This is a genomic window from Sphingobium scionense (assembly GCF_014197035.1).
Lineage (GTDB): Bacteria > Pseudomonadota > Alphaproteobacteria > Sphingomonadales > Sphingomonadaceae > Sphingobium > Sphingobium scionense.
In genome coordinates this window covers 1-57671 of record NZ_JACIEU010000017.1, presented here as the reverse complement: position 1 = coordinate 57671, position 57671 = coordinate 1, and the positions used below count along the sequence as shown (strand labels likewise).

Sequence of the window (57671 nt, the reverse complement as noted above, 5' to 3'; positions counted from 1 at the left end):
TTCAGGAGCAGCTGGTTCGGCTCGGGCGGCGATAACAACGCCAATGGCGGGTTCGGCGGCGTCGTGCTCAAGGACTGGGCGGAACGGGACCGTTCGGCCGACGACATTCAGGCGGAGCTGACCGCGCGCACGGCGGCGGTGACCGGCGTCTATGCGACCGCCTTTCAGGACAGTCCCTTGCCTGCGGGCAGCGGCGGCCTGCCGGTGCAGATGGTGATCCGCTCGGCGGACGATTTTCCGCAAATCTACCAGACGCTCGAAACCATCAAGGGCGCCGCCTGGGGCAGCGGACTGTTCGCCTTCGTGGACAGCGACCTCGCCTTCGACAGCCCCGAAGCGCACATCATCATCGACCGCGCGAAAGCGGGCGAAATGGGCGTCAGCATGTCCGAAGTCGCCGACACGCTGGCGATCCTCGTCGGCGAGAATTATGTGAACCGGTTCAACTGGCACGACCGCTCGTATGACGTGATCGCGCAGGTTCCGCAGAGCCACCGGCTCGCGCCCGACGATCTCGGCCGGTTCCAGGTGAGAACGGCGTCGGGCAGCCTCGTTCCGCTCGCCACCATCGCCAGCGTCGAAATACGCCCACAGCCTAACCGGCTGCCGCAGTTCAACCAGATGAACAGCGCCACGCTGTCGGCCGTGCTGCTGCCGGGCGTGACCATGGGACAGGCGGTGGACTTCCTGCAAAGCCAGACGCTGCCCGAGGGCACGAGCGTCGACTGGCTGTCGAACAGCCGGCAATATGTGCAGGAAGGCAACCGGCTGACCGTCTCCTTCGGCTTCGCGCTGGTGGTAATCTTCCTCGTGCTGGCGGCGCAGTTCGAGAGCTTCCGCGATCCGCTGGTGATCCTCGTCACTGTGCCGCTGGCGATATGCGGGGCGCTGGCGCCGCTCTATCTCGGCTATGCCACGCTCAACATCTACACCCAGATTGGGCTCGTCACGCTGATCGGGCTGATTTCCAAGCACGGCATCCTGATGGTGTCCTTCGCCAACGAGATGCAGCGGCATGAAGGCTGGAGCCGGGTCGAGGCGATCCGCCATGCCGCAGCGGTGCGGATGCGGCCGATCCTGATGACCACCGCGGCGATGGCCGCCGGCCTCGTGCCGCTGCTGTTCGCCGGGGGCGCCGGGGCGAACAGCCGCTTTGCCATCGGCATCGTCGTCGTCATGGGCCTGCTGGTGGGAACGCTGTTCACGCTGTTCGTGCTGCCCACAGTCTATTCCCTGCTGGCGGGCGATCACCGCCCGAAGGAGCCGACCGAAACCGGCGAATACCCGGCTGAAGGGGGTCTGGCCCATGCGTAAGTCCCGGCTCTCTCTTATCCTCTTGCCGCTGCTCGCTTCGGCTTGCGCGGCCGGCCCTGCCTATGCCCCCCCGCAGACCCCCGCTGCGTCGGCAGGGCCGTTCATCACGACGGCCGACGGCATCGATCGGGCTGGCGACCTGCCCGACGATTGGTGGCGGCTCTACCGCGATCCGGCGCTCGACAGCCTGATCGAGCAGGCCCTCGCGGCCAACACGGACCTGCGCGTCGCATCGGCCAATCTCGCCCGAGCGCGCGCGATCCTGCAGGAGGCACGCGCCGGACGGCTGCCATCCACCGAGGTATCGGGCGGCGTCAGCTATGGCGATTCCACGCAGGTCGGCGCGCCGGTCGGCAACGACGCGCAATGGTCGCAGAACGCCGGAGTCGCGCTGGCGTGGGAAGCCGATCTGTTCGGCCGGATCGGGCGCGCCATCGAGGCGGCCCGCGCCGATGCCGAAGCGGTCCAAGCCGCCCGCGATGCCGTGCGCGTGGCCGTCGCTGCGGAAACGACCCGCGCCTATCTGGATGCCTGCGCGGCGGCTTATGCCCTGTCCGTGGCGCAACAATCCTTGCAGACCAGCACCGACAGCCTGCGCCTCGTGACGGCGCAGGAGCACGCCGGATCAGCCAGCCGGCTCGACGTGGAACGGGCTACGGCGGCCGAGGCGACCGCCAAGGCAGCGCTTCCGGCGTTCGAAGGACAGCGGCAGGTCGCCTTGTTCGAACTGGCGGCCTTGCTCGGCACCACTCCGGACGATGTGCCGGAAACGGCGCGGCTCTGCGCGGTGCCGCCTGAACCCGCTGCCGCCGTTCCCATCGGAGACGGCGCGGCATTGCTGCGGCGAAGGCCCGATCTCAGGCAGGCCGAGCGCCAGCTTGCGGCCGATACGGCGAGGATCGGCGTGGCGACCGCCGACCTCTATCCCGTCATCAGCCTTGGCGGTTCCGGCACCTTCTTCCGCAACGACGTGGTGCGGGGAAGCGATTCCTTCAGCTTCTCGCTCGGCCCGCTGCTGTCGTGGCGGTTCCCCAACATGTCGGTCGCCCGCGCGCGGCTGCTTCAGGCGGAGGCGCGGGGCGCGGCATCGCTGGCCGCGTTCGACGGGAAGGTCATCACGGCGCTCAAGGAGGTCGAACAGGCCCTCGCCATCGTCGCGACCGAACAGCGTCGGCTGGCCGCGCTGCGCGAGGCGCAGGACCGATCGGCGCGGGCTTACGAGCTTGCCGACAGGCGCTATCGCGCCGGTTCGATCGGCTGGCTGGACGTGCTGGTTGCCCAGTCCGACCTGCTGGCCGCGCGAGCCTCCCACGCAGCGTCCCTGCGGCAATTGTCCCTGGCGCGGGTCGATTTGTTCAAGGCGCTCGGCGGCGGCTGGTCAATCGACGGCGCACATCTTTCCGAAAGGTCGGCAAAGTGAACAAGGCTCTTCCCCTGTTATCGACGATATTGGCGTGGCCGCTGGCGGCGTTTTTCCTGTTCGGGGCCTATGGCAACGCCTTCATCTCCGAAGAATATGCCGCCGCCTATGCGGCCTGGGGCTATCCGGACTGGTTCCATTACGTCACGGCCGCGCTGGAACTGACCGCCGGCATATTGCTGATACGGTCCGCCACCCGCGCGTTCGGCGCCGCGCTCGGAGCCGTGGTCATGGCGGCCGCGACGCTCACGACCTTGGTGAATGCGGATTACGGCCATGCTGTCGCGCCTGCCGTGGTGTTCGCAGTGTCGCTCGCCGTTCTCGGCCTTTCCCTCGCTTTGAGGCGGAATAGAAGCAGATGAGCGGCGAGGCTGCGGTCATCACACTGCCGTCGTCAATCCGGGTTAAGCCGGGGTGACCACTCTTCCCCATCTGATGCTTCATCGGCAAGCTGCCGAAGCGCGTCGTTACGCCTGAAGGACAATATAACGAAAACGGCGGCGATCGCGGCGACAATGCTGAAAGCAAACCCGCTGGAATATCCCGCCACCCCGGCAATGGCGGTGACAGTGGCGGAGGTTCCGATCTCACCCAGATCGCGGCTGCTTTGTACGACTGTCATGTCGGTCCCGGCTTGCCTTGCCCTTGCGGCGAAGCGCATTGCGAGGGTCATTGCGGCGACCGATGCGCCCCCGCTGCCAGCCGAACCCAGCAGGATGGCGACAAGAGCGATATGCCTTTCGACCGGCAGAATGGCTGATGCCTGCATGATCCAGAGGCATGCGCCTGCGCAGGACAGCCCAAGACTGAGCAGCAGGACGCGCGCGATGCCCATCCGGCGCACGAGCCACGCCCCTCCGCCGCATCCAACGACCACTGTCACGACCCCGCCGATCATGCCGATTTGGCCGATGGCTTCCAGCGCCCAGCCTCTATCGATCAGGAAGAGCTTGGACAAACCAAAGACGGAGCTCGCTGTTACGGCCGTCAGCAAGGCAATAGCCAGCACGGAAACTGCTCCCGGCCGCCGGACGAAGCGTGACAGACTGGCGTGTTCCGGCCTGGTGGTTGATTGCGCCGCTGGTGCCGGCTCCCGCCACAGGAGTATCAGCACAAGGCCCGAAAGGACGATCAGTGCCATGGCCGCCAATGCCGCTTGCCTGCCCAGCATTCCGGCGAGGATCAGGCACCCGGCGCCGCCGATGAAGAACCCGATCATGGTGCCGCCGACCTGCACCGCATTGGCGCGAACCAACATCGCGCCCTCGAAATTCTCGGCGCCAAGACCGTCGGTTGCCGTGTCCTGCGTCGCCGACGCCAGCGAGGCCAGCGCGAACAGTGCGATCGCAATGGGCGTGGTCGCTTCGCCGATACCCAGTATCGCCACCGCCGCGAGGCAGAGGAACACGGTCGCCTGCATCGGAATGATCCAGCTGCGCCGCTTGCCGATCCGTCTGGACCAGTGATTGTCGACGAAGGGCGCCCACAGGAATTTCACGATCCAGGGCAGGCCGACCAACGGCAGGAAGGCTATCCCTGTCAACGACACGCCATCCCGCCGCAGCAGCGTCGGCAACGTTTCCATGGCAAGTCCCAGCGGGATGCCCTGCGCGACATAGAGCGCGCCGACCGTCGCGAGAAGCCGATAATTGTGGAAATAGGAGGCGGCGTTCATCGAGCATGCCTTTTCGTTGGGCCTCGCTGCCACCAGAGCCATGGACCGGTTACGAGAAGGATCACGCACAGCGTGGCGGCGAGCAGATAGAGGCCAAGCATCACGGACCTGTCCCACAGGCCGGTGTGCAGGGATTTTGCAGCGATCATCAGCTTCATGAAGGCCGGAACAGGCCGTGCTGGAGCCATCACGCCGGACTGGCCGTCGAAACGCACGGTCACCGACTTGCCCCAGGGAGCGGCGTCGCGAACGAGGAGCATCACTGCCACCGGCTCGGCGCCGTGTCCGGGCATGATGCCCAGAAGCTCGGCACCCGGATGTGCGTTCAGCGCGGATTCCAGCATAGGCCGTAGCGGCGCCCGGGGGACGTCGGATATCGGTCGCGCCATTGCCGTGTTTGGTCGACCGGGCCGGCTGAATTCGCCGAGTGTCTTGAACCCGAGCAACAGGAAGCCGCTGCTCGCGGAGAGAAACAGAAAGATCATCACGACCAGCCCCGTCCATTTGTGCAGTCCGGCCAGGGGCGAGGGGCTATGCCAGGGCGCGCTCGTCAACGTCCGCAAACGTCGACGCATGATCGCAAACCCGCTGATCGCAAGCATGATGAGTGCGATGGCCGTCAGAAGCGCGATGGCCTTCCCGCCCAATCCGAGCAACAGGCTGTTATGAACGGCGAGCAGGATGTCCCGCGCCGCCGATCCGGCAGGCACCGGCGGAAATATCTGTCCCGATTGCGGATCGAGGGCGACGGTGAGGGGCTCGCCATCCGCCGCATGCACCGATGCCTGCCATGCATGACGGGGATCGGGTGCGGGGAGGATCAGGCCCAGTGAGGTATCGCCGTAGCGCGCCCGAAGCGCTGAAATCGCCACATCGACTCCGGCCAGAGTGGTAACGGGACGATCAAGCCGTGGTCCCGCGGCCGTTTCGGTCGCATGACAGATGAGCAGGCCAAGTCCCGTGACGGCCAGGAGCGCAAACGGCATGGCGCAGGCGAGCCCGATCCATCGGTGCAGCTTCCAGAGCAGGATGCGCGTTTTCATACTTCATGCGGACGCATGCGCGTGCCGCCGGCCGGGGTCAGGAACATCAGCCGTGAGGGCGCGCGCAGCAGGAGGCGGTGCCAGGTCCCACGCTCGACCACGCAGCTCTGTCCGCGCGCGAGCGGCAGCAGGATTTCGCCGCTTTCATCCTCGACGACGAGATCGATATCGCCTTCGACGAGATGCAGGATCTCGTCGCCGTCGGGATGCATTTCCCAGTTGTCCGGATGCAGGTCCTCGGGCCGTTTCGGTTCGCTCATGCCCAGAACGCGCGAGGCTTTCGCCCGATTGACCTGCCGCCAGGCGTCCGGCGAGCGCGGCAAGGCATCGGCACGGCCGTCGACATCGAGCCGGACGAGCGTGCCCAGCGGATCGAACAGGGTGACGCCCATGTCAGTAGCGCGCGCGGAGCGTGGCCATGACGCTGCGCGGCTCACCATACCAGTTGTTCCAGCTGGTGCCGCCGATCGACGCGAAATAGCGCTTGTCGAACAGGTTGTTGGCGTTGAGCCCGACGTCGATCCGTGGCGTGATGGCATAATCGGCGCGCAAATTGACCACGGCATAGCTGCCCTGCGTCATGCGAACGGCGCCCTGCTGGCTGTAGAAGCTGCTCTGCCAGTTGACCCCAGCGCCGAGTCCGAGCTTTCCGTCGAGCACGGGCGGTCGATAATGGGTCCACAGCTTCACCATATGTTTTGGCGTGAAGCTGGAGAACGGCTGGCCCTCGTTACCGCTGGGCACGCCGGTGGCGGTGCGGTCCCGCAGATTTTCGGTGTCGACATAAGTATAGCCGGCCTGGATGGACCAGCCCTCTGTCAGGTCGCCCTGGACCTCGGCATCGAAGCCTTTGCTCTCCACCTTGCCGTCGGCGATATAGGCGCATACCGATCCGGGCATGCAGGGATGATCGGGGTCGAGCTGTGCCCGGTTGTTCTGCCGGATACGGAAGGCGGCGAGCGATGCGTTGAGTTTTCCGCCGAACCATTCACCCTTGATGCCGGCCTCGATATTGCTGCCGGTCATCGGATCGAGCACCTCGCCGTCGTAAGTCAGGTTGTTCTGCGGTGTGAAGATCGAGGCATAGCTCGCATAAAGCGAGAAAGGGCCGCCCACCTTCCAGACGAGACCGCCATAAGGTGTGAACTCGCGGTTGATCCGGTATTTGCCGGTGGGCGTCTGCGGCCCGCCGATCGTGGCGCGGCGAACCGTCTCCGTACGCCACCAGCTGAGCCGCCCGCCCGCGATCAGCGTCAGGGGCTCGGCGAGACTCAGGCGAAGCACCGCATAGCCGCCATATTGGGTGGTATCCGTCGTCTGCTCGCCGCCCCAGCTTTGCGTCGTCGGCTCCGGCGTGGTGACGGGCGTGTCGGAGAAAAGGTCGACGGGCTGCATCAGCCCCGGCAGGTTGTAGGAAATCTGCCTGGTGTGGCCGTCCCAGTAATTGGCCCCGGCCAAAATCTGGTGTCGACGGCCGAGCAGGTCGAAGCCGCCCGAGACATAGCCGTCGAGATCGGTCTCGCGATTCCTGAAATCATAGGCCCCGCCATAAAGGATCGGTCCCATGCCGGTCGCACGATCCACCGCGCCCATCGCGCTGGCATAGGTCATGTCGCTGTCGCCGGAGATGCGGCTCACGGCGACCTTGGCTTCCCAGTCGCCGCCGAACTCATGGCGTAGCTCCGCGAACATCTGCACATTGTTCCAGTTGCGGCTCGACCAGGGCGCGCCGGGATAGCGCGAGCGCGGGATCGGAAGTTCGCCGCCATCCGTATAGCGCGGCACACCCATCAGCGTGCCGTCATCGGCGACGTCCTGCCATTTGATCGTGGCGGCCACCACCGTGCGCGGCGCGAGATTCCATTCGATTGTGCCATAGGCGAGATATTTGCGCCGATGGCCTTCATCGTAGAAATAGTCCCGATCCTCGAAGATGCCGACAAGGCGAGCGCGCAGATCGCCGGATGCGACCAGCGGAACGCTGATGTCGCCCTCCGCCCGATAATTGTTCCAGCTTCCGGCGCTCAGCGTCGCTTCCGCCGCGAAATCGCTGCCCGGGCGCTTGCGGACGAGATTGATCGTGCCCGAAGGGTTGCCGGTCCCCTGAAGAAGGCCGCTCGCGCCGCGCAGAAGCTCCACGCGATCATAGATCGCCATGTCCTCGGTGTTGACCGCCTCGTTCCAGCCCGAGGTCGGAATGCCGTCGAAGTTCAACGTATCGATGACGAAGCCGCGCGAATAATATGCCGTCCGCAACCGCGTGCCCGGCTGAACGGTAACGCCGGGCGCATTGGTCATCACGTCGTCGAGCGTGATAAGCCGCTGTTCGTCGAGCCGGTCGCGATCAATGATGCTAATCGTCTGCGGGGTCTCGGAAAGTGTCAAAGGCAGCTTGGTGCCCACGCCCACACCTTCGGCGAACGCGGCCGTGACGATGATCTCGTCGGTTTTCGAGTCTGTCTCTTCCGCCCGCGCGGTTCCGGCGGTGGCCCAGCCAATGGCGAGGCAAGCCACGCCCGCGGTCAATCGCACGATAATCTTCCGATCCACTCTTTGCCCGATCTTCGCTAATTACTCGCAATAGCGGAGCGAATAGGAGCTGAGTGGCGATCTGTCTTTCCGATCGCCGGACGGAAATTTCAGATTCCGGGCGGCTCGAGACCGGAACGGTTAAGGGTGCTCGGCAGGATACCGAAACGCTGTCGGAAGGCCGTGGTGAAATGCGGCAGCGTATAGCCGACCTGTTCTGCCGTCAGCGTGACGCTAAGCCCGGATTCGAGCAGCCGCCATGCCTCGCGCAGCCGAGCCTCGCGCAGATATTCCCCGATGCTTTGACCGAAGAGGCGCCGGAACCCGGCCGTCATCCGACGTACGTTCATGCCACAGTCGCGGGCCAGGCGATCCAGCCCCGGCATGTTGGCGGGGTCGCGGTTCAGGCGATCGCGTAATTCGTGCAGCCGCCTGACTTCGAGCGGCGTTGCCAGACTTACCGAGCTGTTGGTGGATGGTCGCGCCAGCGTGTCGAGCGCCAGTGCTGCCAGTTCGAGCGCCTTGCCGGCCAGGTGAAGCCTCCGGGCCACGCCCACATAGGGCGCGTTCAGAATTTGCTCCGCAATAGCCTGCATCGCGACGGGGCACGTCGCTCGATGATGGGCCATGCCCTCCGGCAGAAGAGCATCGGCATCACCGAGCAACTCGTCGGCAGCCTCTGCGTCCAGATGCAGGGTCAGATATTGCAGCGAGCTGAGGCTGGAGAAGCGATGGTGAAGCTGCCATTCGTGACGGCTGACAAACAAGTTCACGCTCGGGCCGGACTCGCTGGCGTGTGTCTGACCAGCAATTCCCACTTCGATCGCCCCTTTGAGCAATAAAGCCAGCTTGATCCCCGGGCGCAAATTCTCGATCGCCTCGGCTTCTTCCCTGAAGCTGCGGGAACCCGCGCCCACCGACAGCCCTCGCGCCGCATTGCACGACCAGAATGTCGGTGTGAGTGAACCCGCTTGCACAGTGTCGTGAAACCCCTTGCAACGCGTCATGTATACTATTGAGAATTAATTGCAATATACTCAACGGCAGTCGAAGCCTATGCCGGCAAGGTCAGCGCGTGGAGATGTGCTGGCGAACGAACGATACACGCTCGGAAACGCTGGCAAGGGGTAGCGGCACGAGATCATATTCCAAGGCAGCATAGGTCTCTGTCATCACCTGATGCGTTGCTCTCGCCTCCGCCATGCTTTGCTTTCGTTCAGCATCCTGGATGAAAATCTCCGGCCAATGGGGGGCGATGAATACGGTACGGTTATACCGGAAGAGCTCCGCAGCCCGGCATATGTGGGCCGGTGCATCAAGTCCGCACAAAGCCAGATAGCCTAACACGTCCGGAATGCCCCGATCACACAGCACAGGTCCGGCCCGCCTGCTTGCCTCGCGATAGGATCTCAGATCCCAGGTCAGCATCAGTTCCGCGAACGCCTGTCGGTCGATCCATGGAAGCGCGCTACCGCCGATGGTGACCTGATCCTGAATGATTGCGCGGCCTGCTTCCGGCGTGTGCCGGAAACCCTCCAGAGCAAGAGCCTCGATGAGAGAGGTCTTTCCCGATCCCGGTCCTCCGGTAACGATGAACAGGTGATCCGCATGTTCCGGGGATCGATCGAAGCTCTTGCCGACTGTCGGCCGGGGAACCGGTATCCTCACGCCGCGGTCGGGGAACGAAGATAGTTGAACATATGCGGCACATAGTCGGCCTTGCCGATCTCGATCCCCCGGCTTCTGAGGATCGCGTAAGCGGTTACGACGTGAAAATAGAATTGGGGCAGCGCCCAGTCCCTGACATAGTCCTGGCCGGTCATATCGAACGTTGGACCGCCCGGCAGTTCAAGGATCACTCGCCTATCCTCGGTTCCGTCAAAAGCGTCTGGCTCAAGGCTGCCGAGAAACGATAGGGCGTCACCGATGCGGGTTTGCGCTTCGACCATCGATCCTGGTTCTTCACCGGCCGCATGCCCTTCCTGTCCGAGTTGCTCCAGAGCTTGCGGCAATAGTTGACCTTTGAGGCGGAATACGGCTTCCTGCGCCTGCAGACAGGCGAACCGCACCTGCGCTGACAGGGGGAGCATGTCGGGCGCGAGGCGTTGGGCAAGGAGCGCTTCGGCTTCTGACTCCGACGATTGCTGGCGCGCCTTTTCCAGCAATCCTGCGAGCGTTTGCAACATATGCGTATATGTCGGCACGAGAAGATCGGTCGGGGACATGGAAGCTCCTGTAGATGCAAGGAAGCAAGGATGATCGCGTCTAGCACCGACGGGATACAGCGGGCTTTTCTGATCGCATGGCCGGAACTCGCGGGCCAGGCCATTCAGGTCGCGGATCGTCACAGACAAGGTTCATCCCCGCGCCCTCGGTGGCCCGGACGGGAAGTGCGGTCGCGTCGAATCCGTCGAGGCAGAAGATGTTGACCCCGAAGTGATCGGGCGCCGCGCGCTTGCGGTGGAAGACGTAGATGCCGCAACGCCGGCAGAAATAATGTTTCGCGCGGCCGCTGTTCCATACGTAGAGCGAGAGCAGTTGCTCTCCCTGTTCGATATGCAGCGCTACTTCGGGCACTTTCACCATCAATGCGTTGCGCTTCACGCATAATGAGCAATCGCATGTCGTCAATTCGATCGGATCGCTGTCTAGGGTGAAGCGGACCCCGCCGCAGTGGCAGGAACCGGGATGACGGCTTACCATCGGCTCGCTTCTTCCGCGCCGAATGGGTCGAGCATCCTAGCGCCTGAACCGACGCCGGCCGTCTCGTGCTGCGCTGCCGCCAATATGGCCGGTTCGATCACCCGCAGCGCATGATCGACATAGAAGCTCTTCTCGCCCACCGGAGCGACATAATGCATCGCTTCGTGCGTGATGTCGATCGACGCGCCGCGCGCGATGATCCACGCGGCGAGATAAGGCGCGGCAAGGCAGCCGCCCGCTGTCGCGACATTGCCATGAGCGGCGAACGGCGCGTCGATAACGTTGACGCCCGCCTCCACGACACACGGCTTCGTCGTCAGGTCGGTGCAGGCCGGCAGGTCGCCGATCAGACCGAGCCTGGCCAACAGCAACGTGCCGGAACATTGCGCGGCGATCAGCTGACGGGTGGGATAGAGCTGCAGGCGAGCCAGCAAGGCGGTGTCCTCGGCAATCTCGCGCGTCCGAATACCGCTGCCGATCAACACTGCATCCGCCTCACAGGCAAATTCAAGCGGGCGCTGGCGCTGCACGGTCACGCCATTCATGGACGTGACCTGTTTTGACGGGGCAGTGATATGGGCCTGCCAGCCTCGCGGCCGGAGACGGTTGAGGATGGCAGCGCCAATGAAGGAATCGAGTTCATTGAAGCCGTCGAAGGTCAGGACCGCGATTTGCATCAACTGGCACTCCGGCCGCTAAAGAGCGTACGGGTGGCACCGGCAACCCATATCTGTCCGGCATCATCCTGTTCGACGTGGATGCGACCGCTCCTTCCCAGCCGCGTGCCTTGTGCTGCAATGTAGGCATCGTTCACGCGGCCGCTCGCGAACAGCCATTGGCCGAGCGCGGCGTTGAGGCTGCCCGTCACCGGGTCCTCGATCAGCGCGCCATGGGCGTCGCTGAAAAAGGCGCGGACCTCGAATGCTGCGTCACCGCCTGCCGCATAGGGGCCGAGAATGCCGATATCGATTCGCTGGCTCTGATTCCTTTTCGGTTCCACCGCCAGCACGGCATCGGCCGATTCCAGCATCACCGCGATCCAGCCGGGACCATTATCCGCCCACGTCGCACCCATGATTGCGCCACGCTCGATACGCAAAACCTCCGCCACCCGGGCGATGTCTGCTTCCGTGGGAGTGCCGCCGCGCAGCAGGGGCGGCGCAGCGAAGGCAAGGCGTTCGCCGTCGTTCCGGATCTTCACCAGACCTGCGCCGCATTCCTGCACGATCATGTTCCGATCCCTCGGTTGTCCGCCCGCCTCCATCCAAGCATGAGCGCTGCCCAGCGTCGGATGTCCGGCGAAGGTCAGTTCATGCGCAAGCGTGAAGATGCGCACCCTGTAGTCCGCTCCAGGGTCGGTCGGCGGCAGAAGGAAGGTAGTCTCCGACAGGTTCAGCCAGCGGGTGATGGCCTGCATCTCCTCGGTCGAGAGAGCTTCGGCATCGGACAGCACGGCGACTGGGTTGCCGGTAAAAGGGTCGACGCCGAACACGTCGACGAGGTGGAAGGGATTGTTCACGCTGTAACTCCTGTTGCGCAGACGGCTTTTCTAACTGGCGGCACCGGCATCGACAGGCACGGATCGATACGATATCGTCAAACTGTACTGGTCATGAAAGCAGGACGGTGGCGGCAAACCCCAATGAAACGCGGACAGGACGTATCGTCCGCCATATTCGCGACCGGATCGAAGCCCGCACGCTGACGCCCGGCGCGCGGCTGCCATCCATCCGCGCGATGGCGGACACGATGAGCGTCGCGCGCTCGACCGTGGTCGAAGCTTATGAGCGTCTTGCAAGCGAGGGTATGATCCGCTCGCGGCCCGGATCGGGCTTTTATGTCGCGGCTCCGCTGGCTCCGCTGACGCTTGAACGGTTGACGCAAACCGCCGAGCGGGAGGTCGATCCGTTATGGATGCTCCGTCAGTCGCTGGGGGAACGGCGCGCGGAACGGATGCCGGGGTGCGGCTGGTTGCCGGATGACTGGCTCGCAGGCGAGGCGCTGCGCAAGGCCATGCGCGCAATGGCGCGTACAAAGGATGCGGGCGCTCTCGCGAGCTATGCCTCGCCGTTCGGTTCACCTGCGCTGCGCTCGCTGCTCGCTCGCCGCCTCGCCGAACAGGGCGTGGCGGCCTCGCCCGACCAAATTCTTCTCACCGACAGCGGCACCCACGCGCTCGATCTGGTCTGCCGCTTCCTTCTCCAGCCCGGTGACACGGTGCTGGTCGATGATCCATGCTACTTCAATTTCCTTGCCTTGCTGCGAGCGCATCGGGCCAAGGTAATCGGTGTGCCGATGACGCCCAGCGGCCCCGATCTCGCCGCGTTCGCGGAGGTGGCCGTCACGCACAGGCCGCGCCTGTATCTGACCAATTCGGCCGTCCATAATCCGACGGGTGCGATGCTTTCCGCACCTGCGGCGCATCGGCTGCTCCGCATCGCCGAAGCCCATGACATGGTCATCGTCGAGGACGATATTTTCGCCGATTTCGAGCATGTCCCGGCTCCGCGCCTCGCCGCCTTCGACGGGCTGGAAAGAGTGATCCGGATCGGCAGCTTTTCCAAGTCCCTGTCCGCAGCCGTGAGATGCGGCAACATTGCCGCGCGCGGCGACTGGATCGAGGCACTGGCCGATCTGCGCATCGCGACCTCCATGGCTGGTAGCCCCTTGTCGGCAGGCTTGCTCCACACGGTCCTGACGGATGGAAGTTATCGCAGGCACCTTGAATCCGTCCGCTCCCGCCTTGCCCGCGCCATGCCGCGCGTGGCGAAGCGGCTGCGCGACCTCGGTATTGAGCCTTGGGCTGAACCGGGTGCGGGCATTTTTCTGTGGGCACGATTACCGGATGGCGTCGATGCGGTCGCTCTCGCCCGCTCTGCGTTGGCCAAGCAGATCGTCCTTGCACCGGGTGCGGTGTTCAGCGCCAGTGGCGGCTGGCGCGATCATATGCGCTTCAACGTGGCGATGAGCGATGATGATCGCCTGTTCGGTTATTTACGTATGGTGCTACAGTAGGGATTTGCGAGATTTCGGCCGCACACTACAGTCACTTCCATATGTCAGGCTACGATAAGACGCTGCTGACATCGTTGACGCCCTTGCAGCATCGCAGGGCATTTCGAAGGCTGATGCGAAGAAATCTCTCGATACCGTCCTCAGCCTTATCGGCGATGCGCTGGTGAAGGGCGACGAGGTCTCCTTGAACGGCTTTGGCAAGTTCCGCGCAAAGGACAGCGCCGCCCGTGAAGGCCGCAATCCTCAGACCGGCGAGACGATCGTGATCCGCGCTTCCAAGCGCGTTGGCTTCACCGCCGCGAAGGCCCTGAAGGACAAGGTCAACGGATGAACGGGCAGGCAGCAATGACCGACAACCACAACGTCGATGAGTCCACATTGCTGTCGCTCACCGCAGAGATCGTGGCCGCCCACCTCGGCGCCAACCAGGTCACGGCCGCCGACGTTCCGCAGCTGATCGCATCCGTTCATGGCGCCCTCGCTGGCCTGGGCGCGCCCGATACCACGGAGCCTGCGCCGCAACCCGCTGTCTCGGTGCGCGCGTCGGTCAAGTCTGACCATCTGGTCTGCCTGGAGGATGGCAGGAAGCTGAAGACGCTCCGGCGTCACCTCATGACCGCCTATGGCATGACGCCGGACCAGTATCGCGCAAAGTGGAACCTGCCTGCGGACTACCCAATGGTGGCGCCGGCTTACTCAGCTAGGCGCAGCGAACTCGCCAAGGCGGGCGGCCTCGGAAGACGGAAGGGCGCTGCGCCTGCCCACAACCAGATCGCGAAAGACCAGGCTCTGATTTCAGCAAGCAGCGAGGAAAAAACACCGCGCCGCACCCGGCGGAAGCTGGGGATTGCCGTTTCGTAATCTCTGAGTGCCGAAAGCGGTTGGATCGCCGTTCGATCAGCTCAATGCCTCACCCTCAAGATAGCCCTTCCGAGTGTTGCGGTGGGCGTCTCTTGACCCTGAACAACTCAATTAAAGCGCATCCCGAACAATCCGCCGGAATCGGTCGCATCGGTGAGCTTCACGTCAATGACATGCGCGCTGACATCGAAGCCTTCCCGGAAGCCGTCCCTTGGCAACGCGTCCGAGTTCATCGTCACGATGTATTGAAAACCGACACTCGCTGCGTGATCCGCGCCCAATTGCAGCGCCTTCGCCACCTGGCGTTCATCAACACCGTCGAAAAGATGGCTGTCATGCACTAGGAAGCCAGGACCGATACCTCGACGCGCGGCGAGTTCGGCAATCATCAGATCAAAGCAGAATATCTGCATGTTCGTGATGCCCTTACTGCGCTGCCCGTCGATACGAACATCGACTTGGGGGCCGTTGGTGGTTGCGCTGATCGTGAGGCTTCCTGCTTTCTCGTAGAGAGCGTTCGAGAGGTCCTCGAAAACGAGGATGGCCTCTTCAATCAGGCTTTCGCGCTCATGGTGATCGTCCTGGAGCGTCTTGAGCAGCCGGGCGCGCTCGATGTCGAGTTCGGCCTTGGTGCTCTCGATCTCCTCCGCAGTCTTCAGCCGCTGCCGCAGACCCTCGGCATCCGCTTCGGCTCGGCCAGCTTCCTGCTGGAGGAGTGCATAGTGCTCCAGCGCACCGCCAGATTGCAAAATGCCCATCAGTTCGCGGCGTCGCTGGTCCAAGCTCTCGCGGGTCCGATCCCGCTTGCTGATGCGATCTTCGGCAGCCTGTACTTCCGAAGTCAGATGTGAGCGGCGGTTCTGCACGATCGCCTGATGGAATTCTTCCACCTCTTCGAACCGCTTTCCGACCGAACCCGGCAGAACCACGCCTGCCTCACGATAAAGCCGATCGAGGCTGGTAGAAGCCGGCGGAGCCTCGCTGTCGATCGCAGCCTGCAACTGAAGGATTAGCTCTCGGTCGGCGGTATTGTCATCGTTCAGAGTGGAAATCTCGCGTGTTATCCGCGAGGCCTCCTTTTCCATCTCGGTATACTCGGGAACGACGGTGAAAGTGCTGACCTGATCCCGCAGACGCCGGGCGCGTGCCTCCGCAACGGTCATTTTCGTCCGCAAGTCGGCAGCGGTACCAAAATAACGGCCCAGCCCGCCGTCCTTCGCTGCCTTCCGCAACTCGCCCATCGCGCGCTCGCGCGTCCGAACTTCCTGAAATTGCTGCGGGACGGCCGCATCCAGGCCCAGCAGGAAGCTGATGGCGACCTGCTGGTCCCATCCTTGCTGCTTGGATGATTGCTGGGTTGGCGACAGGAAACCATCGCTGTTCTGTCGGCGCACGAAATAGGAAAACAGGGAACGAAACGAGGGCCGGTAACGGACGTTCTCGTCTCCATCGGAATCGGCGTTTAGGCCGAACATCAACGCCCCGAGGACACTCCGCCAGTTCTCGTTGCTGATGATCTGGTCGCCAGTTTTCACGTCCAGCGACGGCGGGATGGGCCAGCTTGCAGCGTCGCCCTGGATCACGACGCGCGATGGCTTGGCTCCGGAGCGGGCCACGTCGACGAGGGTGGTGCCAACGTCGACCCTCGCCTCGAATGTGTGCCCCACCAAAGCACTGGATCGAAAGATGCTGTCCTTCCCGGCATTCGCCCCGAACAGAAAGTGGATCAGCTCGACGAGACTGGTCTTGCCCGCTCCGTTGCGCGATTGCCGATCAGTCGCCCCGGCGCTCTTGTCCGCGAGCAGGATATTAAGGCCGGGACGGAAGGTTAGGCTCTTGAACGTCGGAAGATCACTGCTGAGGCCGTGGATCATGACGCGGTCTTCTGGAGCAGGCCGCGATCGAAATGCACGGCTTTCACCATGAACAGCAGATCGAGAGCCAGCACGAACCAGTCATAGCTGATCGGTGCGGACACCGCCCGATCGGCCCGCGCCGACCTGATCTCATCCCACAACCGCGACACTGTCATCGGCTCGCGCAGACAGCCAAGTACGTCGGCGCCAACCGCGAGAAGCGCCCGATCCGGACGGATATGTTTGGTCGGCAGTATCATGTCACATCGACTCGAATCACATCCTCGAAAATGTCGCAACGCTCAAAAAAATAGGACAGCACGGCAAGAACCGCGCCTTGCCGGGCCGGTTCTCCCGTCATCCCGCCGGCAAACGCTTGAAGCTCGCCGAAGATTTCGTCTGCCGGCAAGCCGGCACCCTTGAGCGCCTGATAGCGCAGTCGGAAGCCCTGCGCGATCTCTTCTCCAAAATCAGGGTCGGGCCATGCCGCGAAGAACGCCTCGACCAGTTGTTCCCGCCGCCGGCCCTGCCGGAGCAGCCCGGCAGCATCCTGCGACAACGCATTGTAATCGAGTTTGGCAGCCGACGGAGCGGCCAGCGGTGGATGGGTGTCTGGCTCCTTGCGTTGAATTGCGAGCAGGACCGGCCGCAAAGCAGCAAAGTCTAGTCGTTCCAACGTCCGATCTGACGGGACAGCTCCGAAAAGATCTTCGAGCTGGTGAAGGGCCAAGCTCATCACGATGGCACGCAATTCCGCTTCGCCGCAGACCGCGAGGACCACGTTCGGGTTCGCCGTCCCTAAATCGGCCAGTTTCTGGACCGCTTGAGCAGCAAGGCCCCGCTGATCGTTGTGGACGAACTCCCACCGCTGCATCCTCGCAGCCCAGTGCTGAATGGCGCCATTGAAGTCTTCGTCAATCTTCGCGAGGAGTGGATCGACTCTCATGGCATCCGGCGCGTAGCATTGGAAAACCGTTCCATCGCTGGCCCGATAGCCGTCACATTTCAAATCGCCGCGCGGACCGTAGGGGCGAACTGGCTGGAAATCGCCGGGGTGGGCGTGGGCCATGATACGGGCGAACAGCGTTTCAAACGCCTTACCCCGCTCCCGCAAGAAGGCATTCTCAAACTTCAGCCCGTACCCAAAGCGTTGCGTGTTATCCAAAACATCCCCCCGTCACCGCCATAGCCGTCCACGGCGCGGTCGATCAATTCGAATTGCAGTCGACCAGACTGGCTATGTGTCGCCGTCCATACTGCGCCTGCAGAAATCGAGCCTCAGGCCGCCATCTGCGCCGCTGCCGCATCATTCGCACCGAACGCATTCTCCCCATCGTCAAACCCGAGGAATCGCGACAGCGCAGCTTGCCGCGACTGGCGATCGAGCGCGTAGGACGTGTGCTTGAACGCCATGCCGTGCAGCAAGCCCTGAATGTAGCCCGAGATCGTATCGGCCGCCATGATGAGCGCGGTGTCGAGCGTGTGGATGTATTTACTCGTCACGCTGTGGCGCGAGTGCCCAACGATCGCGGAGATTGTCGCCTCGGTGAAACCGAGATCATTGCCAAGGCTGGCGAAGCTGTGGCGCAGGACATGGGGCGTCATCCATTCCAGCTCGGTGCCCTTGAAGATCGCCTTCCACTGGCGCGGAAAACCGCCGAATGCCTGATCGTGCTTTCGAATTCCTGGGAACACGAAAGTCTGTTCTTCAACCGGGCGCAGGCTCTCAAGCCTTTCCACGACGCACAGGCCAATCGGGCGAACCGACGCGCCCTCCTTGCTGTCGTTGAGCCGCAGGCAGCTACTATCCGCATCGAACTCGCTCCATTCCAGACCGATGATCTCGCTGCGCCGCGCTCCGGTCAGGGCGATATTGCGAGCGATCTCTACCGTCATGGCGTAGTTGGGATTCCGCCCAGCTTCTTCGAGTATCTCGCCGAAGATTCGATATTCGGCTTCGGTCAGGCGCCGGGTTCGGACCTGGTCTTTCGGTTTCTTCACACCGGCGGCAGGGTTGACGTCGATGATCCCCGCGTCCTTCGCATAGGTCAGGATACCACCGAGCAGACCGACCGTGCGGTTCGCCGTACCGGCCCCGCCCTTGACGATAGAACGGCCACGCAAATTCTTGGTCTTCACGTTTCGCCGGGTCTTACCCGCCATCACATCTTTCAGAACCTTGGTGACGTCGGCCTTGGTCAGATCCTTTACCCGGCGCGTCCCGATCAACGGTACGATATGGCGGAGGATGCGCCCCTTGTCGGAAACGATGGTTCCTGGGCGCTTGGGCCGACCGCCTTTGCCAAGGATCAGACCGGACTCCAGATCCTTGAGATAGAGGTCGCAAAGCTCCTTGACCGTGATTGCCTTATGGTCGAGCTGCCGTTCCTCGGCGGGATTCTCGCCCTGCGCGATGCGCCCCAGAAGCACCTTCGCTTCCTTGCGAGCAAGCTCGGGCGTCCACACGCCATGCAATCCAATCGTGAACCGGCGCGTCCGCCCGAGGGCGCGATACTGGACGAGATAGCTGCGCTTTCCTGATGCGAAGACCCTCAGCCCAAAGCCGGGCAGTTCATCGTCCCAAAGAAAATAGTCCTTTTCCTGGGTCGGTGCGGCATCCACATTGCGCTTGTTGATCTTTGCCATTGCGACGAATCTCCGGCATCTGGTCCTGCTTCCGCGGAAGCACCACGGAAGCAGGTGGGAGCGAACTCCCGGTTAGAATAGCGTACCCACGGCGTATCCTAACTGTAGAAAAAGCTAATGAATATAGAGCATTAGCGCGTATCAGCGTAGATCAAGGTAGATTAGGGAGCCGTGGCGTGGCCCCTGTTTTAATTCTCCGAAGGCAAAGGCCAGTGGTTCGAATCCACTTGGGTGCACCATTTCCGATCGAAAAAGTGCAGGAACGCGATCTTCGCTTTCGTAGCTGCGCGCCAATCCGCACGGTTTTGGATATAGAAAAGCAGATCTGGTCCCTCCTATCCTTATCGTGCTGAGCGGCGACCGCATTACAACTGGTGCCGATCGGCTGCTCTGACCGCACGTCTGGCGATGCGCCGCATCTCCAGTCGATCTTGTCGATGCGCTCCCCCTTTTTCGCGACTGATTGCGATGCCAGCAATACAGGCCGCCCCTCCGCACAGCCAGCCACATGACAGAAATGTAATGTTTGATATGTTGTAACATCATGGACATGTTTTTAGAGAGGCAGGGCAGCCTCCAGCGCGACCGAGCAGGGCGTGGAGGTCAGAACAATGTCGCTCCATCCACCTCGGGGGATTCAAGTCCATGCAATTCCAGTTTCTCGCCGGCTGCGCGCTTGCCGTTCTCGGCGTTTCGACGGCCGCCCATGCGCAAACCGCATCGGATGACGCCGCCGACGGCTATCATCAGGCGGCCCGCACCGACATCATCGTCACCGGCATATTGCCGACCCGCCGCCAGGACATGCTGTCCAGCGTCGCCGTGATCGAGGGCAAGGATCTGACCCAGGCGATCCGCCCGTCGATCGGCGAGACGCTGGAACATCAGCCGGGCGTATCCGCCACCTCCTTCGGCCCCAGCGCGTCGCGCCCGGTGCTGCGTGGCCTGCAGGGCGAGCGCGTCAAGATGCTGACCAACAGCCTGTCGACCGTCGACGTGTCCAACACTTCGGTCGATCATGCCGTGGTCGTCAATCCGCTGCTGGCCGAGCGTATCGAGGTGCTGCGCGGTCCGCAGTCGCTGCTCTACGGATCGTCGGCGATCGGCGGCGTCGTCAACGTCATCGACAAGCGCATTCCGAACGCAATCCCGGACGAGCCGGTCCATGTCGATGCGATCGGCACCTATGGATCGGCCGCGGACGAGCGTTCGGGCGCGGCCTCGGTCGACGTGCCGCTGTCAGGCGGCTGGGTCGCCCATGCCGATGGCAGCTATCTGAAGAGCGACGATGTCCGCATCGGTGGCCATGCCCTCACCCCTGCCCTGCGCGATCAGGCGCTGGCATCGAGCCTGCTCCCCGCCGACGATAGCGAGGAAGCGATCGACTTCGCCGGCAATGCCGCGGTCAGGGGCAAGCTGCCCAATTCAGCGGCCAAGACCTGGACCGCGGGCGGTGGCATCGCCTATATCGGCGACACCGGCAATATCGGCATTTCCTACGACCATTATGACAGCCTCTATGGCGTGCCGATCCGCTTCGCGACCCAGCCGGGCGACGAACAGGAAGCCCCGCGCCTCAGCATGAAGCAGGACAGCGTCAACCTGCGTGCCGAAGTGAATGGCGACGGCAATGTGCTGGACAAGATTTCGCTGCGCCTGGGCTATGCAGACTATACCCATGCCGAGCTGGAAGAAGATGGCTCGGTCGGCACCGCCTTCTTCAGCAAGGGCATGGAAGCGCGTCTGGAACTGACCCAGGCCAAGCATGGCGCCTGGCGCGGCGCGACCGGCGTGCAACTGTTCAACCGCGACTTCAACGTGATCGGCGAGGAAGCCTTCCTGCCGAAAAACTCGACCACGCAGGTCGGCGTCTTCACTCTGCAACAGCTCGATTATGGCGCGCTCAAGTTCGAGCTTGGCGGCCGCTACGAACATACCAGCCTGACCGCCAATCCGCTGGAGGATCAGGATCAGTTCTTTGCCGGCCAGCGCAGCTTCGACGCCTTCTCGGGCTCGGTGGGCGCCTCCTATGGCCTGACCGACAGTTGGCGCATCGGCCTCAACCTGTCGCACACTGAACGTGCGCCGGCCGCCGAGGAACTGTTCGCCAACGGCCCCCACGCCGGCACCCAGGCCTATGAGGTCGGCAATCCCGACTTCAACCTGGAAAAGGCGAACAGTGTCGAGGCGATCCTGCGTGGCAGCGGCGACAATTACAGCTTCGAGGCGTCGGCCTATCACACCTGGTTTTCGAACTTCATCTATGAGGATCTGACCGGCGAGGCGGAGGATGGCCTGCCCGTCTATGCCTTCAACCAGGCGGATGCCCGCTATTACGGCTTCGAAGTGCAGGGATCGCTGACGCTCGCCAGGCTGGGCGACGGCAAGATCGTCGCTGATGGCCTGGCCGACTATGTCCATGCCAATATCAAGAGCGTCGGCCCGGCCCCACGCATTCCCCCGCTGCGCCTGCTCGGCGGCCTCGCCTATCAGGCGACCAAGTTCGACCTGCGCGGCGAAGTCGAGCGCGTCAGCAAGCAGGATCGCGCCGCCGAGTTCGAGACCACGACGCCCGGCTACACCATGGTCAATGCCGAACTGAATGTCCGCCCCTGGGGCAAGGAACGTCCGCTCAGCTTCGCCCTGTCGGCCAACAACATCTTCGATGTGGTTGCCCGTCGGGCATCGTCCTTCCTCAAGGACTATGCCCCGCTCACCGGCCGCGACATTCGCGTGACCGCGCGGGTCAGCTTCTGATTTGAAAGAACCGGGGCGGCTTGGTCGCCCCGGTTCATCGGGCTCAGCGCTCCCTGAATATCGGATAGAGATGATGATAGGGGCTGCGATCAGGTAGCCGGGCCGACAGCCAGTCGAGCCGCGCGTCCCCATTGGCCGCAAATGTCGGATCGGCAGCCAGCTTCGCCTCGAACGCGGCGCGCAACTGCGCATCAGCGGCCAGCAGCGCCTCGGCGATCGGCGCCCGCACGAAATCCTCCGCCCCGGACGGAGCGGCCAATATCTCCGGGAAGAAGCCCCAGGCAAGGAAACTGTCCTGGCTTTCCGGCTCCAGCAGCGCCGCCGCCAGCAGGCCGAGCGGCTGGTCGGCAGGCACCCGCACTGTGCCGACGGGCAGCGTTTCGGTGACGGTCTCGTGCAGCAGCTTGGTGTCCAGCGGGATGCGCGCATCGCGCACCGGCATCGACTGCGGATCGACCAGCCGCGCCCGATCGAGCGTCAGCGTGCGCGGCGCGTCCAGCACATCATAGCGAATGCCATGCAGCGTCAGCCGGTCGATCACCTCGGCCTGCCCTGCCGGAACCCACCATGCCTTGGGCAGGCGCACCGTCTCGACCGGTTCCTGGCCGATGATCGGCATCCGCCAATCGACCGGACGGCCCAGCCATCTCTGTTCCCTGCGTCCGCTCGCCGGCGAGACATAGGTATCGAAGGCGATGCCCTTGAACCGTTCGACCCAGCCGATCGGCTGCGCGGCGGGCTTCCAGCGGGTCAGCATTTCGGCCGGGCGGGAGGCCCGATCGCTGGCTTTCGCCTGCGCGATCACTCCGGCATCCTGTCCGGCCAGCTTCAGCGCCGCCTCGATCAGCACATAGGTGCCCAGCACCCGCTGGCGATAAGGCTTCATCATGTGATTTTCGACCAGCACGGTCGGCACGCCGATGAAATCGCCATAGCCGGTCGAATAGCGCGGTCCTTCGGGCGCCTGACGGATGCCCTTTGTCGGCTCGCGGGTATCGATCGGGCTGGGATAGATGGTGGGGATATGCCCCGCCTTTTCCAGCGCTGCAGTCACGTTCGGCCCGAAACGGCCCTGCAGCCAGTCGGCGGTCGCGCGATGATAGCCATAGCGGCCCCAGCCGGCATAGGTGAAGCTGATGTCATATTGCATGTCGAAGCCGTCGCTGACATGGCAATCGACATAGAGGATCGGATCCAGCCGGCGCAGCAGGCCAATCATCGCCCGGCTTTCGGGCGCGTCCGCTTTGGAATAGTCGCGGTTCAGGTTGATGTTGCGGCTGTTGCCGACATAGCCCTTTTCCGCCGGGCCGCGCAGCGCCGGGAAGTTCCAGCGGCTCATCTTCTCATGCCCGTCGATATTATAGACCGGCACGAACACCAGATCGACCTTGTCGAGCAGGCTGTCCTTGCCGCGCAGCGCGATGTCCCTCAGCAGCATCAGGCCGGCATCCTTGCCGTCGATCTCACCCGCATGGATACCCGCCTGCACCAGCACGACCGGCTTGCCCGGCGCGCCCCTGCTGGCGCGAACCAGCAGCATATCGCGCCCTTCGCCCGTGCGCCCGAAGGTTTCGAGGCTGATTATGGGCGACGCCGCATCCAAGCGCTTCAACCACGCCGCGACCTCGTCATAGCGCGGCGTGGTGGCAAAACCCGCCTGCTCGGCCGGCGTGATCCAGGGATCGTCCTTGTCGACGACCAGCTTCTCGCTCGCACCGGACCAGGGCAGTGTTGGCGGTAGCACCGAAGCGGGCAGCCCCGGCAGCGGTGCCTGGGTCGGCTGCTGCGCGATGGCGGTGCCCGCGAAACACAGGGCGGCGGCCCCCAGAAGACGCATCATCCTCTTGCTCATGTCTCTATCCTTCCGGCTCAGAAGCGGGCGCGCACGCCGACGGTGGCGGTGCGCGGCGTGCCCGGCTGCACCCAGACCGAGCTGTAGCTGCTGGCATACCATGTCTCGTCGAACAGGTTGCTGATCGTCCCGAACAGTTCGACGCCCTCGATCACATCGACGCTGCCGAACAGGCGGAACAAGGTGTGCGACGGCAGGGTGAAGTCCGTGCCCGTCTCGCCGAGCCGTTCGCCGACATATTGCATGCCCGCGCCCAGTTGCGCTCCGCGCCCGGCAACCTCAAAGTGCTTCGCGACCTGGATGTTGAGATTGTGATCGGGAATGTTGATCAGCCTGTCGCCCGGCAGGATCTGGGTGGCGAAATTGGGATCGTTCACCGCTTCCCGCGCCTCGGCATCGGTATAGGCGTAGCTCAGCAGGATATCGATGTCGCCGGGCAGATGGCCGTTCACGTCCAGTTCGATGCCGCGGCTCCGCGCCTTGCCGATCGCGACGGAAAAGCCGGGATTATTATTGTCGCTGGCCAGCACATTGTCCTTGGTCAGTTGGTAGACGGACAGGGTGCCGGTCAAGGCGCCGCCGAGCGCGGTCAGCTTGACGCCGGCCTCGATCGACTGGCTCGTTTCCGGGTCGAAGATATTGTTGAAGAAATCCGCGCCGACATTGGCGCGATAGCCCTGGCCATAAGCGGCGTAGAGGGTGATCGGATCGCTCAGTTCATAGACGATGCCGGCCTGCGGACTGAACCGCTCATATTTGCGCCTGTTATGGCGATTGGCCTCCGCAAGGACGCGGTTGTCGACCTTCAGCGTCAGATTGTCGTAGCGGCCGCCGATGCGGACCTGCAGCCGGTCGGTCAGTTCGATCTGGTCCTGCACATAGACGCCGAAGCTGCGCTGCGTATCCAGACGATTGGTCAGCACCGACGTCGCGGGCAGCGGATATTGGCCATAGACCGGATTGTCGATGTCGATGACATAGCCGGCCTGATCGCTCGGGTTCGTGCTCAGCGCCGGCGGGCGATAGCGGGTGAAGTAGTTATCATATTCGAACTGGTCGAAATCCCCCCCGATCAGCACGCGATGGCGCAGCGATCCGGTCTCGAACTTGCCGGCAACTTCGGCGCGGACCACGCTATGCTCCGCATCATAGCGGCGCGAGCGGCGCTGGCGCGACAGGGAATGACCGTCGACATAGAGTTTCTGGCGCGATGCGGTCTGCTCCGCGTCGGACGAAAAACCGGTCAGCAGCGTGTCGCGATGGCTGGCCCCGATCAGCAGGCTCCAGTCGTCATTGAACTGATGGTCGAGCCGCAACTGGTGGCCGGTGGCGCGCGCCACCGTGTCGCCGTCGCCCGGCTCGCCCAGGAAGCGCGACCGCGGCACGGTGTCGAAATCATTGTTCAGGACGACGATGCCGCGATCGAACGGCACTTCCACGCGGGTCCATTCGAAATCATAGGTCAGGCGCGTCCGATCGCCGAGCGCAACGCCGATCGAGGGCAGGAAGCCCCAGCGCTTCTGCGACACATAGTCGCGGAACGTATCGCCCTTCTCATAATAGCCGATCAGCCGCGCGGTGATGCCATCGGTCAGCGCCAGATTGGCGTCGGCGTCGGCACGGAACCGGTCATAGCTGCCATATTGCAGCGTGCCCGTGCCGAAGGTCCGGCCGATTTCCGCCTGCTTGGTGACGAGGTTGATCGTGCCGCCCGGCTCGCCGCGCCCGATCAGCGCCGCCGCCGGCCCTTTCAGCACCTCGACCCGCTCGATCCCGGCCACGTCGCGCTGGCCGCCAAAGCCGCGCCCTGCATTGAAGCCATTGACCAGATAGCCGCTCGGCAGATTTTCATCGCCGGCAAAGCCGCGAATGGCGAAACTGTCCCACAGCCCGCCCAGCGTATTCTGGCGCGCGACCGAGGCGTTCATGTCCAGCGCGTCGGTCAGCCGCAGGATATTATTCTGCTGCAGCGTCTCCGCGTCGATCTCGGTGATGGCCTGGGGAATTTCCTTCACGGAGAAATCGCCGCGATAGGCCTGGCGCACGCCGTCGACCGTGATGGCGCCCTCGCCCTCCGGCACATGATGAACCGCATCGCCGGTCTGCGCCTGGGCCGGAAGCCAGGCCAGGACAGCGGCCAGCGGCAGGGCACGGGCGATGTGATGAAAGCGACGGGAACGGACGGGCGCAGCGCAGGCGCGCGGCAGGAACTGGATCGACATAATTTCCCCTGAATGAAATGAGACGAAATCTCATTCGCCGCAGCCCCTAGGGTAGCCCCGCCGCGCCCGTCAATGGAAATGTTATATTATTTCATTGACAGATTGCTGCATCGCCGAAATGGTCCGGCGCAACAGCCAAGGAGCCTTGCCCCCATGTCCCTGACCGCCACCGGCCAGCCCATAATATTGTCCGACGTCAACCTGTCCTATGGCAGCCAGCCTGTGCTGCGTGGCCTGACCCTGCATGTCGATGCCGGCGAAATTTATGCGCTGCTGGGCGGCAATGGGGCGGGCAAGTCGACCACCATGTCGACCCTGCTGGGCTTTGCCCGGCCCGACAGCGGCACCGTGCTGGTGGCGGGGCATGACCCGGCGGCGCAGCCCGACAAGGCGCGCGAGCAGATCGCCTATGTCCCTGAAAATGTCGCCCTCTATGAGCATCTGACAGCACGGGAAAATGCCGCCTATCTGCTGGCGCTGGCCGGTCGCCACCCTGCCCCACAGGAGATTGACGGCGCATTCGAGGCGACGGGCCTGCAGGCATCGGCCTGGGACAAGCGGCTCGGCGGCTTTTCCAAGGGGATGCGGCAGAAGGTGGCGATCGCCATCGCGCTGTTGCGCGAAGTGCCGGTATTGCTGCTCGACGAGCCTTCATCCGGCCTTGATCCGCGTGCAACCGCCGATTTCAACCGGCTGGTCCATGACGTCGCGCGCAAGGGGGCAGCCGTGCTGATGGTCACCCACGACCTGCTGTCGGCCGCCGACATTGCCGACCGTATCGGCTTCCTCGAAGCCGGCCGGATCGTCGACGAGGCATCCGCGCAAGGCACGGACCGCTTCGATGTGCGCGACCTGCATCGCAAGTTCGCGCGGGAGGCTGTCGCTGCATGAGCGCCATCACCCTGATCGCGCGCGACGAATTGCGGCTGATGCGGCGCAACCGCGTCGCCGTCATCGCCTTCGCGCTGCTCGTCCTGCTGACGCTCGCCGCGGCGCTCATCAGTTGGTCGCACCAGAGCGGCATTGCCGAAAGCCGCGCCCGTTTTCAGGCCCAGGCGGCCGAGGAGTTTGCGGCGCAGCCTGACCGGCACCCCCATCGCATGGTCCATTTCGGCAATTTCATCTTTCGTCCGCTGCCCCCGCTCGCCGCCTTCGATCCCGGCGTCGACGCCTTCACCGGCAATAGCATGTTCCTCGAAGGCCACCGCCAGAACAGCGCCAATTTCGGCGATGTCCGCCAATCCTCGCTGCTGGTCCGTTTCGGCCAGTTGACCCCGGCCTTCGTGCTGCAGGTGATCGCGCCGCTACTGTTGGTCTTCCTTGGCTATGGCGCCGTCGCGCGCGAACGCGAACGCGGCACGTTGCGCCAGATGCTGGTGCAGGGCGTCACCGCCCGCGCGCTCATCATGGGCAAGCTGCTGGCGCTGGCGATGGTCGCGTCCCTGGTCGGCCTGCCTTCACTGGTCGCCTTCCTGCTGATTGCGGGGCAACCGGGCGCGCTGGCCGGGCCGATGGCGGTGATTGCGCTTGGCTACGGCGCCTATCTGGCGCTCTGGGCGATCATCGTCATCCTCGTGTCCGCGCTGGTGCGGCGCGGACGTGACGCACTGCTCGCGCTGCTGGCGCTCTGGGCGGTGCTGGTCATCCTTCTGCCGCGCATCGCGCCCGATATCGCGGCGCAGGCCCATAGCCTTCCCACCCGGCTGGAAACCGACATCGCCATCCAGCAGGACCTCCATCGCCTTGGCGACGCGCATAATCCCGACGATCCGTTCTTCAACGCCTTCAAGCAAAGAGTGCTGCGCCGCTATGGCGTCGACAAGGTAGAAGATCTGCCGGTCAATTATAGCGGTCTGCTGGCGGTCGAGGGCGAGAAGCTGACATCGCACCTGTTCGACGACCATGCCGATCGCAGCTTCGCGATCCAGCAGGCGCAGAGCCGGCTGAGCGACGGCTTCGGCATCCTCAGCCCGGCTATCTCGTTGCGCCAGTTGTCGATGGCGGCCGCAGGCACCGACCTTGCCGGACATCGCCGCTTCCTTACCCAGGCGGAAGCCTATCGCTACGCCATGGTCCAGCATCTCAACCAGTTGCAGGCCGATGCCGTCAGCTATGCCGACGACAAGGCCAAGGATGCCGGTGCCGACCAGCGCAAGCGCATCTCCGCCGACCATTGGCAGGCGATCCCGCAATTCCTATTCAAACCCGCGACCGCCGGCGCTCTGGTGACGGCCAGCCTGCCCGGCCTGGGCCTGCTGCTCGCCTGGCTGGCGCTCGCACTACTGGCGCTGCTGCCCGTCGCCCGCCATCTCCAGAAAGCCCGTCCATGACCCTCTTCACCCATGAACTGCGCCTGCTGCTGCGATCGCGGATGGCGCTTCTGGCGTTGCTGCTGGTCGCCTTGCTCGCCGCCGCATCGGTTGCCGCCGGCATGGCCGAAGTCGCCCGCCAGCGCGCCGTCATCGCCCGCATTCAACCCAAGCAGGCACAGGATATCGCCGCCGTCGCCCAATGGGTCACCGCCACGAAAGATCCCGGCAACGCCGCCTATTACAGCTTCCATGCCACCTGGGATGCGCCTGCGCCGCTCGCCTTCGCTGCGCTCGGCCTGCGTGACGTGGCGCCCTATATCTTGCGCGTCCGCGCCCTGGGGCTGGAGGCGCAACTATACGATGGCGAGGCCTTCAATCCCGAACTCGCCCTGCCGGGTCGCTTCGATTTTGCCTTCGTGCTGGTCTATCTGACGCCGCTGTTCGTGATCGCCCTATTCCACGACCTCGTCTCGGGCGAGCGGGAAGCCGGGCGGCTGCGGATGCTTGATGCGCTCGCGGGATCGGGACGGCATCTCTGGGCGCGGCGCGTGCTGCTGCGCGGCGGCCTGCTGTTCCTCGCGCTCGCCCTGCCTGTCACCATAGGGGCAATCCTTTCGCATGCGCATTTCTTCCCTCTTCTGGCAGTGCTCGGCCTGGTGGCCCTCTATCTCGCCTTCTGGATCAGCGTCACGCTGTTGGTAGGACGGCTGCGCTGGAGTTCGGTCACCAATGCCGCGACGCTTGCCGGCCTGTGGCTGCTGCTCACCCTGCTGCTGCCGACCATCGCCCATGTCGCGATCAATCGCGCCATCCCGGTCGGCCAGGGCGTGGAACTGACACTCGCCCAACGCGAGGCGGTCAATCGCGCCTGGGACATTCCCCGCGAACAGACGATGCAGGCTTTCTATGCCGGCCATCCCGAATGGAAGGACAGCCCGCCGCTGACCCACGCATTCCACTGGAAATGGTACTTCGCCTTCCACCAGGTCGGCGATGAAAGCGTAGCCCCCAGGGCCATCGCCTACCGCCAGGGGATCGAGGCGCGTGATGCCGCCGCCCGGGCCATCGGCTGGCTGTTGCCCTCGGTCGGCGTGCAGGCGCTGCTCGCCCGCCTTGCCGACACCGATATGCAGGCGCAACTCGCCTATCAGGATCGCATCCGCGCTTTCCATGCCAGGCTGCGCACTTATTATTATGGCTATCTCTTCACCGACAAGCCGTTCGACAAAGCCGCTTTTGAGCAAGCACCGACATTCGACGGCGGCTGACCCGACGTCCACGCACAGCATGATTGTCACCGACCGAGGTAGAGAATGCTCTCCCAGTCGTTTGCAGCCGCATTGGGCCTACGCTTCCACTTGGTTGTCCATGACGACCTTTTTGAGGCCTATTCGTCCTCGTCCAGCTCCGCTCTAATGCCCCCCTACCGAAACGCGGATGGGCGGTGGCACTTCGACATATTGGTCCTGCTGCGGATGTGCACGCGGACGGAAGAAGTCTGTTGCGCGCAGATGCGGATCATACCGGATCGCATCGATATCGGGTATTGGCATGCAGGAAACGCCGCCTGGATGATGTCGTCATAGGCCTGCAAGCCTATAGGGTCCGCCCGGTCCGCGCCAATTGCCCGCCACCATATATGGTCGCCAGATAATGGCAGATTGCAGCGAACTCGCTCATGCAGACGGCTCCGTCGACAAGCAGTGGGAAGATTCCCAATGGATTGTCCGCCAGAAGGGACAGTCCTTTGTCGCACGAATGAAAGAATAGCCTTTTAGGACGCGCGAGTCCCACAAATCTCCGTGCGGTCACGAACATCCGGGAAGTTGAGGTGATCGGTACACGCGAAGATGGCCGCATGCTGGCCTATGCCTCCGGCAATTTCGGCAAGGCGCTGGTTTTCGGCGGCGCGGAACTGACGATCCTGTTCCTGCTCACTGATGTGTTCGGCCTGAGCGGCACGATCGCAGGATGGTTGATGCTGGCAGCCATGTGTGGTGATTTCGTTTTCGATCTGATCGCCGCGCGGCTGGTCATCCGGCTGCGGCAGACCGGCAAGGGCTATCGCTGGATGGTTGCGGTCGCGGCAACGCCCTGCGCGCTGGCCTTCGCCTTTCTCTATGCTATGCCGATGCTGGGCGCGCGGCAGCTATGGATGCTCGCGGCGGCGTTGCTGCTGTTCCGGGGTGCCTATGCGATCATCGACGTGCCGCACAATGCGCTGATGGCGCAGTTAACCAGCGACAGTCGCGCCCGCGGGCGCGTATCGGGTTATCGCTTGTTCTTCAGTACCGCCAGTGCGCTGGTCGTCGCGACCGTCTTGACGCCGTTGGTGCAACGTGCCGGCAGCGACCATGCCTTCGACCAAATGGCACTGGCCGGTGCGGTCGCGGGCGGCCTGTTTGCCCTGACCATGATCCTGTGCGCCTGGACGTCCGGCGGCGGCAGGGCTCGTCCCACGCAACGCGAAGCCGGGCTGGACGGCATCGCTGTGCCGCTGCGCGACCCGATGGTGATCGGCATGGGCCTGCTGGCGCTGTTGACCGGCTTTGCCGCGCCGACCTTCGGACGGACGCTGCTCTATATGGGCAGCTATGTCGTCCACCGCCCCGACCTGGTCGCGACGCTGTTGCTGGCGCTGGCGGCGGGCCAGTTCGCCGGCGTCCTGTGCTGGACTGCGCTCACCGGCCGGTTCAGCAAAAGCATGCTGCTTGCCATGGGGCATACCGTAAGCGTTCTGGGCCTCATCGCTTTCGGCCTCTGCCTGTCCTGGCCGACGGTGCTCCTGGGGTGTGCGGCCGTGATTGGGTTTGGCCTCGCCAGCGTCTTCATGCTGCCCTGGGGACTGCTTGCAGATGCCGTCGATGTCGTGGAATGGCGGCACGGACGGCGGTTCGAAACAGGCTTGTTCGCCTTTTACCTCGTCATAGTGAAGGCGAGCGGCGCCGCTTCGACCAGCCTGATCGGCTGGACACTGGGCTGGCTGGGCTATGCCCCCGGCCAACCGCAAACGGTGACGGTCCAGACTGGCATCGTCAGCCTGGGCTTGGGCATCCCGCTAATCGGCAGCCTCGCCGCCATCCTGCTGATGCGCCGTTTCGCACTGGGCCATGCCCGGCATGGTCGCCTGCTCAACGCGCTAAGCCGGCGCCGTCAGTCGGGTGCCGATCCGGTTTCCGGATTGAACCGCGGATTACTGAAATCCAGCGGCGCGGGGACCACCCTGGCCGGCGGACTGGCGCTTTCCGCCCAGGCGCGGCAGAGCATGTCGCGCAGCATGGCGGCGCCGGCAGCGGTCCGTTCATAGACGAGGGCGCGCACATCCTTGTTGGCGAAGTCGGCGAAGCCGTCCCGCTTTTCGAGTTGATAGACATATTCCATCCGGTCGCCGGCCTGATCCAGAAAGGCGAGGATCGCGTCGAACATGTCGCCGTCGCGATGGCCGCGCGCGCCGATGCGCGGCGCGATATCCGCCACGGTCAACTTCATGCCATCGACGAACTGGCTTTCGAAGCGGCCATGGATGCTGCGATCGCGGGTGTAGCCCCTGGGATTGTCGCCGCGCCAGCCATCCGAATGGACCGAGTCATGCAGCGGCTGGGCGCCGTCGCCGATATAATGGCCAAGGCGGATCGTCTGGAAGGCGCAATGCTGGGCCGGGACGGATATGTCGCCCCCTTCGGCCTGCGCCTTGCGGACGTATCGCATGCAGACGACGAGCCGGTCATAGGCCTCGACCGCGGCATAGGGCAAAGTGCCGGTCCAGCGGACATTGGTGCGCGCGGCGGTCGCCGGATCGCTGTCCTTGATCGTCTCATGGCGCTTGTAGAGCGCCAGGATGAATTCGTAGCGCGAGCGCGGGATCGGCTTCACGAAGCGGAACTGCTCGCGGAACCAGCCATGATTGGGATCTTCCTCCATCTTGGAGAAATTCTCCGAATCCCCTCGCCAGCTGTCGGGCAGCGAAGCGGAGGCGGCAATATAGTCGGTATAGGCCTTGAGGAAGATGGGGCCGTCCTGCGGGATGGCGTCGAGGGCGGCGCGATCGATCACCGCATGGGCGGTGCCGCCCCAGGCCATGGCGGCGCCGGGGCTGAACGCCAGCGCACCGAGCGCCAGGGCCAAGGTCAGTTTACGCATCATCATGCCTCCCTTCAGGGGTCGAGCGGATCGCGCGGATCGACCCGCGCGGACAGGCGCGACGGGCGGAACAGCAATTCGGTGGGGTTCAGGCGCGCGCCGATGGCACCGGGCTGATAGCCCAGTTCCTTGTCGTTGCGCTGTATGAACAGCGGATTTTCGATCATGGCGCTTTGCCCCGGATTGCAGACGATCAGCGTATCCTTGTCCAACGGCGCCGCCATCGCCATCAGCAGGCGGGTGGCGTTGCGCAAATTGGTGGTGGTGTGCCGGGCATAGGGTTCGATGATGATGGCATCGGCCGGCACGCCATAGCGCTCGATCAGCGCCTGGCGCATCTCTTCCGCCTCGGCAAAGCGGGTGGCGCGCGGATGGGCGCGGCCGCCGGTCAGGATGAGGAAGGGCGCGTCGCCGTCGGCAAAGCGGTTGGCGGCAAGGCGCAGATGATATTTGCCGAACGGGCTTAGCGGCATGCCCTCGACTTCCGGTCCGACCCCGGTGACGATCAGCGCGCTGTAGCGATAGCGTTTCCAGTCGATGCCCCTGGCGCGGGCCATGGCGGCCGCGTTGAGGCCACCGGTCAGCGGCTCGAAGCCGATCGCGTCGGTGCGGTCGCTGACGTCGAGCAGGGCAAGGGCATAGTCGATGCTGGAATCCAGCGCCTGGGCCGATCCCTTGCGCGGCGTCTGCGCGATCCAGGCGGCGGCGCGCAGCCGGGCCTGACGCTCGCGCGGGTCGATCGTGCCGGCGCCGTCGATATCGGGATAAGAGGGCACCTGCCCCAGCGCATAGCTGCGCAGGATGGCGTTGATCCCTTCCACCTCGCGACGGATCTGCGCACCGGCACCATCGTCCGCGACCGGCACATCACGTAGCGACAGCGCAGCCTGCACCATCAGGGCGATTTCGGTCGGGGTCCAGATATGGGCCTGCGCCACGCAATCGGCATCGCCGGCGCACGCCGTGCGGCGATCTTCACGGGCATGGAGCAGCGCATCCATGTCCGGCCGGGCGCGGAAGGCGGCAAGGGCGGCCGGGTCGTGTCCAAGAGCGTCCAGCACGGGAAAGAGGCGCCGGGACAGCGCCTCCGTCACGGCGTCGCGCGCCGCCCCGGCCAGAGCCGGGACGGGCGTGATCGCCACCGCCGCCATCGTCATCAACGACGCCGCAACGCGGCCGAGGCGGCGGGCCATCACCAGGACTTGCTGATGACGAGGCGGAAGTTGCGGCCGAAGATCGGGCGACCATAGATCGCCTCCGCACTGCCCTGCCCGCTCAGCGAGTCGGTGCGGGTATTGCCTTCGGTCAGGCCATGGGCGTTGAACAGATTGTCGCCCACGATCTGTGCCTGCCAGCTGCCATGGCGCGCCGTGATGCCCGCGCCGATCGTGCCATAGGCCGGCAGCGCGGTGTTGTTGTAGAGGTCAACATAGCGCTTGCCCATATAGGTGTAGCGCCCATAGACCGACACGTCGGTGTCGCCCGTCTGGAAGTCGAAACTGGGGCGGATATTGCCGTAGACCTTGGGCTGGCGGACGATCTGGTTGCCTTCGGCCTGTTCCGGGTCGGCGCCGGTCGAGCTTTCGAAATTCTTGTATTTGGGATCGCTGATGGTGAGCGCGCCGTTGAGCGAGAACCAGTTGGTGAGCGCCAGCTTGCCGTCGAATTCGACGCCCTTCACCTGCGCCTCGCCGATGAAGGGCACGTTGACATCGTTACGGCCCGTGGTCGGATCATAGGCCAGGAAGCTGGCGTTCAAGGGATCGAAATTGGTGTAGAAGCCGGTAACGTAGAGATAGGAGCGGCCGAAGGCGAGCTTCAGCCCGGCCTCGAACTGGTCGGCCTTGGTCGTGATGATCGTCGGGTTGATGCTCATCACCGTCTGGATGTTGGGCGGCGTTTCCAGGTGCGAGGCGCGGCCATAGATGCCGACATGGCTGGAGAAGTCGTAATTGGCGCCGACCGTCCAGTTGGTGACATTGGGCTTGAGCTTCTGGTTGAGGATCACGCCGGTGAAGGCGCGGGTGCTGTCGTCCGCCAGCGTGCTGGTGTCGCCCAGATTGGCCGCCTCGGTCAGCGCGGCCCAGCCCTTGTAGCTGTAGCGTTCGTGACGGATGCCCGCGTCGATGCGCAGGCCCGGCACGATTTCCCAGGTGTCATTGGCAAAGACGGCAAACATCTTGGCGTCGCTGTCGCCCTGATTGAGGGTGGCGGCATAGTTGAGCACGCCATTGTCGGTCACGCGGCCGATTTCCGCACCGGCGGCATTATAAGCGACCAGGTCCAGCGTGCGCGGCTTGCCCGCCACCTCGATCAGGTAATTCTGATAGAGGGTGCGGCTGTCCTCGCCATAGAAGCTGCCATAGACGCCGAGCTTGAGGTCATGGGTGCCAAAGCCGGTCTCGAACTTCTTGGCGACCGACAGATTGGCCTGGGCCGAATAGAATTTCGAATGGATGTCGCGATATTGGCCCTGCATCACCAGGCCCGACGCCGCATAGGGATCATAGACGGTGTTGGTGCCCGCCAGCGTATAGCCGAAATGGTCGACCGCGCCGAAAGCGGCCGTCGCGCGTGTCAGATAGCCGGCGGCGAAGGCGTTGCCGTCGGCCGGATTGGTGGTCGAGTAGAAGGCGCTGAAATCGAGCTTGCCCTGGGTGTAGCCGGCCTTGGCCGAGACCAGCCAGCCGTCGAAATCGCCATCATATTGGGCGCCGAAATTGACCATCTGCATATGGCGGCCATCCGACAGGTCGCCGGTACGGCTCTGTATCTGGCCGGTGCCGTCACGATATTTGAGGTTCACGTGGCGTAGCGACGGCGAGTTCATCGTGCCGTCGAAATAGTCGATATATTTGTCGAGCGAGACGCTGGGATCGCGCGGGTCGGCGATCGGGATCGGCAGATAGAAGACGTTGTGGTCGTTCACATAGTTGAGGTTCAGCTTGATCGAACCATTGTCGAAATCATGCTTGATATTGGCGCGCAGCTGCCCGCCCTTGTCATTGGCGAAGCCATTGTCGCGATAGCCGTCATGATAGCGGATGAAGCCGCCGATCGCATAATAGGTGTCGTTGCCGAGCGGGCCGGCCTGATAGGCGTCGAGGCGATAGAGGCCGGTGTCGCCCAGCGTGACCTGCGCCTTGCCGCGCGCCTCGTCGCTGCCGGTGACGGTGATCGCGTTGATGATCGCACCCGAATAGCTGGCATAGACCGGGGCCGGGCCGCCCCGCACGACTTCCACATGGTCGGTCATCAGATCCTGTTTCAGGATCGCGTCACCGCGGAAGAAGACGCCGTCATTCTCATGAAACAGCGGCAGGCCGTCCTGCTGGAAGCTGACGAAGCCGCCATCATTGGGCAGGCCGCGGATGCGGTAGATATTCTGCACTTCGCCGCCGGTGATTTCGGTCTGGAAGCCGGGCAATTGGCCGATCAGGTCAGCGAAATTGACAGGGGCGATCTTCTCCACATCTTCAGCGGAGATAGTGTTGATCGCATAGGATACGTCGAAGCGGCGCTGGGCGCGGGTGGAGCCGGTAACGATGATGTCGTTGGGGCCGTTGCCGGCATCAGCAGCCGCCTCCGCCGCCGGTGCAGTGTCGGCGGTCTGGGCCAGGGCTGGTGTGGCGATGATGCAGAGCGCGGCAAGCGCCGTGCCGGAGGCAAGGAAAGTCTTGAACATGATGCGTCCCCTCTGAATTGGTTGGGGCGCCTCTGGCCGTGCGATATGACATTTTTAATTATTGTTGTGAAAATAAATAAATCACCTTAACCGGTCGTCGCTTTTCATCGATAGCGGGATCGATCATGCAGTTTCCTACCCTGGACAAGGACCAGCGGCGCATCCTCCAGATGTTGCGCAAGTCCGGGCCACTGTCCCGTTCCGCTCTGGCGGCCGGGCTGGAAATCAGCGGCACCGCCCTCACCCGCCTGTCGCGCGACCTGATCGGCCTCAATCTGGTGGAGGAGGTGCCGGGGGCGGAGGCACAGGGGCGTGGGCGCCCCGCGATTCCCCTGCGCCTGGCGGGCCATGGCGGCTATGCGGTCGGCGCCACGGCGCACAAGGGCTTCATCGATATTGCCTTGGTCGATTTCACCGGCGCCACCATCGCCACCCATCATGAGGCCGTCGCGCCGATCGATCCCCAGGGCTTTGCGCGCAAGGTGCGGCGGATGACGCACGAACTGGTGGACCGGCACTGCCTGCTGGGGCGTCGCATGCTGGGTCTGGGCGTCGCGGTGCCGGGACCATCCTTGTCGCCTGCCGGCGATCGATGGAGCGTCGTCGACGTCCTGCCCAACTGGCGGGACGCGCCGCTGCGCGACATATTGTCCGCCGAAATGGGCTGGCCACTGTGGATCGAAAATGACGCCAATGCTGCAGCCGTCGCCGAATATTATCTGGGTGGCCTGCTTCGGGATTTCGGCACGATCGTCGTGCTGCTGCTGGGCTTCGGCATTGGCGCAGGCGTCATTGTCGATGGGCGGCTGGTGCGCGGCCAATATGGGGTGGCGGGCGAAATTGGCTGCCTGTTCCCGGGGCATCTGCCACGCCCCAGCCCCTTGGATCTGCTGGCGATGCTTCGTAGCAATGGTTGTGACCTGTCGTCGGTCACGGACATCGACTTCAATGCCCCGGACCAGATCCGCACGATCGAAAGCTGGCTGGACCGCGCCTCCGCGCAACTGGAAGCGATATGCAACACTGCCTTCGCCTGGCTTGATCCGGGGGCAATTGTCCTGGCTGGCACCTTGCCGCCCGCCATTCTTCAAGCGCTGGCTGGCCGCCTGCATGATGCCGATCTGGTGACGACCGTCCATCAGCGCCGGCCGCCCATAGAGATATCGCGCCTTCGTGGTTCACCGATCACCTTTGGCGCGGCGCTCTTGCCTATTCATGCCTTGTCCGCAGATGTGTGAACAATTTTTCGGCAACAGGATCGGAAAGTGACAAAATTTGCAGAAATTTCAGCTATGATCGAGGCCATGCAAAGACGCCGTATCGATCGCGCCATGCGAAATATTGAAACAAGATCGACCTAACCCTCGATTTCCCTTTCCCCTCCCCATAGCAGAGCGGTTCAGATATTTCTCATTTCATTTGCGACATAACGCTTTTACGCATCCTCATCTATAATACGACACTGAACGATTAAAACGCGCTTCCCGACTCCCGACCGTCCAGTTTCCCGTGCCGTAGCTTGGCGCTTCTTCGCGCAACGCCGAATTGCCGCGTCTTTCGGCGTCCCACTGGCAGTGAAGTTCTCCCTCAACGTTCGCCGATAACCTTTGACGGCCGCGCTACCACATACACGGCCCGCGCCATCTCCCGATAATAGGCGTTGCGATCACCGTCCCGCGCATGGACTTCGTTGATGCTGTACGACGCGCCGGGAACATAGATGAACTCCGCCCGGCCACCGACCTTCCGAAATGCGGTCTTCAGATCATGCACGGCGCCATCGAGATAATAGGAATCGGCGGTCCCGACCACGACATGGACCTTGCCGTCCAGGTCATGGCGCAGCCGTGGCCACTGGGTCTCGATCCGGTGGCCGATATCATGATTGTCCCGCCAATAGGCCGCGACCTGCGCATCGACTGCGCCCGTCACCCGGTCGAAGAGCGGCGCCGGCCTTCCGTCCGCGCGACGCGGCGAGAAGCTCCAGTCGAAGGATCGCAACCACACGGCCGATAGAGGTCGACACCGATGAAGTGCCGGAAATCCACCGGATCGACCGAGGGCTGGCCCGTCTCGCTGTAAAACAGCGCCGCCTGCATCACCATCCAATCACCCATAATGAGCCCGCCCCCAACGACGGGGCCAGTGAATCAGGACTTGGCAATCACCCCAAGCCCACGTTTTTTTTCAACATTATCGCCCCTTTCCTGCCATTGAGGGGCCGATTTTTCACCTCAAAGTCCGGTCGGTCCGCTTTTCTTCATCGCAGATCGCCCTACAGCCCTAGCTCGCTCAACCCCGGATGATCGTCGGGCCGTCGCCCCTGCGTCCAGTGGAACTTCCGCTCCGCCACGCTGATCGGCGCATCGTTGATGCAGGCGAAACGCCGACGCATCAGGCCGTTCTCGTCAAACTCCCAATTCTCGTTCCCATAGGATCGGAACCAGTTGCCGCTGTCGTCATGCCATTCATAGGCAAAGCGCACCGCGATGCGGTTGTCGGCAAAGGCCCATAATTCCTTGATCAGCCGATAATCCAGTTCGCGCTGCCATTTGCGGGTGAGGAAGGCAATGATTGCGGAGCGGCCATTGACGAACTCCGCCCGGTTCCGCCACTGGCTGAGCGGCGTATAGGCCATGGCGACCCTCGTCGGATCGCGGCTGTTCCAGCCATCCTCGGCCAGGCGCACCTTCTGTGTCGCGCTCTCCAGTGTGAAGGGCGGCAACGGCGGTCTCACATTGTCCATCATGCGTCTCCCATCTTGGCAAGGCGATCCTGCAATACCAAGTTCTCGGCTTCCAGTTGCGCCAGCCGCTCATGCAGCGGCCGGACTGCCTGTTCGATCTCGCGCTCGGTGAAGCGCGGGGTGATATGCTGCGGGCAATTCCAGTCGAACGCCTCCAGCCGCAGCCGGAAGATGCGTTCGGCCCGCGCCTTGTAATCCTTGTCCATGACAAGATCGGTGAGCGCCGGATCGGCATCGAGCGCCAGCTTTTCGACATGGACGTAGATTTTGAGCCGGGCGCGGCGAGGATAGTCCATCAGGATCAGGCAGGCCCGGTCGTTCGCGGCGAGGTTGCCGGTGCTGATATATTGGCGGTTGCCGCGATAGTCGGCAAAGGCCAGCGTCCGGTCGTCGACCAGCTTGAGGAAGCCGGCCGGGCCGCCGCGATGCTGGACATAGGGCCAGCCATCCTCCGACACGGTGGCCATGTAGAAACTGTCGCGGGCCGCCAGAAAATGGGCTTCATTGTCGGTGAAGCGGTCAAAGGCGCGATTACCGCTGAACGCCGCCCAATGGGCGTCCGCCCCCATCTCCGCTTGCGCCGCGCGCACGCTCGGCGTCGTCGCGATATCCAGAAAACCGTAGGACATGGTCCGTCTCCCGTCATCCGTCCGTTGCGGGGCCATGCATGACCATGGCCCCGCCGGGGTTCAGCGCACCGCGACCTTGCGATCGAGGAAGTCGCGGATCAGCGGCGCCATTTCATCCAGCTTGTCTTCCAGGGCAAAATGGCCTGTATCGAGAATATGCATCTCCGCGTCGGGCAGGTCACGCTTGTAGGGATGCGCGCCGGGTTCGGGGAAGATCTTGTCATTCTTGCCCCAGAGGATCAGCGTCGGCGGCTTGCGTTCGCGGAAGAAGGCCTGGAACGCCGGATAGAGCGGCACATTGGTGCGATAGTCATAGAACAGATCGAGCTGGATATCCTTGTTGCCCGGCCGGTCGAGCAAGGCCTGGTCCTGCACCCAATTGTCGGGGCTGATCCGCGACAGGTCGCGCACGCCATCGGTATATTGGAACTTGGTGGCGTCGAGGCCGACGAGCCAGGCCTGCGCCTCGCGATCCTTGGCAGACCCGCTCTGCCAATAGGTCTTGATCGGATCCCAGAAGGCCCCCAGTCCTTCCTCATAGGCATTGCCATTCTGGACGATGAGGCCGCTGACCCGCTCTGGATGCTTGAGGGCCAGACGGTAGCCGACCGGGGCGCCATAATCCATGACATACAGGGCGTAGCGCCGGGCGCCGATCTTGCCCATCAGCGTGTCGACCATGTCGGCATAATGGGCGAAGCTATAGCTGAACTGGCGATGGTCGGGCGCATCGCTCTGGCCAAAGCCCGGATAGTCCGGCGCGATCACATGATAGCGGTCGGCGAGCAGCGGGATCAGGTTGCGGAACATGTGCGACGACGTCGGAAAACCGTGGAGCAGCAATACCACCGGGCCGTCGGCGGGGCCGGCTTCGCGGTAGAACATCTTGACGCCATCGATCGTGGCGCTGCGATAATGGACGGTGGCGGCCGCAGCCTGCGTGGCAACGGCGCTGGCAGGCGCGGCGACCGCGTCGGCCGAGGCAGCGATGCCGGCGGTCGCCAGCAGCATCGAAATGACCAGTTTCTTCATCATGTCCTCCACCCTGTTGAGGTCGCTGAGCAAGGGCTTCAGCTTCTGGAGGCAGAGATAATCCTTGTCCTCATTCCTGATAATTCGAGAAAACTGGAAGTCATTATTCCTTATTGTGGAATAATTATCAGCCTTGCTGAAACAGCATATTGGTCCGCAGCCGGTCGACCGCGAGATCGACGAAACTGCGCACCTTGGCAGCCGCCCGCCGCCCTTCGGCATGGATGACATGGATCGGCAGCGGCTTTTCCATATGCTCGTCCAGAACCGTGACCAGCCGCCCGGCCGCCAGTGCCCGTTCGACCTGATAGGACAGCACGCGGGTCAGCCCCCAGCCCTGCTCGGCAGCGGCTATGGCCGCTTCATTGGTGTTGCAGAAAAGTTGGGGGTGGACAGTGACGCTGCTCCGGCCCTCCGGCCCGAAATGCCATTCGGGTGAGGCCCATGCCCCGGTCGGGCCGATTATGCGATGATGAACAAGGTCGGTCGGGGTCCGGGGCATGACATGCTGCTCGAAATAGGCCGGCGCGCCGCAGATGACCCGCCGCACCGTCCCGACCCGAATGGCGCTCAAACCCGAATCCGGCAGATGACCGATCCGGATGGCGACATCGATGCCTTCCTCGACGATATTGACCAGCCGGTCGACGAACAGGCTGCGCCCGGTCACCGCCGGAAAACGGTCCAGATAGTCGAGCAGGATCGGCAGCACGTACATCTGGCCAAAGATCACCGATCCGGTGACGATCAGCGTGCCGGTGGGATTACCATGGGCGCCTGCCGCCGCCGCGTCCGCATCCGCCATGTCGGCCAATATGCGCCGGCAATCGTCCAGATAGCCGCGCCCCGCTTCGGTCAGCTTCACCGACCGCGTTGTCCGGGTCAGCAACCGCACGCCGATCTGATCCTCCAGCGCGGAAATTGCGCGTGTGACCGCCGGCGGGCTCATAAGCAGCTGCCGCGCAGCTTCGGCGAAGCCACCGGTTTCCGCCACGCGAACGAATATCTTCATGGCTTGCCAGCGGTCCAAGACATTTCCCGGAATTAATTCTGCGACCAGAATGTGCGTGCAGTGCCAGGGGTCGGTCAATCCAGACAAATGGATGTCTCGAATTAATATCTCGTCTATTTCGACCATTTGACGCCATCCTCTATCCGCCTCGCGATCGCCGAAACCAGACGTCGGGGCGAGAATGCTTGAGGCGGACGACATTGAGAATCCCGTACCACCGGAACGGCGTGCCGCCTTTCATGCTATCGCTGACGCATTTTTTGCTGGAGATTTTGCCCTACAAACCCATGTGATCGAGGGGGTTTCGCCGACTGGACAGTCAGCCGCTCAATTCATCGCGGACAACATTTATGCTTACGGCGATCCTATCGCCCCTCTGAAACCAGCAACGTGGGACAGGGCCGTTTATTGTTGGATGGACGGATACTGGCCATTTCTCGTCGATCGCTCGACCGAAGGTGGAGATGTCGGCGACCTGACACTTCAGGCCACCCTACGGGATAGCGACAATACGCGAATTGAAGTGCCGTCGGGGCATGTCCCTTAAGGTGTAGGCCATGCCCAAAAGCTGCTGGTCTAGTAACCACGTCCGCGCTCCAGAGCAGACGGGCGGGAAACCCAGCAGATCGGCCGCCGGATTATCTCCCGCGAATGCACCCAGCCGACGGGCCTGCTGACAGGACATGGCACCATAATTGCCAGCGCGACATGTTGGGATCGATCGACGATGATGACGCGGATTTCCGAGAATTTCAGCCGGGTGAAGCCGGCTCCTCCGATCACGACCGTGTTGCGAGCGGGCAAAACGGTTTCCCGACCAGCGCATGAAGGTGGCGATCAAGCGCGACCGCCAGGATGACGCGATCATCGGGAAGGACTACCGATGCGCCGCCAGGGAAAGGACAGCGACACAGGACCTCCGCGATGAACCGCCTGGCCGATGCCAGGCCTATGCCGACACCAAGCTGCTGATCATCGCGCTTGCCTTCGCGATTGCGCGGCACCGGCCCGGCGTGCTCAGACTATCTCTTGGCCGCGAATGCCGCGTAGCGCTCGCGCCAGGCGGTCACTTCGGCTCTCAAATGCGCAGGCGCGGCCTCTCCCGACAGGAAGAAGCTGGCGACGCTGTTGTCGGGATGCATCAACATCTTCTTCGATCCGTCGGTGAACCAAACCGGCACCAACTCATCGCAGACGCCGTCGAGGATGGTGCCGGCCATGCCATTTTCGATCGCTTCGCTGCCGGGGAGCAGGCGTACCATGATCGATACGCCTTCGAAGCAGTTACGCGGCTCGCGAACAAAATCGAGCGATACCAGAATGCCGGACCGGTCGGGACGGGCCTCCTCGGGCATGTCCGCGATCCTGCGCCAGGCGCAAAACCAGGTTCTGCAAATATGCGGGCGCACGGCATGGATGCTGCATCCATCTGCGACCAGATGTGCACAATGGGTTCCAGCCGGCTTTTTGAAATCAGGCGTGTCCACGGTGAGGACAGTACAACAGATCGTGCAGTCTCCACACATCCGGTTGGAGAGCACTGGACCAAACAGGGTCGTTTCCAGATCATCAACTGTGTGCATTGGGATGCAAGTGCGTCGAGCTGGGGATAGAATGCAAGTAGGAACGGTCATGCACAATCGCACAGGATAGCATCAGACGATATGCGATCCATGCGAATGGCACGGCACTGATGGCTCAGTCACCCCTTCATCGCCATGCGACGTTCCAATTTTAATCCCCCCATGCAGACCTTCAATCCTCATGCCCTTCCTGCGAGGTCCAGACCTCATGCGCGTCGATCTGGATGCGCAGGATGGCGCGCAGCAGGGTGGCGCGGGCGTCGATTTCCTGGCGGCGCGTCTCGTTCGCCTGGCGACGGGCGAGCAGCGTATCGGCCAGGTCGATCTGGCCCAGTTCATAGCCTCTTTTCGTCCGGGTCGCGGCGGCGGCGGCGCTGACGGCGGCGCTGGCCATGCTGCGCCAGACCGCTTCGCGGGCACGGACATTGCTGAAATCGGCGGCGGCGGTCGCCTCTATCTCGCGCCGCACGCGGGCAAGGTCGAGTTCGGCCGCGCTGGCGTCTGCGGTCGCCTGGTCATGGGCCGCACGGCGATAACCACCGCCAAGCGGAATCGAGCCGACCAGCCCCACGCCCTTTTCCAGCCCGCCCCGTTCGCTGAAGACGCGCACGCCGAGCGATGGATCGGCGATGCGATCCGACGCGGCCCGGCGAGCGACCAGCGTCAGCCGCTGTGCCTCGCGTTCCGAAGCGCGGATTTCATGGCTGCGCTCGATCACCAGATTGCGCAGATCCTCCAGCGCCGTGGCCGGCATGGCCGGATCGGCGAGCAAGGGCGCCTCTTCGGGCAGAGTAAGGCCGGAGAAGCCGGCAGCGAGCTTCACCCGCGCCTCATCCCGCGCCGCGCGGGAGCTTGCGGCCTGCGCCTCCGCCTGGGCGAGCGCGGCCTCAGCCTGGTCCAGGTCCAGCAGGGATGCGTCACGCAACTGGGCGCGGCGGCGCACGGCCGCCATGTCCTGCGTCAGGCTGGCGGCGGAATCGAGGTCGGTGCGGTGTTGGGCACTGGCGAGCAACCAGTCATGCCACAGATCGGAAAAGGCGATCGCGGTCTGGTGCCGCACATCCTCCATCAGATTATGGGCGACCTCGACGCCCAGTTCGCCGGCCTTGCGGTCCAGCGACGCCTTGCCGGGCAGGCGGAACGGGCGGGTCAGGTTGACATCATATTCGCCATAATCGCCCTCCCCCTCGGCCGAACGGCGCGACACCGTGCCCTGGAAGGTGAATTCATGACCGCCCCGGCGGAGCATGGCCGCGCCAGCCTCGGCCGAACGCACGCGCGCCTGCGCCGCAGCCACGGCGGGATGGGTATCCAGCGCCTCCACCACCAAGGGTTCGGGCGGGAGGTCGGTGCGCTGGGCGAAGGCGGGCGTGGCGACAAGCGCCGTAGCCGTCAGGAGAAACGCGCGGATCATGCGACGCGCCCCCGTGCCGCGACCGGGCAGGCATGCCAGCGGACAGGATGGCCCCGCCGCGCATCGGTGACGGCGGCGACCAGCGGATCGATATCGTCCGCCGCCACGATCAGGTCGATCGCCGCCCGGCGCAGCGCGCCGCGCACCTGCTCGCCTGCACCAGCGTCGCCGAAATCGCGGCCCAGCACCTGCTCGTCGCGCAGATGGAGCGGCGCCTGGATATGGCTGCGCAGCGCGTCGGCCACGCCATCGCGGTCGATCGCGGCGCAATAGAAGGTCAACAGCATATCGGTCATGATCGGGCTTCCGTGGCGCCTTCACCGAAGCGCTCGAACAATATGGGCAGGAGGATGAGGGTGAGCAGGGTCGAACTGATCAACCCGCCGATCACCACGATGGCGAGCGGCTTCTGGATTTCCGACCCCGGCCCGGTCGCGAACATCAGCGGAACGAGACCGAAGGCGGTGATGCTGGCGGTCATCAGCACCGGGCGCAGCCGGCGTTCCGCACCCAGTCGCACGGCCTGGGCCATGCTCTGCCCCTCCTCCCTCAGCTGACGGAAATAGGCGACAAGGACGAGGCCGTTCAGCACCGCGATGCCGAGCAGGGCGATGAATCCGACCGAGGCGGGCACGGAGAGATATTGGCCCGACGCCCAGAGCGAGATGATGCCGCCGACCATGGCGAAGGGGATGTTGGCGAGGATCAGCAGCGACGCGCGCATCGAGCGCAGGGTCATGAGCAGCACCAGCAGGATCAGCAGTAGCGCGGCCGGGATGACCAGCATCAGCCGGGCGGAGGCGCGCTGCTGATTTTCGAACTGGCCACCCCAGACCATGCGATAGCCGGCCGGCATCTTGATCTCGCGATCGACGGTGGCGCGTGCCTCATCGACATAGCCGACCAGATCGCGGCCCGAGACGAAGGCCTGGACCAGCGCATAGCGAGAGCCATTTTCATGGTCGAGCTTGACCGGCCCCTCGGTGCGCTCGACCCGCGCCATGTCGCTGACCCGCGCGACGGTGCCGTCGGGCGTGCGCAGCGGCAGGTCGGCGAAACGGGTCGCATCGCTGCGGATCGTCTCGTCGCCCTTGACCAAAATCGGCACGCGCTTCTGCCCGTCGGCGACGACGCCGGCATGCACGCCCTCGATCTGGGCGCGCAGCGTATCCTGCATCTGGTCGATGGGCATGCCGAAGCGGCCGGCGGCGGCGCGATCGATATCAAGCTGGAGATAGTCGACATGGTCGTTGGCGACGGTCATCACCTCCGAAGCGCCGCGCGTCTTCGACAATATCTTCTGCACCTGTCCGGCCAGGTCCGACAGGGTGGCGAGGTCCGGGCCGAAAATCTTGACGGCAAGGTCGCCACGCGATCCGGTCAGCATTTCCGAGACGCGCATCTCGATCGGCTGGGTGAAGGTCGGCTCGATGCCGGGCAGCCGGTCGAGCGACTTGCGGATTTCATCGACGACGAACGCCTTGTCGCTGCGCCATTCTTTCTGCGACTTCAGCACCACGAAACTGTCGGTCTCGTTCGGGCTCATCGGATCGAGGCCGATCTCGTCGGTGCCGACGCGGGCGATGATCTGGGCGATTTCGGGCACATCCTTCATCAGCGACTGCTGCACCGCCGTGTCGCCCAGCACCGACTGGTCGAGATTGATGGTCGGCAGCTTGGCGGTCTGGACGATCACCGATCCCTCATCCATCGACGGCATGAAGGTCTTGCCGACCGTGCCATAGGCCAGCCCCGCCAGCACGAGGCCAAGCGCGGCCAGGCCATAGACCAGCCGTTTGCGGCCAAAGGCGCCGTCGAGCAGCGCACGATAGCGCGGCGTCAGCTTGCGCATGATCCAGGGGTCGCCATGATGGCCCGCCTTGAGGCCGAGCGAGGCGAGCACCGGCACCAGAGTGAGCGCGATCAGCAGCGATCCCGCCAGCGCGAAGATGATGGTGAGCGCGACCGGGGCGAACAGCTTGCCCTCCAGCCCTTCGAGCGAGAGCAAAGGCAGGAAGACGAGCGCGATGATGACGATGCCGGCCGACACCGGCACCACGACTTCGCCGGTGGCGCGGTAGACAGTGTGCAGCCGAGGCGGGCCGTCATCCTTCGCATGATTGAGCCGCTCGACGATATTCTCGACCACCACGACGGCGCCGTCGACCAGCATGCCGATCGCGATGGCGAGGCCACCCAGACTCATGAGGTTAGCCGACAGGCCCATGCCGCGCATCATCAGGAAGGTGACCAGCGCCGACATTGGCAGGGTGGCGGCCACGATCGCCGCCGCGCGCCAGTCGCCCAGGAACAGGATCAGCAGGATGATGACCAGGATGGTCGCCTCGATCAGCGCCTTTTCCACCGTGCCGACGGCGCGATCGATCAGGTCCGAGCGATCATAGAAGACGGCGATCGTCGTGCCCTGTGGCAGGGTCTTTTCCAGTTCGGCGACGCGCGCCTTGACGCCATCGACGACGGCGCGGGCATCTGCGCCGCGCAGCGCGATCACCAGCCCCTGCACCGCCTCACCCTTGCCATTGGCGGTGACCGCGCCATAGCGGGTCAGGCTGCCGGTGCCGACGGTCGCAACGTCGCCCATGCGGACGATGCGGCCATTGCGGGTGGCGATCACCATCGATTGGAGGTCCGCTTCCGACCGGATCGCACCGACGGCCCGGACGATCAGCGATTCCTCGCCCTGCGACAGGCGGCCCGCGCCGTCGTTGCGGTTGCCGCGCTCGATCGCATCCTGAAGATCGGCGATGCTGAGGCCCGCGCTGGCCAGCGCGATCGGATCGGGCCGCACCTCGAAGGTGCGGACATAACCGCCCAGCGCGTTGACGTCGGCAACGCCCGGCACGGTGCGCAGCGCCGGCCGGATCGTCCAGTCGAGCAGGGTGCGCTTTTCCTCCAGGCCGAGCGGCCCTTCGATCGTGAACATGAAGATGTCGGACAATGGCGTCGAGATCGGCGCCATGCCGCCCGATACCGCCGGCGGCAGATCGCCCATCACGCCCGACAGGCGTTCGGCCACTTGGCTGCGCGCCCAGTAGATGTCGGTGCCATCGACGAAATCGATGGTGATGTCGGCGATCGCATATTTGGCCGAGGAACGCAGGATCGCCTGCCCCGGAATGCCCAGCATCTCCATCTCGATCGGGGTGATGACGCGGCTTTCCACCTCCTCCGGCGTCATGCCGGGGGCCTTGAGGATCACCTTCACCTGGGTCTGGGCGATGTTGGGATAGGCGTCGACCGGCAGGTTGACGAAGGCCCAGGCGCCCAGCCCGGCGGTCAGCAGGGCAAGCGCGATGACGATCAGGCGATAGGAGAGCGCCCAGGCGGCCAGCGATTTGAGCATCCCGCCTTACTCGCCCATCGCCAGCGGCTTGAGCGCGCTGGTGCCCGTAACGACGACCTGCTCGCCCGGCTTCACCCCGGACAGGATCAGGATGCGCCCGCCGTCCTTGCCGCCGGTCTTGACCGGGCGCACGACGACGCCGGCGCGGGTGCGCACGAACAGCGTGTCGCCGCCGGGCAGCGTCGTGACGGCGGCGGCGGGCACCATGGCGGCACCGGCCGGGGCCGGGCCGAAGATCGACAGGCTGGTGGCGCGGCCGGCCATGGCACCGGGACCGGCCGGCAGCCTGGCCTTCAATGTTACCGATCGGGTGGCGGGATCGATGGTCGATCCGACCGCCGTCACCGTGCCGCGCAGATCATCGCCCAGCGCCACGGTCATGCCGGGCTTCACCTGGCCCGCAAGCCGCTCGGGCAATTGCGCCTGCGCCTCATATTGGCCGGCCGCGTCGATCACATAGGGGGCGGTGGTGCCGTCCGCGACGCTGCCGGCATGAATGGTGGCGCTGGTCACGCGGCCGGCGATCGGCGCGGTCAGCGTGTAGGTGCCGCTGGCGCCCGATCCGTTCACCATGGTCAGGATGCGGCTCTTTTCCGACACATCGGCGCGGGCTTCACCCAGCACGGCACGGGCCTCGTCCGCGCGGGCGCCGGCGATAATGCCTTCGCGCTCCAGTTGCGACAGGCGGATGGCGCTGGATTGCGCCACGCCCAGCCGTGCGCTTGCCCGATTGAGGTCCGCGCCCATGGACAGGACATCGCGGCTGGAGACGATCGCCAGCGGCTGGCCGCGCCGCACTTCCTCGCCCTCGACCACCAGGATGCGGGTGACGACGCCGGGGAAGGTGGCGGCGACGGCGACACGGGCATTGGGCGGCGGCGCGATCAGGGCGGGCACGACCGCGATCGGCGCTTCGGTGGCAGCGACGGCCGCGTCGAATTTCAGGCCCAGCCGGGCAATATTGTCCGCCGTCAGCGGGATCGATCCGTCCGCCGGCTGCGCCGCGGCGCTGTCATTGGCGGGCACGGCCTGCTCCCCCGAACAGGCGGCAAGCGACAGGAGAGCGAAAGCGCCGGGCAGGCGCACGAATCGGAATAGCGGGACCATGCCCTCTGCCCTAGTCGGTCAAACTGACGAGACCCTGACGAGCGGCCTTGGGCCGATCAAAGCGGCGCGAAGTCCAGCACCAGTTCCTGGGCATCGGCCACGCTGGAAAGGGTGCCGCCATGCGCCGCCATGATGCGGGCGACGATCGCCAGCCCCAGCCCGGCGCCTTCGCTGCTGGCATGATCCGCGCGGCGATGGCGCTGGACCAGTTCGGCCAGCCGCTCGGGCGTGAGGCCGGTGCCGCCGTCCTTCACGCGCAAGCGTGGACCGGGACCAGCGATCACGGTGACGGCGCCGCCCGCCGGCGTCACGCGCAGCGCATTTTCGACAAGGTTGCGCAGCGCCGCCGCCACCGTCTCGCGCTGGCCCACGATCGGCACGGCTTCTCCCACACGGGTCAGCGACAGGGTCTTGTCGGCCGCGATCGCGCCGGGCGCCAACAGGCTGACGATGTCGGCGCCGACATCCTCCAGCCGCACCATATCGCGGATCGACTGGGCCGCGCTCTGCGCCTCGACCCGCGCGAGCAGCATCAACTGGTCGATCAGGCGGCGCATCGCAATCACCTCGGCACGCAGACGGGGTGCGTCGGGATGGTCAAGCCCGTCCAGTTCGAGCGCCAGCACCGCCAGAGGCGTGCGCAATTCGTGCGCGACATCGGCGGCGAACGCCTCATGATCACGCGCCGCCTGGTCAAGCTGGCCGAGAAGGCGGTTGACGGCCTGGGCAAAGGGCACGGCCTCGGTCGGGAAAGCGGCATGATCGATCAGCACGCCGCGCTGATGGCGTTCGGCCACCTGCAACTGGGCGACCGCCTCCCCCAGCGGCGCCAGCGCCTTTCGGATCACGATCAGGCTGGCCATGCCCATCGGGATGATCAGCACCAGGATCGGCAGGATTACATGTTCGAACAGTTCGCGGAAGGCATGGCGGGCGGCGGCCGGATCACCCAACGCGGTGAAGCTTTGCCGATGTTCGTTGATGATGAAGACCAGCAGCAGCGCGGTGCCGATGAAGCCGACGATCGACAGGCCGATGAAGAGGCGACGGGCGATCGAGCGGCGCGGGGTCATGCTATCGGCTCCCGCAGCATGTAACCGACGCCGCGCACGGTATGGAGCATGCCGCGCGCGCCAGCATCTTCCAGCTTGCGGCGCAGTCGCGACACCGTCGCCTCGACCGCATTGGGCGTGACCGGCTCGGCAAAGGAATAGAGCGCGCTTTCGATGCTCTCGCGACGGACCACGGCGCCGGCCTGACGCAACAGCAGTTCCAGCAGATCGGTTTCGCGGCGGGACAGGTCGATCGCCTGACCGGCGCAGAGCGTCCTGCGGCGTGCAGAATCGACCAGCAGCGGACCGAAGCGCAATTCGGTCTGGGCGCGCGGACCCGGGCGACGCATCAGGGCACGTATGCGCGCCGCGATCTCGTCCACCTCGGCGGGCTTCACGACATAATCGTCGGCGCCGGCATCCAGTCCCGTAATCCGATCCTCCAGCGCGTCGCGTGCTGTCAGGATCAGCGCCGGCTGCATATGCCCCTGCCGCCTGATGTCGCGCAACCAGGCGATGCCGTCGCCATCGGGCAGGCCTCGATCGACGATCAGCACATCATGGACCTGGGCCACGACGGCCTCGGTCGCAGTGGTCAGAGTTTCAGCATGGTCGCAATGGAAACCCCGCCGCTCAAGGCCGGCCACCAGCAAAGCGGCCAGACGACCATTGTCCTCGATCAACAAGACACGCATGATAGGTCTCATCCCGGTTCAGACATGTCCGATCAACAGATTTTTCCGACATTGGCGAAGTTTCTTTCGCCTCTGCCAGCAGCGCGAGGAGGCGTCGCCATGAACAATCTGATTTGGCTTTCGGAGGCACGGATGGGCCGGATCGAACCTTGATTTTCGCGGTCGCACGGCATGCCACGGGCGGACGGCCAGGGCAGACCGCCGGTCATGCTGCTTAGCGAGGGGCAGACGAGCGGCTAGAGGGGGCGCTGCCCTGATGCTCGACGCCTTGCCCCGCGCCGACTCCCTGCTTGGCGACTGGGAGAGGATGCAGCACGACACCATACCCTACCGTCGGCGCCACAAGATCGAAAACCTGCTCGGTCGGCTCAAGGTCTGGCGACGCATCACACGCTACGACAGATGCGCCCATAGCTTCATGTACGCGATTTGCATCGCCACCACCATTGTCTACTGGCTCAATCAATGAGGCCTGACCTTATTTTTCCGTCCAATCCAGCCGGCCCAGCGCACGTGTCTGAGGGGCATTTGTCCGTGCCGCCAATGTCATGCGACGGCTGATATCCTGCCGGTCACCAGCAGTGCAAAAAGGCAGGAAGCCAATATCAGGCGATAGAGGACGAAGGGCAGATAGCTGCGGCTGCTCACCAGTTTCAGAAAGGCGACGATCACGCCATAGCCGACGACGAAGGCGATCAGCGTCGCCAATAATGTCTGCGCCAGGCCGAACTCGCCCGCCTGCCCCCAGCTTTTCCAGAGCTGATAGAAGCCCGATCCCAGCACCGCCGGAACCGCCAGCAGAAAGGAATAGCGGGCCGCCGCCTCACGCGTGTAGCCGAGCATGAGCCCCGCCGTGATCGTCCCGCCCGAGCGCGACACGCCGGGGATCAGCGCCATCGCCTGCGCCAGCCCCAGGACGAGGCCATGGCCAAAGGTCAACCGCTCCACCCTTCGCACTTTCGCCCCGAACCGATCCGCCAGCCCGAGTGCAATGCCGAAGAGCAGCAGCATCGACGCTGTAAAATAGAGATTGCGCAGCGAATGCTCGATCGCATGCTGAAACGCCAGGCCCAGCACGACGATCGGCACCGTCCCCAGCAGGACCAGCCACCCCATACGCACATCGCTCGGTCTGCCCTGCGGGCCAGACAGGAAGGATCGCAGCCAGGCCCAGGCGATGCGGACGATGTCGTGCCGGAAATAGAGCAGCACCGCCGCCTCCGTCCCGATCTGGGTGATCGCGGTGAACGCCGCACCCGGATCCTTCCCGGCCCCCAGGAACAGGCCCGCAATCCGCAGATGTGCGCTCGACGAGACCGGAAGAAATTCGGTAAGTCCCTGCAATAGGCCGAGACATGCCGCTTCGAACCAGAGTGCGGGATCGTCCATGGGCCGTTGCTCTCACATGAAAAAATGCCCCAGGGCAAGGCCCTTGGGCGCTGGCCAGCCGAATCTGCGCTGGCCTGGGCTCAGGCCTGCCTGACCGCCGGGAAGGCCTGCGCATCATTGTGCCGCGGTCCGATCTTGCGGTCCCACAGATCGGCATAGAGCGCTTCGAGCCGCTCGTTCATCGACGACACGCTCCAGGGGCTGAGGTCGATGCCCCGCACCCCTTCTTCCAGCCGCTCGGACGTCGGCTCATGGCTCAGCACCAGATTGATCGGCCGCTCCATCGCCTCCACCGTGTCGACGCGAAAGCCGGTGACGTCATTCTGGACGATGAAATCGATGCCCGGCAGGTCGGTGGCGATGATCGGCTTGCCACCCAGCGCATATTGGACGATCACGCGCGGCAGCCCTTCGCGTTCGGACGCCAGGATGCACAGCTGCGCCGTCTTGATCCACCGCGCAATATCCTTGCGGAAACCGATCACGCGGACATGGCCGGCCAGCCCCAGCGCGTCGATGCGCGCGCGGATCGCCGGTTCGAGCGGCCCCGCCCCGGCCAGCAGCAGGCAGGCCCGCGGATTGGCGGCAACGATCCGCGCAAAGATGTCGAGAAACTCGACATGGCGCTTGCGCTCCTCGAACGCGGCTACCATCAGCATCAACTGCGCGTCCGCCCATCCCATCGCCGGCGCCTCGGCCATCGCGGCCAATTCCGCCTCGCTCAGCGGCTCCGCCTGCTGGAACGCCGCGACATCCATGCCGCTGGGAATGACATGATGCCGATCCTCGTCGCCGATCCGGTTGACCAGGCATTCCGTCTTCATGCCCGCGCTGACGTCCACGAACGCATCGGTCACCGGCGACAGCATCTTCTCGCACGCCAGATAGATGCGCCGTTCCATCGGGCCGACATTCAGGAAGGGCAGGATATGGACCCCATGGACGATGATCGGCGATTGCGAGAACATCGCCGCCAGTCGCCCGACGAAGCCGGCCTTGCTGGTATGGGTATGGACGATGTCCGGGCGGATCTTGCGCAGCCGCAGCCCCATGTCGAGCAACGCCTGCAGATCCTTGACCGGGCTGACCTCGCGCACCAGCGCGTCGATGCAGATCGGTCGGACGTCCGGATGCAGGCGCCCCAATATGTCCGCATGATTTTCCCGCCCGTACATCAGATAGACTTCATGCCCCTGCTCGGCCTGTCCGTTGCAGGAATAAAGGGTGTTTTCGTCGGCCCCGCCCCGGATGAACCGGGTGATGATGTGTACGATCTTCATATAGCCCCCGATGAACAGCATTGGACGGGACGGCTATTTGATTCGCATTGATTCGTAAATATCAATCAAGTTGATTTCTTTCATTGACGACGAGATGTGAACGCGTATGCTCATCATCGTCATGGAAGGGAGAGAGGAATTGCGCTGCATTCACGCGACGGCGTTCGGATGCAGCGCAATTCCGCGATTTCGTCCCGTATATCAGGGAAACCCACGCGCCACCGCGCCATGAATTCATGACAAAATCACATACCGGACAGGAATCGAGGGATTACGCATGAACATAGCGTTAGTCGGACTGGGCTATGTCGGCCTTTCAAATGCTGTTCTGCTTGCTCAGCATAATCATGTCATGGCCGTCGATGTCGCCGCGGACCGTGTCGATGCGGTCAATGCGCGCCAATGCCCGATCGTCGATGCGGATCTGGAAGACTATCTGGGAACCCGCGACCTCGACCTGTCGGCCACGCTGGATCTCGACCAGGCCTGTGTCGGTGCGGACTTCGTCTTTGTCGCCACGCCGACAAATTACGATCCCACGACCAACTATTTCGACACCTCCAGCGTCGAAGCGGTCATCGCACAGGTGACGCGCATCAACCCGCAGGCGGTTATCATCATCAAGTCGACGATCCCGGTCGGATTCACCCAGGCGATGCGCGACAGGTTCGATACCGACACCATCATCTTCTCACCGGAATTCCTGCGCGAAGGGAAGGCGCTGCACGACAATCTCCATCCCTCGCGGATCGTCGTGGGCGAAAAATCGATGCTGGGGCAGGTCATCAGCGAATTGCTGCGCCAGGGCGCCATCCGCCAGGATATCGAAACGGTGCTGACCGACCCGGCCGAGGCGGAGGCGATCAAGCTGTTTGCCAACACCTATCTCGCGATGCGCGTGGCCTTCTTCAACGAACTGGACAGCTACGCCCTGCATCGCGGCCTCGAAACCCGCCAGATCATCGACGGCATCAGCCTCGATCCGCGGATCGGCAACCACTACAACAACCCGTCCTTCGGCTATGGCGGCTATTGCCTGCCCAAGGATACCAAGCAGTTGCTCGCCAATTACAGCGACGTGCCGCAGAACATGATCACCGCGATCGTCGATGCCAACCGCACCCGCAAGGATTTCCTGGCCGACCAGATCATCGCGAAACAGCCCCAAACGGTCGGCATCTACCGGCTCGTCATGAAGGCCAGTTCGGACAATTTTCGTCAGAGCGCTATCCAGGGCATCATGAAGCGGATCAAGGCCAAGGGGATCGAAGTCGTTATCTACGAACCCACCCTGGGCACCCCTGACTTCTTCGGGTCGCAGGTGCTGGCCGATCTCGATGAATTCAAGTCACGCTGCAGCGTGATCATCGCCAATCGCAAGTCGCAGGACCTCGCCGACGTCGAGGCGAAGATCTTCACCCGCGACATCTACGGAGTTGATTGATGAGAACCGTCCTGGTTACCGGCTCGTCCGGATTTATCGGCTATCATTTGTGCCGCCGCCTGCTCGCCGATGGCTTTCACGTCATCGGCATCGACAATCTGTCGGATTATTATGATGTCGGCCTCAAGCAGCGCCGCCAGACTCTGCTCCAGCACAATCCCAATTTCGTCGTGATCAACGAGGCGGTCGAGACGCCGTCGCTGCTGATGGATGTTTTCCGCGACTATCGGCCCGATTATGTTGTCCATCTCGCTGCCCAGGCGGGCGTCCGCTATTCGATCGAGAATCCGCGCAGCTACCTGGAAAGCAACCTTGTCGGCACGTTCGAACTGCTCGAGGCTGCACGGGCCTTTCCGCCGCAGCATCTGCTGCTGGCCTCCACCTCATCGGTCTATGGTGCCAACGAGAAAATGCCTTATCGCGAGACCGACAAGGCCGACCATCAGTTGAGCTTCTATGCCGCGACCAAGAAGGCGACGGAGGCGATGGCGCACAGCTACGCCCATCTCTTCGCCCTGCCGACCACCATGTTCCGCTTCTTCACCGTCTACGGCCCCTGGGGGCGCCCGGACATGGCGCTGTTCAAGTTCACCAAGGCCATCCTGCGAAACGAGCCGATCGACGTCTATAATTATGGCGATATGCGGCGTGACTTCACCTATATCGACGATCTGATTCAAGGCATCCGCCTGCTGCTGGACGCGATCCCCCACACGGGCACGCAAAACGGCGCGCAGGCCCCACAGAGCGAAGCCGACAGCCAATCGCCGGTCGCGCCTTTCCGCGTCGTCAATATCGGCAATTCCCAGGCGGTACAGCTCACCGACTTCATCGCCGCCATCGAGCAAGCGACCGGGCGGACGGCCATCCGCAACCTCATGCCGATGCAGGCCGGCGACGTGCCGGCGACCTGGGCGGATGCCAGCCTGATCCGCGACCTCACCGGCTATACCCCCTCCACTCCAATCGCGCAGGGGGTGCGCAATTTCGTTGCCTGGTATCGTGACTATTACCGGCTCTGACGCCCCCACCCTCAGCGCGCGCCGGCCTTCTTGCATGACAGACCCGTCATGACCGGCGGGCGCGCTCTATCGACAAGAGGCCCGATGCCACGGCTGGGTTCCCATCTCGCCTTCGCCTCCATCTCGCAACTGCTGCGCTATGCGGCGCCGTTGCTGGTCTATCCCTATCTCACACGGACATTGGGGATCGATGCGATGGGCTATTTCTCCACCGTGATGGCGGTGGGGCTGATGTGCAGCGTCTTCGTCGAATTCGGCTATGGCCTGATGTCGGTGCGCGAACTGGCCAGCGGCGACCGGCATGTGACCGGCGCCGTGCTGTCCGAACTCTGCCTCGGCCGATCTGTCATGTTCCTGCTGGTCGCCGCAGGGCTGGCCATCATCTGCCATTATGTCGATCTGCTGGCGGACAGCGGTGCCTATGTCGCAGCGCTGGCGATCGGCCTCGCCTACGGCTTTTCGGCTTCATGGTATTATATCGCGGCGGAACGGCCCAAGGCGCTCGCCGGCATCGACCTGTCCTGCTCGCTGTCAAGCTTCGCGCTGATCCTCACCTTCGTCCGGGGACCGGCCGACGCCCTGCTGGCGCTGTGGCTCTTCGTCATTCCGCTGTTGATCGCCGCCATCTACGGCCACCTGCTCGCCCGCAAAAGCTACGGCTTCCGGCTGACCTCGCCCGGGGCACTACTGGCATCCCTCACTTTGTCGCTGCGCTTCTTCTTCTTCACCGGCTTTCCATCCCTCACCAACCGGTGGAGCGTAGTCGCGCTGGCGATATGGTCCGATCCGCTGCAGGTCGTCTATTTCGCGGCCGGCGAAAAGCTGACCACCGCAGCCATCAACACGACGGTGCCGCTGACCCGCGTCCTCCTGCCCCGGATCGGGCGGCTGATGGCCGGCGATCCGGGTGCCGCCTATCGCGACATCCGGCGCTATGTCATCGGCATCGGCGGCTTCTACCTGTGCGCCAGCGCGGTGACGATCGCCCTTGCGGGGATCATCTACCCCATCATGTTCGGGGCGAACCTGGCCGAAGGATCGCGCATCTTCGCCGCGCAGATGCTGATGGTCCCCTTCGCCGCTTCGTCGCGCGTGCTGGTCCAGGTGGGCCTGACCAGCCTGCGGAAGGAAAGCTTCTGCGCGCTCGTCTTCATTGCCTCGACCCTCCTCTACCTGCTGCTCTCCGCGCTGATCGCCCCCACAACCGGGGGGATCGGCATCGCGCTCGCGCGGGCGGCGATCGAAATGATCGTCCTGCTCCTGTTCGTGCGCGCCTTCATCCAGGCGGGTCGGAGCCAGGCGCACCGATGACCTGCAACCAGCCCACAGCGAGCCACCCGCAATGAAAGCCCTTTTCGCCGTCGATCATATTTTCGGTCGCTCTGCCGACGGTGCCGTCTTCACCATCGGCGGGAAATTTCCCTATCCGGCATGGCAAAGCTATCTCGATGTCTTCGACCAGTTGACCGTGGTCAGCCGCGCCATTCCGCTGCCCGACCCGGCCGGCCAGCGCCGGTCCGATGGCCCCCGCGTCGATTTTCAGCTCTTGCCAGCCCGTCGCGGCATCGATCGGCTGCGCGGGATACGGGACGCCCGCAAGGCGATCTTCGCCGCGGTCAAGCAGGCCGATGTGGTGATTGCCCGTCTGCCTTCCGAAACCGCGCTGATCGCCTGTGCCGCCGCCCGCTTCCACGGCAAGCCCCTGTCCGTCGTCAGAACATTCGGCACAACTCGCGGCGTAGATTAGCGGAGTGCGGACCTCGTCAGGGGGTTGATCTTAGGCGGCGAACTTGCGGTGCTGCAAGCGCCGATGTTCGATGGTCTGTCGCTTGATCCTTTCGCGCAGTTTGATGATTGCCGGAGCCCTGCCGA

At 63.9% G+C, this 57671-nt stretch carries 51 protein-coding genes and 2 pseudogenes (1 of these 53 running past the window's edge); 18 read left to right on the top strand and 35 right to left on the bottom strand.

The genetic code is table 11. The features are described from left to right. The 3 genes in view from GGQ90_RS19175 to GGQ90_RS19165 are tightly spaced (at most 29 nt apart) and all read left to right on the top strand, a layout consistent with a single transcriptional unit that may run on beyond the window. On the top strand, positions 1–1314 hold the end of the coding sequence (locus GGQ90_RS19175; protein WP_188083569.1) for an efflux RND transporter permease subunit. 1767 nt of this gene lie to the left of the window's left edge; 1314 of the gene's 3081 nt are visible here — the last part of the coding sequence; its start codon lies off the left edge, out of view; its stop codon occupies positions 1312–1314. Beyond that, positions 1307–2734, top strand: a complete 1428-nt coding sequence (locus GGQ90_RS19170) for an efflux transporter outer membrane subunit (RefSeq protein WP_188083568.1) — start codon at positions 1307–1309, stop codon at positions 2732–2734. Before GGQ90_RS19175 ends, GGQ90_RS19170 begins: the two co-directional genes overlap by 8 nt. 29 nt (positions 2735–2763) lie before the next feature. Next, a complete protein-coding gene (locus tag GGQ90_RS19165) occupies positions 2764–3096 on the top strand; it encodes a DoxX family protein (protein ID WP_202192020.1) in 333 nt (110 codons plus the stop codon). A 32-nt stretch (positions 3097–3128) separates the two neighbouring features. On the opposite strand, the gene GGQ90_RS19160 is transcribed toward GGQ90_RS19165, so the two are convergent. From GGQ90_RS19160 to GGQ90_RS19115, 10 genes are all read right to left on the bottom strand, one after another. Continuing rightward, positions 3129–4409, bottom strand: a complete 1281-nt coding sequence (locus GGQ90_RS19160) for a RhtX/FptX family siderophore transporter (RefSeq protein WP_015460383.1) — start codon at positions 4407–4409, stop codon at positions 3129–3131. Then, positions 4406–5452, bottom strand: a complete 1047-nt coding sequence (locus tag GGQ90_RS19155) for a PepSY-associated TM helix domain-containing protein (RefSeq protein ID WP_015460384.1) — start codon at positions 5450–5452, stop codon at positions 4406–4408. Before GGQ90_RS19155 ends, GGQ90_RS19160 begins: the two co-directional genes overlap by 4 nt. Beyond that, complete coding sequence (locus tag GGQ90_RS19150; protein ID WP_015460385.1) at positions 5449–5844, bottom strand: cupin domain-containing protein; 396 nt, start codon at positions 5842–5844, stop codon at positions 5449–5451. Before GGQ90_RS19150 ends, GGQ90_RS19155 begins: the two co-directional genes overlap by 4 nt. 1 nt (position 5845) lies before the next feature. Then, positions 5846–8002 (bottom strand): TonB-dependent siderophore receptor, encoded by a 2157-nt coding sequence (locus tag GGQ90_RS19145; RefSeq protein WP_223178347.1) that lies wholly within the window; start codon positions 8000–8002, stop codon positions 5846–5848. Between the two features lie 89 nt (positions 8003–8091). Then, positions 8092–8988, bottom strand: a complete 897-nt coding sequence (locus tag GGQ90_RS19140; protein WP_084653078.1) for a helix-turn-helix transcriptional regulator — start codon at positions 8986–8988, stop codon at positions 8092–8094. Positions 8989–9049: 61 nt separating this feature from the next. Then, entirely contained in the window at positions 9050–9649 is a 600-nt protein-coding gene (locus GGQ90_RS19135) for an AAA family ATPase (RefSeq protein WP_425506121.1), read from the bottom strand. Next, positions 9646–10206 (bottom strand): DUF1993 domain-containing protein, encoded by a 561-nt coding sequence (locus tag GGQ90_RS19130; protein WP_070933750.1) that lies wholly within the window; start codon positions 10204–10206, stop codon positions 9646–9648. Before GGQ90_RS19130 ends, GGQ90_RS19135 begins: the two co-directional genes overlap by 4 nt. A 40-nt stretch (positions 10207–10246) precedes the next feature. Next, positions 10247–10684, bottom strand: a complete 438-nt coding sequence (locus GGQ90_RS19125; protein ID WP_084653076.1) for a GFA family protein — start codon at positions 10682–10684, stop codon at positions 10247–10249. Continuing rightward, entirely contained in the window at positions 10678–11361 is a 684-nt protein-coding gene (locus GGQ90_RS19120; RefSeq protein ID WP_084653073.1) for a DJ-1/PfpI family protein, read from the bottom strand. The genes GGQ90_RS19125 and GGQ90_RS19120 overlap by 7 nt, the downstream gene beginning before the upstream one ends. Next, entirely contained in the window at positions 11361–12203 is an 843-nt protein-coding gene (locus GGQ90_RS19115) for a PhzF family phenazine biosynthesis protein (protein WP_070933749.1), read from the bottom strand. Before GGQ90_RS19115 ends, GGQ90_RS19120 begins: the two co-directional genes overlap by 1 nt. 107 nt (positions 12204–12310) lie before the next feature. Between GGQ90_RS19115 and GGQ90_RS19110 the strand changes: the two genes are divergently transcribed. The 3 genes from GGQ90_RS19110 to GGQ90_RS19100 all read left to right on the top strand — a co-directional run bounded on the left by GGQ90_RS19110 (position 12311) and on the right by GGQ90_RS19100 (position 14560). Continuing rightward, positions 12311–13699: an aminotransferase-like domain-containing protein gene (locus GGQ90_RS19110; protein ID WP_070933748.1), complete on the top strand. Its 1389-nt coding sequence runs from the start codon at positions 12311–12313 to the stop codon at positions 13697–13699. 70 nt (positions 13700–13769) lie between these two features. Beyond that, on the top strand, positions 13770–14030 hold the full coding sequence (locus GGQ90_RS19105; RefSeq protein WP_070933747.1) for an HU family DNA-binding protein: 261 nt from the start codon (positions 13770–13772) through the stop codon (positions 14028–14030). 14 nt (positions 14031–14044) lie between these two features. Next, positions 14045–14560, top strand: a complete 516-nt coding sequence (locus tag GGQ90_RS19100; RefSeq protein ID WP_084653071.1) for a Ros/MucR family transcriptional regulator — start codon at positions 14045–14047, stop codon at positions 14558–14560. Between the two features lie 107 nt (positions 14561–14667). Here GGQ90_RS19100 and GGQ90_RS19095 read toward each other — a convergent pair whose 3' ends face one another. The 4 genes from GGQ90_RS19095 to GGQ90_RS19080 all read right to left on the bottom strand — a co-directional run bounded on the left by GGQ90_RS19095 (position 14668) and on the right by GGQ90_RS19080 (position 19062). After that, positions 14668–16434: an ABC-three component system protein gene (locus GGQ90_RS19095; RefSeq protein WP_070933746.1), complete on the bottom strand. Its 1767-nt coding sequence runs from the start codon at positions 16432–16434 to the stop codon at positions 14668–14670. Continuing rightward, the gene (locus GGQ90_RS19090) at positions 16431–16676 is read right to left on the bottom strand and encodes an ABC-three component system middle component 6 (RefSeq protein ID WP_015460380.1); all 246 of its coding nucleotides are present in this window, start codon (positions 16674–16676) and stop codon (positions 16431–16433) included. Before GGQ90_RS19090 ends, GGQ90_RS19095 begins: the two co-directional genes overlap by 4 nt. Further along, positions 16673–17581 carry an ABC-three component system protein gene (locus tag GGQ90_RS19085; protein WP_015460379.1) on the bottom strand — a complete coding sequence of 303 codons (909 nt, stop codon included), beginning with the start codon at positions 17579–17581 and terminating at the stop codon, positions 16673–16675. Before GGQ90_RS19085 ends, GGQ90_RS19090 begins: the two co-directional genes overlap by 4 nt. Positions 17582–17694: 113 nt before the next feature. Then, on the bottom strand, positions 17695–19062 hold the full coding sequence (locus GGQ90_RS19080) for a tyrosine-type recombinase/integrase (RefSeq protein ID WP_015460378.1): 1368 nt from the start codon (positions 19060–19062) through the stop codon (positions 17695–17697). Between the two features lie 645 nt (positions 19063–19707). On the opposite strand from GGQ90_RS19080, the gene GGQ90_RS19075 reads away from it, so the two are divergent. After that, the gene (locus tag GGQ90_RS19075; RefSeq protein WP_188083565.1) at positions 19708–21819 is read left to right on the top strand and encodes a TonB-dependent receptor; all 2112 of its coding nucleotides are present in this window, start codon (positions 19708–19710) and stop codon (positions 21817–21819) included. 43 nt (positions 21820–21862) lie between these two features. Here GGQ90_RS19075 and GGQ90_RS19070 read toward each other — a convergent pair whose 3' ends face one another. Together GGQ90_RS19070 and GGQ90_RS19065 are read right to left on the bottom strand one after the other, a co-directional pair. Then, complete coding sequence (locus GGQ90_RS19070; protein WP_188083564.1) at positions 21863–23671, bottom strand: M14 family metallopeptidase; 1809 nt, start codon at positions 23669–23671, stop codon at positions 21863–21865. A gap of 17 nt (positions 23672–23688) precedes the next feature. Then, positions 23689–25893, bottom strand: coding sequence for a TonB-dependent siderophore receptor (locus tag GGQ90_RS19065; RefSeq protein ID WP_188083563.1), 2205 nt, complete (start codon positions 25891–25893; stop codon positions 23689–23691). Positions 25894–26046: 153 nt separating this feature from the next. Between GGQ90_RS19065 and GGQ90_RS19060 the strand changes: the two genes are divergently transcribed. The 3 genes from GGQ90_RS19060 to GGQ90_RS19050 are packed head-to-tail and all read left to right on the top strand — an operon-like array spanning position 26047 to position 29473. Continuing rightward, a complete protein-coding gene (locus GGQ90_RS19060; protein ID WP_188083562.1) occupies positions 26047–26784 on the top strand; it encodes an ABC transporter ATP-binding protein in 738 nt (245 codons plus the stop codon). Further along, positions 26781–28223: an ABC transporter permease gene (locus GGQ90_RS19055; protein ID WP_188083561.1), complete on the top strand. Its 1443-nt coding sequence runs from the start codon at positions 26781–26783 to the stop codon at positions 28221–28223. The genes GGQ90_RS19060 and GGQ90_RS19055 overlap by 4 nt, the downstream gene beginning before the upstream one ends. Continuing rightward, entirely contained in the window at positions 28220–29473 is a 1254-nt protein-coding gene (locus GGQ90_RS19050; protein ID WP_188083560.1) for a DUF3526 domain-containing protein, read from the top strand. Before GGQ90_RS19055 ends, GGQ90_RS19050 begins: the two co-directional genes overlap by 4 nt. A 328-nt stretch (positions 29474–29801) precedes the next feature. Here the strand turns inward: GGQ90_RS19050 and GGQ90_RS29850 are convergent, their stop codons facing one another. Then, a complete protein-coding gene (locus GGQ90_RS29850) occupies positions 29802–30023 on the bottom strand; it encodes a glutathione S-transferase N-terminal domain-containing protein (RefSeq protein WP_343053900.1) in 222 nt (73 codons plus the stop codon). 40 nt (positions 30024–30063) lie between these two features. On the opposite strand from GGQ90_RS29850, the pseudogene GGQ90_RS19045 reads away from it, so the two are divergent. Next, a pseudogene (locus GGQ90_RS19045) lies at positions 30064–31299 on the top strand (MFS transporter); the annotation flags it as partial. A 59-nt stretch (positions 31300–31358) separates the two neighbouring features. Here GGQ90_RS19045 and GGQ90_RS29845 read toward each other — a convergent pair. The 3 genes from GGQ90_RS29845 to GGQ90_RS19035 are packed head-to-tail and all read right to left on the bottom strand — an operon-like array spanning position 31359 to position 36030. Next, positions 31359–32345 (bottom strand): phospholipase C/P1 nuclease family protein, encoded by a 987-nt coding sequence (locus GGQ90_RS29845; protein ID WP_343053899.1) that lies wholly within the window; start codon positions 32343–32345, stop codon positions 31359–31361. Positions 32346–32359: 14 nt separating this feature from the next. Further along, positions 32360–33538: a YdcF family protein gene (locus GGQ90_RS19040; RefSeq protein ID WP_188083574.1), complete on the bottom strand. Its 1179-nt coding sequence runs from the start codon at positions 33536–33538 to the stop codon at positions 32360–32362. After that, positions 33538–36030, bottom strand: a complete 2493-nt coding sequence (locus GGQ90_RS19035; protein ID WP_188083559.1) for a TonB-dependent receptor — start codon at positions 36028–36030, stop codon at positions 33538–33540. Before GGQ90_RS19035 ends, GGQ90_RS19040 begins: the two co-directional genes overlap by 1 nt. A 125-nt stretch (positions 36031–36155) precedes the next feature. On the opposite strand from GGQ90_RS19035, the gene GGQ90_RS19030 reads away from it, so the two are divergent. Then, the gene (locus GGQ90_RS19030) at positions 36156–37268 is read left to right on the top strand and encodes an ROK family transcriptional regulator (RefSeq protein ID WP_188083558.1); all 1113 of its coding nucleotides are present in this window, start codon (positions 36156–36158) and stop codon (positions 37266–37268) included. Positions 37269–37617: 349 nt separating this feature from the next. Here GGQ90_RS19030 and GGQ90_RS19025 read toward each other — a convergent pair whose 3' ends face one another. The 5 genes from GGQ90_RS19025 to GGQ90_RS19005 form a co-directional block, all read right to left on the bottom strand. Next, on the bottom strand, positions 37618–38037 hold the full coding sequence (locus GGQ90_RS19025) for a hypothetical protein (RefSeq protein ID WP_246428320.1): 420 nt from the start codon (positions 38035–38037) through the stop codon (positions 37618–37620). Positions 38038–38305: 268 nt separating this feature from the next. Further along, positions 38306–38776, bottom strand: a complete 471-nt coding sequence (locus tag GGQ90_RS19020) for a nuclear transport factor 2 family protein (protein WP_223178346.1) — start codon at positions 38774–38776, stop codon at positions 38306–38308. Further along, a complete protein-coding gene (locus GGQ90_RS19015) occupies positions 38776–39405 on the bottom strand; it encodes a pyridoxamine 5'-phosphate oxidase family protein (RefSeq protein WP_188083556.1) in 630 nt (209 codons plus the stop codon). Before GGQ90_RS19015 ends, GGQ90_RS19020 begins: the two co-directional genes overlap by 1 nt. A 60-nt stretch (positions 39406–39465) precedes the next feature. Then, a complete protein-coding gene (locus GGQ90_RS19010) occupies positions 39466–40437 on the bottom strand; it encodes an alpha/beta fold hydrolase (RefSeq protein ID WP_188083573.1) in 972 nt (323 codons plus the stop codon). A gap of 127 nt (positions 40438–40564) precedes the next feature. After that, the gene (locus GGQ90_RS19005) at positions 40565–41449 is read right to left on the bottom strand and encodes a LysR family transcriptional regulator (protein ID WP_246428319.1); all 885 of its coding nucleotides are present in this window, start codon (positions 41447–41449) and stop codon (positions 40565–40567) included. Between the two features lie 181 nt (positions 41450–41630). On the opposite strand from GGQ90_RS19005, the gene GGQ90_RS19000 reads away from it, so the two are divergent. Further along, positions 41631–41996: a DUF7668 domain-containing protein gene (locus tag GGQ90_RS19000; RefSeq protein WP_188083554.1), complete on the top strand. Its 366-nt coding sequence runs from the start codon at positions 41631–41633 to the stop codon at positions 41994–41996. Positions 41997–42471: 475 nt separating this feature from the next. On the opposite strand, the gene GGQ90_RS18995 is transcribed toward GGQ90_RS19000, so the two are convergent. The 7 genes from GGQ90_RS18995 to GGQ90_RS18965 all read right to left on the bottom strand — a co-directional run bounded on the left by GGQ90_RS18995 (position 42472) and on the right by GGQ90_RS18965 (position 50664). Continuing rightward, complete coding sequence (locus GGQ90_RS18995; RefSeq protein WP_188083553.1) at positions 42472–43032, bottom strand: YkgJ family cysteine cluster protein; 561 nt, start codon at positions 43030–43032, stop codon at positions 42472–42474. 172 nt (positions 43033–43204) lie between these two features. Then, entirely contained in the window at positions 43205–44446 is a 1242-nt protein-coding gene (locus GGQ90_RS18990) for a TolC family protein (protein WP_188083552.1), read from the bottom strand. After that, the gene (locus GGQ90_RS18985) at positions 44443–44742 is read right to left on the bottom strand and encodes a DUF3240 family protein (protein ID WP_188083551.1); all 300 of its coding nucleotides are present in this window, start codon (positions 44740–44742) and stop codon (positions 44443–44445) included. Before GGQ90_RS18985 ends, GGQ90_RS18990 begins: the two co-directional genes overlap by 4 nt. After that, on the bottom strand, positions 44739–47810 hold the full coding sequence (locus GGQ90_RS18980) for an efflux RND transporter permease subunit (protein ID WP_188083550.1): 3072 nt from the start codon (positions 47808–47810) through the stop codon (positions 44739–44741). The genes GGQ90_RS18985 and GGQ90_RS18980 overlap by 4 nt, the downstream gene beginning before the upstream one ends. Before the next feature lie 6 nt (positions 47811–47816). Next, positions 47817–48917, bottom strand: a complete 1101-nt coding sequence (locus tag GGQ90_RS18975) for an efflux RND transporter periplasmic adaptor subunit (RefSeq protein WP_188083549.1) — start codon at positions 48915–48917, stop codon at positions 47817–47819. Positions 48918–48973: 56 nt separating this feature from the next. After that, positions 48974–49990, bottom strand: coding sequence for a sensor histidine kinase (locus GGQ90_RS18970; protein WP_188083548.1), 1017 nt, complete (start codon positions 49988–49990; stop codon positions 48974–48976). Then, the gene (locus GGQ90_RS18965; RefSeq protein ID WP_188083547.1) at positions 49987–50664 is read right to left on the bottom strand and encodes a response regulator; all 678 of its coding nucleotides are present in this window, start codon (positions 50662–50664) and stop codon (positions 49987–49989) included. The genes GGQ90_RS18970 and GGQ90_RS18965 overlap by 4 nt, the downstream gene beginning before the upstream one ends. 256 nt (positions 50665–50920) lie before the next feature. Here GGQ90_RS18965 and GGQ90_RS18960 point away from each other — a divergent pair, with 256 nt between their 5' ends. Beyond that, positions 50921–51133 (top strand): hypothetical protein, encoded by a 213-nt coding sequence (locus GGQ90_RS18960; protein ID WP_188083546.1) that lies wholly within the window; start codon positions 50921–50923, stop codon positions 51131–51133. A 77-nt stretch (positions 51134–51210) separates the two neighbouring features. On the opposite strand, the gene GGQ90_RS18955 is transcribed toward GGQ90_RS18960, so the two are convergent. Together GGQ90_RS18955 and GGQ90_RS18950 are read right to left on the bottom strand one after the other, a co-directional pair. Then, positions 51211–52053: an undecaprenyl-diphosphate phosphatase gene (locus GGQ90_RS18955; protein WP_188083545.1), complete on the bottom strand. Its 843-nt coding sequence runs from the start codon at positions 52051–52053 to the stop codon at positions 51211–51213. An 80-nt stretch (positions 52054–52133) separates the two neighbouring features. Then, positions 52134–53333 (bottom strand): glycosyltransferase, encoded by a 1200-nt coding sequence (locus GGQ90_RS18950; RefSeq protein ID WP_188083544.1) that lies wholly within the window; start codon positions 53331–53333, stop codon positions 52134–52136. Between the two features lie 277 nt (positions 53334–53610). Between GGQ90_RS18950 and GGQ90_RS18945 the strand changes: the two genes are divergently transcribed. The 4 genes from GGQ90_RS18945 (at position 53611) to GGQ90_RS18930 (ending at position 57546) form a co-directional block, all read left to right on the top strand. Continuing rightward, on the top strand, positions 53611–54777 hold the full coding sequence (locus GGQ90_RS18945; protein ID WP_188083543.1) for a nucleotide sugar dehydrogenase: 1167 nt from the start codon (positions 53611–53613) through the stop codon (positions 54775–54777). After that, the gene (locus GGQ90_RS18940; protein WP_188083542.1) at positions 54777–55799 is read left to right on the top strand and encodes an NAD-dependent epimerase/dehydratase family protein; all 1023 of its coding nucleotides are present in this window, start codon (positions 54777–54779) and stop codon (positions 55797–55799) included. The genes GGQ90_RS18945 and GGQ90_RS18940 overlap by 1 nt, the downstream gene beginning before the upstream one ends. 84 nt (positions 55800–55883) lie before the next feature. Beyond that, positions 55884–57110, top strand: coding sequence for an oligosaccharide flippase family protein (locus GGQ90_RS18935; protein WP_188083541.1), 1227 nt, complete (start codon positions 55884–55886; stop codon positions 57108–57110). A 31-nt stretch (positions 57111–57141) separates the two neighbouring features. Further along, a complete protein-coding gene (locus GGQ90_RS18930) occupies positions 57142–57546 on the top strand; it encodes a hypothetical protein (protein WP_188083540.1) in 405 nt (134 codons plus the stop codon). Positions 57547–57576: 30 nt separating this feature from the next. On the opposite strand, the pseudogene GGQ90_RS18925 reads toward GGQ90_RS18930, so the two are convergent. After that, positions 57577–57671 (bottom strand): annotated as a pseudogene (locus GGQ90_RS18925) (PEP/pyruvate-binding domain-containing protein); the annotation flags it as partial.

Coding starts and splice junctions, on each gene's coding strand:
- GGQ90_RS19170 (WP_188083568.1), top strand. CDS start 1,307: ATGCGTAAGTCCCGGCTCTCTCTTATCCTCTTGCCGCTGCTCGCTTCG.
- GGQ90_RS19160 (WP_015460383.1), bottom strand. CDS start 4,409: ATGAACGCCGCCTCCTATTTCCACAATTATCGGCTTCTCGCGACGGTC.
- GGQ90_RS19155 (WP_015460384.1), bottom strand. CDS start 5,452: ATGAAAACGCGCATCCTGCTCTGGAAGCTGCACCGATGGATCGGGCTC.
- GGQ90_RS19150 (WP_015460385.1), bottom strand. CDS start 5,844: ATGGGCGTCACCCTGTTCGATCCGCTGGGCACGCTCGTCCGGCTCGAT.
- GGQ90_RS19140 (WP_084653078.1), bottom strand. CDS start 8,988: ATGACGCGTTGCAAGGGGTTTCACGACACTGTGCAAGCGGGTTCACTC.
- GGQ90_RS19130 (WP_070933750.1), bottom strand. CDS start 10,206: ATGTCCCCGACCGATCTTCTCGTGCCGACATATACGCATATGTTGCAA.
- GGQ90_RS19125 (WP_084653076.1), bottom strand. CDS start 10,684: ATGGTAAGCCGTCATCCCGGTTCCTGCCACTGCGGCGGGGTCCGCTTC.
- GGQ90_RS19120 (WP_084653073.1), bottom strand. CDS start 11,361: ATGCAAATCGCGGTCCTGACCTTCGACGGCTTCAATGAACTCGATTCC.
- GGQ90_RS19100 (WP_084653071.1), top strand. CDS start 14,045: ATGACCGACAACCACAACGTCGATGAGTCCACATTGCTGTCGCTCACC.
- GGQ90_RS19095 (WP_070933746.1), bottom strand. CDS start 16,434: ATGATCCACGGCCTCAGCAGTGATCTTCCGACGTTCAAGAGCCTAACC.
- GGQ90_RS19090 (WP_015460380.1), bottom strand. CDS start 16,676: ATGATACTGCCGACCAAACATATCCGTCCGGATCGGGCGCTTCTCGCG.
- GGQ90_RS19080 (WP_015460378.1), bottom strand. CDS start 19,062: ATGGCAAAGATCAACAAGCGCAATGTGGATGCCGCACCGACCCAGGAA.
- GGQ90_RS19075 (WP_188083565.1), top strand. CDS start 19,708: ATGCAATTCCAGTTTCTCGCCGGCTGCGCGCTTGCCGTTCTCGGCGTT.
- GGQ90_RS19070 (WP_188083564.1), bottom strand. CDS start 23,671: ATGAGCAAGAGGATGATGCGTCTTCTGGGGGCCGCCGCCCTGTGTTTC.
- GGQ90_RS19065 (WP_188083563.1), bottom strand. CDS start 25,893: ATGTCGATCCAGTTCCTGCCGCGCGCCTGCGCTGCGCCCGTCCGTTCC.
- GGQ90_RS19060 (WP_188083562.1), top strand. CDS start 26,047: ATGTCCCTGACCGCCACCGGCCAGCCCATAATATTGTCCGACGTCAAC.
- GGQ90_RS19055 (WP_188083561.1), top strand. CDS start 26,781: ATGAGCGCCATCACCCTGATCGCGCGCGACGAATTGCGGCTGATGCGG.
- GGQ90_RS19050 (WP_188083560.1), top strand. CDS start 28,220: ATGACCCTCTTCACCCATGAACTGCGCCTGCTGCTGCGATCGCGGATG.
- GGQ90_RS29850 (WP_343053900.1), bottom strand. CDS start 30,023: ATGTTCGTGACCGCACGGAGATTTGTGGGACTCGCGCGTCCTAAAAGG.
- GGQ90_RS29845 (WP_343053899.1), bottom strand. CDS start 32,345: ATGCGTAAACTGACCTTGGCCCTGGCGCTCGGTGCGCTGGCGTTCAGC.
- GGQ90_RS19040 (WP_188083574.1), bottom strand. CDS start 33,538: ATGGCCCGCCGCCTCGGCCGCGTTGCGGCGTCGTTGATGACGATGGCG.
- GGQ90_RS19035 (WP_188083559.1), bottom strand. CDS start 36,030: ATGTTCAAGACTTTCCTTGCCTCCGGCACGGCGCTTGCCGCGCTCTGC.
- GGQ90_RS19030 (WP_188083558.1), top strand. CDS start 36,156: ATGCAGTTTCCTACCCTGGACAAGGACCAGCGGCGCATCCTCCAGATG.
- GGQ90_RS19020 (WP_223178346.1), bottom strand. CDS start 38,776: ATGGACAATGTGAGACCGCCGTTGCCGCCCTTCACACTGGAGAGCGCG.
- GGQ90_RS19015 (WP_188083556.1), bottom strand. CDS start 39,405: ATGTCCTACGGTTTTCTGGATATCGCGACGACGCCGAGCGTGCGCGCG.
- GGQ90_RS19010 (WP_188083573.1), bottom strand. CDS start 40,437: ATGAAGAAACTGGTCATTTCGATGCTGCTGGCGACCGCCGGCATCGCT.
- GGQ90_RS19005 (WP_246428319.1), bottom strand. CDS start 41,449: ATGAAGATATTCGTTCGCGTGGCGGAAACCGGTGGCTTCGCCGAAGCT.
- GGQ90_RS19000 (WP_188083554.1), top strand. CDS start 41,631: ATGCTTGAGGCGGACGACATTGAGAATCCCGTACCACCGGAACGGCGT.
- GGQ90_RS18995 (WP_188083553.1), bottom strand. CDS start 43,032: ATGCACACAGTTGATGATCTGGAAACGACCCTGTTTGGTCCAGTGCTC.
- GGQ90_RS18990 (WP_188083552.1), bottom strand. CDS start 44,446: ATGATCCGCGCGTTTCTCCTGACGGCTACGGCGCTTGTCGCCACGCCC.
- GGQ90_RS18985 (WP_188083551.1), bottom strand. CDS start 44,742: ATGACCGATATGCTGTTGACCTTCTATTGCGCCGCGATCGACCGCGAT.
- GGQ90_RS18980 (WP_188083550.1), bottom strand. CDS start 47,810: ATGCTCAAATCGCTGGCCGCCTGGGCGCTCTCCTATCGCCTGATCGTC.
- GGQ90_RS18975 (WP_188083549.1), bottom strand. CDS start 48,917: ATGGTCCCGCTATTCCGATTCGTGCGCCTGCCCGGCGCTTTCGCTCTC.
- GGQ90_RS18970 (WP_188083548.1), bottom strand. CDS start 49,990: ATGACCCCGCGCCGCTCGATCGCCCGTCGCCTCTTCATCGGCCTGTCG.
- GGQ90_RS18965 (WP_188083547.1), bottom strand. CDS start 50,664: ATGCGTGTCTTGTTGATCGAGGACAATGGTCGTCTGGCCGCTTTGCTG.
- GGQ90_RS18960 (WP_188083546.1), top strand. CDS start 50,921: ATGCTCGACGCCTTGCCCCGCGCCGACTCCCTGCTTGGCGACTGGGAG.
- GGQ90_RS18955 (WP_188083545.1), bottom strand. CDS start 52,053: ATGGACGATCCCGCACTCTGGTTCGAAGCGGCATGTCTCGGCCTATTG.
- GGQ90_RS18950 (WP_188083544.1), bottom strand. CDS start 53,333: ATGAAGATCGTACACATCATCACCCGGTTCATCCGGGGCGGGGCCGAC.
- GGQ90_RS18945 (WP_188083543.1), top strand. CDS start 53,611: ATGAACATAGCGTTAGTCGGACTGGGCTATGTCGGCCTTTCAAATGCT.
- GGQ90_RS18940 (WP_188083542.1), top strand. CDS start 54,777: ATGAGAACCGTCCTGGTTACCGGCTCGTCCGGATTTATCGGCTATCAT.
- GGQ90_RS18935 (WP_188083541.1), top strand. CDS start 55,884: ATGCCACGGCTGGGTTCCCATCTCGCCTTCGCCTCCATCTCGCAACTG.
- GGQ90_RS18930 (WP_188083540.1), top strand. CDS start 57,142: ATGAAAGCCCTTTTCGCCGTCGATCATATTTTCGGTCGCTCTGCCGAC.